Here is a 57,287-nt window from a genome sequence, read left to right as displayed (position 1 = left end):
CGCCCCGCGGCCAGCGCGCCGCTGACGGCGAAGACTGCAACGCCGAACAGGTTGAGGAGATAGAGGAGGGTCATAAGGAATCGGGGCCGGGAGCCATCGCGGAAAAGCTGGGAATCGCGAAACGCGAATTACGAATTATGAATTACGAATTACGGGCTATTACGGGCTGCGAATTACGAATTATGGCTACGGCCCGCGTTATCCACGCTTAATAGGTCCGCAAGTGGCGGAGCGAAATGCATCCTGTTCGAATCGGGGCACGACATTCGCTCCCACCTCTGGCATGCGCAGGATGGTAGGAGCGACGAGGCGCGAGGAGGTCGAAGCTGCGGCCTGGAGGAGCAGGGGGCGCCCGCTCGCCTGAAACTGCGAGCGTCGGCAGTCCGCCGCGAGGGCCGCCCAGAAACGCTAACTTGGGGGATCGAAACGCCATGAGTAAGGGCAACAGGGAAGGCGCTGCACCACGGGAAGCGCCGAGCGTCACACCGACCGAGCCCGCGGGCCGGAGAACCGAGCAGGCCGGCTCCGTCGCCCGCGAACAGCGCTGGGACCCGCAACAGCCGCGCGACTACCCGGACCCCATCGACGACGCCCTGGACGACACCTTCCCCGCCAGCGATCCACCCGCCTGGATGGGGCGCTGAAGAATATTATTAATTTTGAATCTTGGATTTTGAACTACGAATTACGAATTACGGGTGTCACACGATAGCGGCTCTGCCGTTCCGCCGTTCTCGTCTCGTAATCGCCTCGCCGGCGCCAAATTCAAAATTCAGAATTCGTAATTCGTAATTTGTAATTCGTAATTCCCCCTCGGGCCCTCGCACCAACGCTCCCGCTATGAAGGGTTTGCTCTTCATCCCGGATATCAGCGGCTACACCAGCTTCATCAACCAGACCGAGGTCGATCACAGCCAGCGGATCATCCAGGAGCTGCTGGAGACGATCATTGGCGCCAACGGCATCGGGCTGGAGATCTCGGAGATCGAGGGCGACGCGATTCTCTTCTATCGCTACGGCGAGATGCCGACGCTGGAAGAGCTCTATGCACAGGTGGAGCGAATGTTCTGCGAATTCCACAGGAACCTGACCGCCTACGCCACACGACGATACTGCCAGTGCGCCGCCTGCGTCGCGGCCGCCGACCTGACGCTGAAGGTGATCACCCACTACGGCGAATTCACCGGCTATAGCGTTCGCAGCTTCAACCAGCTCATCGGGCGAGACGTAATCCTTGCGCACGAGCTACTCAAGAACGACATCGGCGACCACGAGTACTGGCTGGTGACGCAGAACCTCCTGCGCGAGACGCCTCCATCGGGACTGGCCCCCTGGATGGAGTGGCTATCCGGCGAGCAGGAGACACGCCTCGGCAAGGTGCCGTTCGCCTACGCCCAACTCGCGCGCTTGAAGGAGGCGGTGAGTCTCGAGCCGCTGCCGCAGGTGGAGCTAGCGGGCAAGGTTCGCGTGGCCTCACTGACGCGCGAGTACGAGTCGGACATCATCACCCTCTTCCACGCGACCGGCGACTTCAACTACCGCGCACGGTGGCTGGACGGGGTGCGTCGGGTCGAGGAAGTCGATCACCTCCTTCCGCGGGTGGGCATGCGGTGTCGCTGTCTGCTGGACAACGGGCAGATCGTCACCTACTCCAACAGTTACGACTTCAACGACGAGCGGATCAGCTTCACGGAAACGGACGGCTCAGGGAAACGGGTCACCCGATACGTCCTGGAGGAACTGGACGCGCGACGCACGCGCCTCACCATCGAGTACTTCGTCGGAGGGAATCGGGCGGCCACGGAGGCGTTCAGGTGGCTGAAAGGACGACAGATCGAGCGCAGCCTGCAACGCTCGATGGACAACCTGGTGGGGCTGGTGGAAGAGCTGAACGTCGCCCGCGCCCAAATGAACTGAGAGGGCGAGGTGGAGCCTCGCCCTCTCGAGATCGACGGTGGTTCCCAGCTGGCAAATCCAGCCCACGACTGCCGAGGACATGGATCGATTTCCCCTCGGCTATCGGTTCAACGCGTGCATGCTTGCTTCCGGGTAGCGCAACCCGGCAGTGATCCCCTTTGGCGCGACCGCATCGAGCCGGTCCAGGTCCTCCCGCGTCAGGTCGATCTCGACTGCCGCGACGTTCTCCGCGAGGCGCTCGAGGCTGCGCGTGCCGGGGATTGGAACGATGTGCCGCCCCCGGGCGAGCACCCAGGCCAGTGCGAGCTGGGCCGGCGTGCACCCCTTCTCCTGCGCCATCTCACGAACCGCATCGACCAGCTCGAGGTTCTTTTTGAAGTTCTCGCCCTGGAAGCGCGGGAAGCGGCGCCGCGCGTCGTCCGGGGCCAGGTCGTCGATGCTGCGGATCGCGCCGGTCAGGAAACCGCGCCCCAGCGGGCTGTAGGCGACGAAGGCAATTCCCAACTGCTCGCACAACTCCAGGAGCTCGTCTTCGGGATCCCGCGTCCACAGCGAGTACTCGGTCTGGAGCGCGGTGATAGGGTGTACTGCGTGGGCACGGCGGATCGTCTCCGGAGCAGCCTCGGATAGACCCAGCCACCGGACCTTGCCTTCGCGCACGAGCTCGGCCATGGCGCCGACCGTCTCCTCGATCGGGGTTTCGGGGTCGACCCGGTGCTGGTAATAGAGGTCGATCGTCTCCACCCCGAGTCGGCGGAGGCTCGCCTCGCAAGCCTGCTTCACGTACTCCGGCCGTCCGTCGATCACGGTCCGTCCATCCGGCGTGCGCACGTTGCCGAACTTGGTCGCGATCACGGCCCCGTCCCACTTCCCCTTCAGCGCGCGGCCCACCAGCTCCTCGTTCGCGCCCCAGCCGTACATGTCGGCTGTATCGAAGAAGTCGATGCCCAGCTCCAGCGCGCGATGAATCACGGCGATGGAGCGCGCGTCCTCGGCCGGCCCGTAGAAGGTGCTCATCCCCATGCACCCGAGTCCGATCGTCGATACCTCGGGACCCAACGCTCCCAGCTTCCGTCTTTCCATGTGTCACCCATCCAGTTCAGGTTTCCGACGTCCGTTGCAACACTGCTCCGCACACCCTAACCTGAACAGAAGCCTGGGATAAGGAATCCCGTATCCTGGTATCAACGCTACCCCTCTTGGCGAGGATGGTGACCATGCAAGAGCTAAGCGAAGATCGGCGGAGGGAGATCGCGAGCTTCCTGCGCAGTCGCCGCGCCCGGCTTCAGCCCGAACAGGTTGGGCTGCCTCGCGGCTCGCGTAGGCGGACGCCCGGTCTACGTCGGGAGGAGGTGGCGGCGCTCGCCGGCGTCAGCACGGAGTGGTACACGTGGCTGGAGCAGGCGCGTGACGTCAGGCCGTCCGAGACCGTGTTGGAGCGGATCGCCGCCGCGCTGCGCCTCGAGCCTGGGGAGATCCACCACCTGCTCACGCTCGCCGGTTACAAGCGGAACGACGTGCGCAGCGGCGGATCCCCTCCCGCGACCATCAGTCCGCCGCTTCAGCGCCTGCTCGATGAGTTGGAATCGTGTCCGGCCTGGGTGCTCGGCGAGCGCTGGGACCTCCTGAGCTGGAACCGCTGTGCCACGATCATCTGGGGTGACCTGGAGCCGCTGCAGGGGATCGAGCGGAACGCGTTGTACCAGAGCTTCATAAATCCACGGTGGCGCCGGATGCTGGTGGACTGGGAGGCACACGCGCGGAGCATGGTCGCCAAGCTGCGCCTCACCCATGCGCGCAACGTGGATGACCCCTGGTTCAATGAGCTGATCCGCGTGCTGCGGGAGCGTAGCGCCGAGTTCGCCGCCTTCTGGGGCGCCCACGACGTGGAGCTTCCCCGGGACGGCGTAAAGGTCTACGAGCACCCCGAAGCCGGCAGATTGACGTTCGACTACACCCAGCTCGACATCGCCGACGAGCGGCTCGCGGCGCTGCGTCTCATCGTGTACGTGCCGGCGCCGGGGACCGGAACGCGCGAGAGGCTGGAGCGCTTTCTCCAGCAGGAGCCGGAGATCGCGGCGGCGGCATCCTGATCAGCGGCCGCTTGCTCCATCCCCACGGGTGACAAGGGGACAAGGGGACAAGGAGACAAGGTGACAAGGTGACAAGGTGATGGGGGGGCGCGGCTACGAGGCGCAGCGAAGGCTCGCCAAGCGGCTCGGCCGCTCTGTCCGTCCCTGACACCCGATCGCATAGGCAGCCCTTTTTCGTCTCTCCTTGTCTCCTCGTCCCCTTGTCCCCTTGTCTTCTCCCAGTAGCCCCAATCCCAGTATAACCATTCCCTTATCCCCCGAGCGCAGCCCGATTATCGTCCTCGGGTGCGTGTTTCCAGTTGGATTTCTACGACCCTCCGGATCTCGTGGGTGTGGCGGCGCAGGCCCGCGCGCACGAGCTCTTCGGAGAGTACCTATCGGCATGAGGAGAGACCCGTGAATGACTCCATTGTCATCCAAGACCTCGTCACGCGCATGCTGTTCGCCGTCGACGCCCTGGATTGGGCCGGAGCGCGTGCGACCTTCGCGGACGAGTTGCACGTCGACTACACGTCGCTCTTCGGCGGCAGCCCCGAGCGCCTCCGCGCGGACGAGCTGATTGCGCGCTGGCAGGGACTGCTGCCCGGCTTCGCTGCGACGCAGCACCTGACGGGTCCGATCGTCGTGACCTCCAGCGGCCCGGGCGAGGCGGTCGCCGAGACGCAGGTGCGCGGCTATCACTATGTGGACGGTGACCCCGGCGGCACGTGGATAGCCGCGGGCCGTTACACGATCCCGGTGCGGAGGTACGGCGAGGGTTGGCGGATCACGGGTATACGCCTCGACCAGATTCGCCAGGAGGGTAACCTGCACCTTCCCACCATCGCCGCCGAGGCGGTGCAAGCCGGTCACGCTGCTCGGGGACAAGCCATAGGCAGCGAAACAGCTCGGTAATGCGCACTTGCGGCGCCCCATAGACAACGGGGCATCCCGGCCCGAAAATGCTCAAGCGAACTCAAGCGCTGAGCGGTTGGGACGTGGCGCGAAGGCCGGACAGACGCCGACCCCTCAACTTGCTCCGCGGGTCGTGATCACGTCTCGCATTCCGCCGCCGGCAGGCAACACAAATCAAGAAATCCTTGTTGCCTTCCGGCGGCGCATTAACTTGCGCTGTGCGGCAATCCACCCCTCGCCTGATCGCCCGTTCGGGCGGCGAGTCGCTCTCCCCTTCCGCCTCCACTTCCTATGTTCCCCATCCCGCGTTCGCTGAAGCGTGCGGCGGTCCGTGCGGTGTGGGTCTCAGTGGGTCTCCTCGCCCTGTCTCGGGAAGCCACCGCCCAGACCATGCGGGAGGTGCTCGACGGGCTCTTCATCTTCTCGGAGGGGTCCAGCCCCCTGTTCCTCTCCGGATCGGCGGGCGTACCGGCGACGGAGGTGCACGGAAACCATTTCATCCCCGCCGAATCGGAGGCGAACGGCTCGCTGCTGGGCTTCTTCCAGAACGCGATCGCCTCGAACATCGCCGCCTTCCCCCTGAGCTCGACCGTCGCCAGCCAGACCTTCGTCTTCATCGGCGGGGTGCCCAGCCCGACTTCCACCAGCTTCGGTCCGATCTTCGGCGAACGCGCGCAGACGGTGGGTCGCGGCCGCTTCAACGTGGGGATGAACTACACCCGTGTGGATTTCCGGCAGATCCGTGGCACCAACCTCAGCGACGTGGAGCTGACCTTCGTCCACGAGAATTCCAACTTCCCCAACTGCGACGTGATCTTCTCGGGAGACTGCTCGCAATACGGGACACCGCAGTTCGAGCACGATCTGATCGAGCTCGGGTTGGATCTCGACATCACGGCCGAAATCTACGCCTTCTACGCCTCTCTCGGTATCGCGAACCGCGTGGACCTGAGCTTCGCCATCCCCGTCGTGCACCTGGGGATCGATGGTCGCTCCGAGGCGCGCATCATCCCCACCACGGGCGAGGAGCTGCTCCACCTCTTCGCCGGCACACCGGAGGACCCCGTGCTCGAGGCCAGCTCCCGCTCGAGCGGCGAGGCCACCGGATTGGGCGACCTCGCCGTGCGCCTCAAGGCCCACTTCCTGAGCAGCGACGTGCTCGACATGGCGGTCCTGGGCGAGGTCCGCGCGCCGACCGGGAGGACTGACGATTTCCTGGGTACGGGAGAGACCAACCTGCGAGGGCTACTGATCGCCTCCGGGGGGTTCGGAGACTTCTCGCCGCACCTGAACTTCGGGTATCAGCTGCGGCAGGGTGACCTCAGTCAGGACGCGTTCGAGACTGTGGTTGGCTTTGACCACCGGCTGGCGTCCTGGGCGACCCTCGCGGTGGACGTGCTGGCGATGATGAAGGTGGGTGATGATCCGGTGACCTTCCCCGAGCCGGTGGAGATCGACGGCGCGTACACGGCCCGGGTCGAGCCGACCAACATCCGCGACATGCCCGACCACATCGTCGACGGTTCCTTCGGCTTCAAGTTCCGCACGCAGGGCGGCCTGGTGATCGTCACCAACGTGCTCGTGCCCCTGAACCAGGGAGGATTGAGGCCGCAGCTGGTGCCGACGTTTGGCCTCGAATACTCGCGGTGAGGCTGGCAGCGCAAAAAATTAAGAATTACGAATTACCCGGCCTCAATTCTGAGCTTTTGAATTTTCAATTTTGAATTGACTCTTCAACCTGAGCGGAGCGAAGATCCCACGGTTGTGATCCTTTGCTTCGCTCAGGACGGCCCGGGTACTGTGGACGACAGACGGGCCAGGATCGTGCGGCGCCGCAGCGTTCGTGATTGTGATTCGTAATTCGTAATTCTCCCCTATTCGTGGCTCGCCGTGATGACCCAGTCGTTGCCTTGCTTGCGGAGCGTCAGCGTCTGGGAGCTGGAATGGGAGGCGTGGCGGCTCGTTCCGGTGTTCTCGTAGGCGTAGGTCCACTGGACGCGCACGGTGAGCTGCTGGGGGGAGTCGAGGAGGGCCTCCTGCAAGACGTAGTCGGCACGAAGCTCCGCGGCCTGGTCGAACAGCCGTTGCCAGTTGCGGGCTCCTTCGGCGGACAGACCGGGCCAGATCCGGCGCAGCGATGCGACGTCCTCTCCTTCGATCGCCCGCTTGACCGCGCTCAGCGTCCGTTCAGCGATCGCCTCGGGCGGGGGAGAGACCTCGGCCTCGGTGCGAGGGGTCACGGAGGGCGGTGGATCGGCGGCGGCGCTCTCGGCGACGGTTCGGGTAGGTTCGGGCACCGGCCGCGCCCTCCGGTACGCCTCTTCCGCACGGGCCAGGCTCTCGATGACGTCCGGCCACTGCTCCGCTCGCTCGGCCTGCAGAGCGCGCTCCTCCCAGCGCCGGCCCACCGCCACCTCCGGCGACCCCTCGAAGGCCGCTCGCTTCTCGCGCTCGACAGCGGCCCGCGCCGCCGCGATGCGACCCGCCCAGTCGACCTGACTTCGATCCGGCGCCCTCGTTGTCTGAGTCTGCGTCGCCGGGGTGGGCCTGGAGGGAGCCGCGGAAGCCGCGGCCTCGGAGCGTTCCTCTCGCTCGGGTTCTTCGGTCGCCCGGGAACGCGAGAGCGCGTACGCCCAGTCGAAGCCGGTCAGCAGAGGGCTGCCCGGGTCGGCCCGTCGGAACTCGGCCAGTGTGGCGTTCGCCGCCGCCGTGTCGCCCCGGGTGACCGCGTCGTCGATGAGGTGTAGGTAGGCCGGACCGAAGCCCGGATCGAGGCGGATGGCCTCACGGAAGGCGCGGCGGAAGCGACGCTCGCCCTCCGGCGAGGAACGGTCGAGGTGGTAGTCGGCGTCACCGAGGAGGAACCACCCCTCCACGTCGTCAGGGTACCTCCGGGTAAAGGCCTCCAGCGTCGCCAGGGCGCTCCGGGAGGAGCGGCTCAGTTCGGCATACGCGAGGATCAGGAGAGAGTCGCGCTCACTGAGTCCCCCGATCGACTCCTCGGCCCGCTCCCCCCACTCGTTCGCGCGAGGAAGGTGCGGAACCCTGCTCCACGCCTCCGTCATCGACAAGCGGTAGAGTGCGAGGGCGAAGCGCGGATCCGCTTCGACTGCGCGACGGAATTCCAGCTCGGCCTCGTGCCAGCGCGAACGCCGGAAGTACTGCTCCCCTGCTAGATATGCCTGCAGCGCCTCCGGAGAGGAGGTGGACAGCTCACCCAGGCGTCGAGATGGTGAAACGGCGCCACCCGGCGCGAAGCCAAGCGCCAGGATGCGGCGGCTGAGGTAGTCGACCAGGTTCGGCAGGCTGTCCACGGGACCACCGACCTCGGCCTGGCCGAGCTGGGTTCCATCGGCTGTCTCGTAGACGCTGGCGCTGATGCGCACCTGCCCGTCAGCGGCCTGCACGGCTCCCGTCACTACGAAGCTCGCTTCCGCGCGCCTCCCTAGCTCCAATCGCGACGCGAGTCCGGGAGCGAGCGCCGCATCGTCCCACCGACTGACGACCACGCGAGGGTCGATTACCCGCAGCCCTCCGGCCCCGTCCATGGTCATCGACAGGAGGTCGACCATCCCTTCCGACCACAGCTCCTGCTCGTCCCCCTCGACTTCGAAGGGCAGGACGGCAAGGCCAGGACCGGGAGCCGCGTACGCTTGCCGCGGCGCCAGCAGCCCGGGCGGGCGCTTCGTCGCCAGCACGTAGAACCACCCGGCTATCACCAGCAGGGAGAAGGCGAACACCCCGCCCATGATGGCACGCGGCCAGGTCAGCTCGGGGAACCGCCGCTGTGCCAGGTCAATGCCCACCTCGTGCAGTCCGAGCTGCCACGGGCGCTCCTGAGAGCGAACCGTCTTTTCCCAGGGTGGGCGCGACTGCACCCAACTGGTGGCCGCGATCACCACCAGCCCGACGGCGAGCAGGAACATGGCAGCGGGGAGGGTCCAGGCCGGAAGGCCGAGCGATTCCCGAATCCGTCCTCCGACCACCAGAACGACGAAGGCCAGCGCCCCGTACACGGCAACGCTCGCCAGCAGCGCGCGAATCCGCCTTCCCAGCGGTGGTTCCGGCAGCGCCGCCGCTGCCGCTGGCATGGTCGCGGTTCCCACCTGCCGTCGAGCCTCGAAGACCCAGACGTCGGTGGAGATACCGGGCAGGTGACGTTGGCCTACCGGGGAGAAGTGGAATTCCGTCCGCGGCTTGAGGTGGCGCCACACATCCTGGCTCACCACCACCTGGCCCGGTTGCGCGACCTGCTCCGTCAGTCGCGAAGCAGTGTTGACGCCGTCTCCGAACAGGTCCCCGGTCGGGGTCGTGTTCACATCTCCCACGTGCACGCCGATTCGCAGGCTGCTGGGAATGCCCAACTCCTGCGAAGCCGCGGCGAACTGCTCCTGCAGATCCAGCGCGGCGCGGACAGCCACCTCGGTGCTCTCGAAATCCGCGAGCACCGCATCGCCAATGAAATGAACCAGGCGACCGCCGTGGCCGGTGATCGTCTGCCGGGAGACCTGCTGGAACAGATCGACCACCGCGAGCGCTGATTCCTCGTCTCGCGAGGAAAGGCTGGTATACCCCACGATGTCAGCGAACCAGACTGCCGCCAGCCGCCGCTTGGACGGGGTCATAGCTACTCCTGGGGGGCCCAACACTGCGCGGGCGACCGTTTCTCGGCCGTTTGCAATAAGAAGGTTTCTCCTCCCGGGGGCAATGGGTATCGAATACGGAAATTCCTGCGAACGTTGACTTTACGACACTCTGAGCGGCCCTGGCTGACCGGATGATTGGGCCGGCAAGCGTCACGGATGCCGAACCCATCCTCTATATCCGGCACGCCGAGCTCAATGAGCGTGCGGTCCGGGGACGAAAGTCCGAGAAAACGCTGCCCTCAATCGTTTTACGAGCGCGCGTCGCAGTCGACCCGGCACACGACGTGCGCGGACCGTTCGCGTTCGGTCCGCCGGAAGCTGTAACTTTAGCAGGAGGTATGAACGTGAATCGCAACCGACGCCTGATCGCCGGGGCTGCGGCCCTCTTCCTCCTGGCCGGTTGTCAACCGGCTACCCAGAACGGCGGGACCGGTGAGCCCTCCGGAATGCCCGGAGATACGACCACTACGGACACTTCCACGATGGACACGGTAGGGCTTGCTCCGCAGGTGGACGGGGAGGGGAGCGCCGCTCACGCCACGGTCGCGCAGCTCGAGCCGGTGAGCTAGTCTTCGCGTCGCGTACGTACGCCCGCCGGCCTGCAGAGGCAGGTCGGCGGGCTGCCTATCGACCATGCTGGGCTCGTATCTCCCACCCGAGCGGCACCTCTCTCCTTGACGGATCATCCGGATCGACGCACAGATCTATCTATCGTCACGTGATCGCCCTCGCCGGCGCTCTGCCGGCAACCATCCGCTGCGCGGCGCACACCGATACATCCCCGTTCTGCCACAGGAAACCTCGATGAAGTCACTCGCGACGGTCGCCGCATTGCTGTTCGTGGCATCCGCGATCCCCGTCGGCGCACAGGATCCTGGCGGGTGCTGGCTGGGTCAGGACGGTGATGGTGTGGCGCTCCTCGAGCTCGGGCGCACGGCGGGAGGGTGGGGTGGCAGCGTGCATGTGCTGTCCGCGAGGGTCGTGTCCCAACCGCTGGATTCCGCCCGGGTGGAAGGGACTTCTGTGCGTGTACGCGGGCCGTGGGGAGAGGAGCAACAACCGGCCGAGTTGTCAGCGACTCTGAGCGGGGACTCGCTGACCGGTACTCTACGAATCGGCACGGATGAGCGAGCGGTTGCCCTGAGCCGGGTCGACGCAGCGCAGCAGGCGCCTGCGCGTGAGCTGGTCGGGTACTGGAGTGGAGGGCTGGAGCAGAACGGGGCGGTGGTGCTGCGTCTGGGTCTCGAGATTGGCGAGGCGCCGTGCGGGCAGGTGATCGCCACCCTGGATAGCCCGGACCAGGGTGTGGCGGACCTCCCGATCGCAGGGATGCGGCTGACGGGCGACTCGCTGCGCTTCGGGGTTCCCTCAGTGCGAGGATCCTTCGCCGGTGAGGTGGATGCTCAGCGAACCCACATCCAGGGACGGTGGTCGCAGAGCGGGGCCTCCCTCTCGATGTCCCTAGCCCGCGGCGACAGCGCGCTTGCGTGGCGTCGACCGCAGCACCCGACCCCTCCGTTTCCGTACACGTCCACCGAGGTCACCTACCGGAACCCGGACGACGGAACGACCCTCGCCGGCACCCTGACCCTGCCGCCGGGGGAGGGGCCGTTTCCCGCCGTCATTCTCCTCACCGGGTCCGGCGCCCAGGATCGCGACGAGACGCTGATGGGGCACAAGCCGTTTCTCGTCATCGCCGACTACCTGACCCGACGAGGAATCGCGGTGCTGCGCGTGGACGACCGGGGGGTTGGCGGCTCTTCGGGCAACGTGATGTCTGCCACGATCGACGACAACGTGGGCGACGCGGCGGCGGGAATCGAGTACCTGCGCGCGCACCCGCGGATCGATGCGGACCGGGTGGGAGTCGTCGGGCATTCCGAGGGAGGGTGGGTCGCTCCAGTGCTGGCCAACCGCTCGGATGCCCTCTCCTTCGTGGTGATGCTGGCCGGCCCCGCGGTGCCGCCGTACGATCTGCTTCTCGCTCAGTCCCGGCTGATGCTGGAGGTATCGGGCGACACCCTCGTGGAAGAGCAGGTGTCGCTGACGCGCCGTATGCTCGACATCCTGCGCTCGGAACCCGATAGTGCTCGTGCCGTTGCGCAGATGCGCGCTGCGTTCAACGAGTGGCTCGCCGCCCTTCCTCCGGGAGCGACGGAGCTGCGTGCCAGATCGGAGTCTCCTCAGGGGCGCGCGCAGCTCGAGCAGTCTCTAGTCGTTCAGACCACACCGTGGTTCCGCGGCCTGCTGGCGTTCGACCCGCGTCCTTCGCTCGAGGCACTGGACGTCCCGGTGCTCGCGCTGTACGGGGAGCTGGACCGGCAGGTGCCCCCATCCCAGAGCGTCCCGGTTCTTGAGGAGATCTGGGCGGACCACCCGGACGCCACGGTGCGGGTGATGCCCGGCTTGAACCATCTCTTCCAGCCCGCGCGGACCGGCCTGGTAGTGGAGTATTCGCAGATCGAGGAGACCTTTTCCCCGGCGGCGCTCGAGGTGATCGGGGACTGGATCGAAGAGAGGTTCGGTCGGTAGGTGTAGAGGGTGTGGGGTGATGCCCCGCGGCGAGGCCGCAGGGCACCCGGGACCCGTCAAGCGGCTGCGGCGGCCGGCTGATAGGATCCCACCGGCGGCCGGAACGAGATGGCCAGCCGGTTCCAGCCGTTGATCGCTACCACCGCCATGGTCAGGTCGACGAGCTCCTTCTCCGAGAAGTGCTGCCGTACCTCCTCGTAGAGCTCGTCCGGGACTCCGTTTTCCGAGATCAGGGTGAGGGCTTCCGTCCAGGCCAGGGCAGCTCGCTCTCGCGGAGTGAAGAACGGTGTCTCGCGCCAGGCTGACACGGTGTACAGCCGCTGCTCGCTTTCCCCGAGCGCACGGGCGTCCTTGGAATGCATATCGAGGCAGTACGCGCATCCGTTGATCTGCGATGCGCGATATTTGACCAGGTGAAGTAGCTCATGCTCGAGCCCGCTCTCATGAACGTACCGCTCGAGGCCGAACATTGCCTGCAGCGCTCCAGGTGCGATTTCCCGATACGAGATCCTCTGCTCCATTTCGTTCCTCGTTCCTCCCGGTTGGGTCAAAGGTTCACCTCACCGCTTCCCCCGGCGTCTCCGGAGTTGCGGAACGAATCGCCGACATACCTTTGACGGGATTGCCCCCGCTGCCGTGACACTCACGGAAACGAGTACGTCGTGCCTGCCCACGCCGCGAATGGAGCTGGGAACAGGCGCCGGGTCCGTCCAGTCACCCTCCGAACGCGAGCAACACCGCCGGCACGATCCATGTTACCGTCACGATTACGCATTCTGTTCCCGATACTGCTGGCCGCGTCCTGCACGATGCAAGGTCCCACCTCCTCCGACCAACGGATTCGCGTGATTCTCGACACCGACGCGAACAACGAGGTCGACGATCAACACGCCATTGCCTACCTGCTCTTCAACGGCGATGTCTTCGACGTGGAGGGGATCACGGTCAACCGTACACGTGCCGGCGGCGGGGTCGAGCAGCACGTCGCCGAAGCGGAGCGGGTGGTTCGTCTGGCCGGGCTGGAAGGAAGGATCCCGGTACTGCCCGGCGCCGACGGGTCGTTCGAAGAGATAGCCCCTCACCTCGACGAGAACGACTTCGACGGCGATGCGGCGGTGAACTTCATCATCGAGCAGGCTCATGCCGAAGACGAGCGACCCCTGGTCCTCCTCCCGATCGGCAAGCTCACCAACATTGCGCTCGCTCTCGCGAAAGACCCTTCTATCGCTTCGAAAGTTCGTATCGTCTGGCTGGGCTCCAACTACCCGGATCCGGGTGAGTACAACCTCGAGAACGACCCGGCAGCCGTGAACTTCGTCCTGGATACGACTGCCGAGCTCGAGCTTGCGGTGGTGCGCTACGGCTACCCTTCGGGAACCGACGCCGTGCGGGCGACTCTGGAGGAGATCCGTGCCCGCATGCCCGGCAAAGGTCCCCGTGTCTCCCCACCGGTGACAGGCCGAAACGGCGGTCAGTTCAGCACCTTCGGAGATTACTCGGTCGATCTATTCGAGCACATCGAGCTGAACGGCGACCCTCCTTCGCGCGCTCTCTACGACCTGGCCGCGGTGGCCATCGTGAAGGACTCCTCCTGGGCCCAGGCGAGGCGGGTTCACGCCCCGCGCCTGCAGGTGGACGGATGGGCGGAGCGGCCGGGGAACCAGCACACCATCGTGGTCCGGGAGAATTTCGATCGGGAGTCGATCCTGGAGGACTTCTACCGAACGATGGAGCAGCCGGTGTTGGCTCGGTGAGGGGGAGCACGGGGTCAGGCCACAAACCGGATTACGCCGATGCATTCTCCGCGGGCAGCACGACACCCCGGCATTCGCCAAGGCCGATCCTGACCCACCCGTCCCGTTCGCAGTACCCGCGCAGGATCACCTCGTCCCCGTCTTCCAGGAAGGTCCGTTCCTCGCCGGAGGGCAGCCGGATCGGCCGCGTGCCCCCGCGCGTCAGCTCCAGCAGGCATCCGCCGGACTCCTCCTCGGGTCCGGAAATCGTGCCGCTCGCGATCAGGTCGCCCGTGCGCAGGTTGCAGCCATTGCTGGTGTGGTGGGCGAGCATCTGCCCGAATGTCCAGTACAGGTCACGGGTACGACCCACGGCAAGGCGCACCGGCGGCATCGCCATCTCCCGCATTCTCTTCGAGCTCAGCCACGCCTCCACCGTCACGTCGATGCCGCCGCGCGCCCGATCCGCTGCATCGTCCAAGTAGCCGAGCAGCGGGGAATCGTCGGGGCCGTGAGGAGTCAGAGGCGTACGGAAAGGCTCCAGTGCCTCCATGGTCACAACCCAGGGCGAGAGGGTGGTGGCAAAGCTCTTTCCCAGGAAGGGTCCCAGCGGCTGGTATTCCCAGGCCTGGATGTCCCGCGCCGACCAGTCGTTCACGAGGCAGATCCCGAACAGGTGTCGCTCGGCCTCGGCCAGCGGGACGGACCGGCCGAGATCGTTTTCCGTTCCCACCAGCGCGCCCACCTCGCCCTCGTAATCGAGACGCCTCGTCGGCCTGACAGTGGGCGGGCCGTCGCCGGCCGGAGCGCACTGTCCGCGCGGCCGGATTACCGGATGGCCGCTCGGCACCAGAGAGGAGGCTCTCCCGTGGTACCCGATCGGCAGCCATCGATAGTTGGGGAGGAGGGGATGATCGGGGCGAAGGATCCGCCCGACACGGGTCGCATGATGGATGGAGGCGTAGAAGTCGGTGTAGTCGCCTACCACGGCGGGCAGGAGAAGCTCTGCCTCCGCCTGAGGGGTGAGCAGGTCCCGGGTGGCCGCCTCGAAGTGTGACGCGCGCGGACCAGTGCGCAGGATCGCGCTGAGCTGCGCCCGCAGCGTCGAGGCGGGCGCGGCCCCGAGCGCCATCAGTGCGTTCAGTGACGGGGCGGCACAGGCCTCTGCGGCGACTCTCCCGTCACCCTCCAGAAGCCCCGCCGCCGCACAGCCCGCCACGTCGAGGATCATCTCGCCGATCGCCACCCCGACACGTGGCGCTTCGCTTGCCCCCCGCCGCCGATAGACGCCGAACGGCAGGTTCTGGATGGGAAAATCGGAATCGGTCGCGCCCGCGCCGGGTACCCACGAACGTAGATCGGGATCGTGCGTGTCGTTCATGGCGCCGCCTCCCGTTCGCTGCGTGAGCTTGCGCCCAGGGTCAGGGGGGCGAGCTCGTCCAGCGGCTCCCGGAAGGAGCACGAACCGAACGACACGAGCGATCGCTCCCGTACCCGGCGTACCTCGTCCAGCGTGAGGCGTTGCTCCCGCCAGGCGGCCGCTTCCTCACCGAGGTGGAAGGAGGCGATGTTGCTCTCCCGCAGCGCCTCCAGGACCAGGTTGTCTGGAGCGCCTCGGAGGATGAGCGCCGCAGCGAAGAGGAGGTCGAGGTAGCCGTACATGGTGGCCCTGGCGCTATCCGCCTCGTAGGTGAGCGGATACCGACCGGTTATCGGGTGGTGGAGTCCCGCGGTGGCCTTGAAGGGGAGATCCGCCTCGGCGCAACCCCGCAGGAAGCGCAGCAGTGCCTCCGGACGCGGGAACAGCTCTGGCCTCACTCCCCCGGTGCGCACCTTGGCGCACCCGCCGGCATCGCGGATAAGTCGGAGAAGACCACTCGCAATCAGCTCGCCCGGTTCGACCGGAACGTTGACGCCCGTCTCCCGGCGTTCGGGCCCGGCTGCTTTCCCTGGCTCTCCGCCCAGGGGAAGCTCCACGTAGATCTCGATGCGAGAGGGCAGCCCCGAAGCCACGGTTTCGAGTGCGCGGCGGATCTGCTCCTCGCCCCATCCTTTCAGCTCGAGCGAATCCACGGCAATGGCGCGGTGAGCCGCCTCCGGTCCCGCGTTGAACACCCGCACCCGTTCCAGGTCGCCCTCCAGGTCATTTTCCAGCAGGGCGCTGACGCGCCAGCCCGTAAACGTGCCTTCAGGATCCAGTCCGGCGATTGCTGTGGCCAGCTCGTGGAGCCGCACGGCGGGCGCAACGAAGCGACCCAGTGCCCACGCATCCACCCCGCTTCGGTAGGCAGCGTAGTTCTGCACCGCCGACCACATGGTCAGCGCTGCGGGCGGGAAGAGCCCGGCGTAATCGACGATGCCGCTGAGCAACACCCTCGCTGCCCGCGGTGGAGGGGGGCTTCGGCGGCCGTGCCCGTCAACCATCACCGGTTCGGGCGGCGAGGGACTCGAAAAAGTCCAGGGATTCCGGGTTGGCGAGGACATCGCGGTTGGCCACCGGCCGCTCATGGATTGCCTCGCGCACGGCGACCTCGCTGAGCTTTCCGCTGATCGTGCGGGGGAGGTCGGCCACCTCGAGGATCCGCTGCGGCACGTGGTGGGGACTCACTTTCTCCCGGATCTCACGCCGAATCCGGTCTTCGAGAGCCCGGTCGAGCGAGGCGCCGGGACGAAGACGGACGAAGAGGAGCACGCGAGTGTCCCCGGGCTCAGCACCGTCGACCTCCTGTCCCACTGCCAGGCACTCGAGCACCTCGGGTATGCGCTCGACCTGCCGGTAGATCTCCGCCGTGCCGATCCGCACGCCCCCCGGATTGAGGGTTGCGTCGCTGCGGCCGTAGATCACCCATCCGCCGTGTTCGGTCTCACAGGCCCAGTCTCCATGCCGCCACACCCCGGGGTAATGGTCAAAGTACGCGCGGCGGTACCTGGCCCCATCCGGGTCATTCCAGAACCCGATCGGCATGCTGGGGAACGGCCGGGTACAGACGAGCTCCCCCGGCGTGTTCACCAGCCGCCGCCCTTCGGGCGACCACACCTCGACCGACATCCCCAACCCGGCTCCCTGGATCTCGCCCCGCCGCACCGGGCGGGTCGGTACCCCCAGCACGAAGCAGGAGACGATGTCGGTCCCCCCGCTGATGCTGGCGAGGTGCACGTCGGCCTTGATCGATCGGTAGACGTAATCGAAGCTGCGGCCGGCGAGCGGGCTGCCAGTGGAGAGGATGGTCCGCAGGGCATCGAGGGAGTGCGTGCGGCCGGGATCCAGACCTTCCTTTTCGATCCGGGACAGGTAGGCTGCGCTCGTGCCGAAGACTGTCACGCGCTCGGCCTCGGCCATATCCCAGAGGATCTCCGGGCGGACGGGCCGAGAGCTGGAGCCGCGTCGCACTCCGGGCGCCAGCGCGGCGCCATCGTACAGGACCAGGGTAGCGCCGACCGCGAGTGCGGAGACGAGCCAGTTCCACATCATCCACCCGCAGGTGGTGAAGTAGAAGATCCGGTCGCCCGCGTGGAGGTCGGTGTGCAGCACCAGCTCCTTGAGGTGCTGCAGGAGGGTCCCGCCGGCACCGTGAATGATCCCCTTCGGCAGCCCCGTGGTTCCGGAGGAGTAGAGGATCGCGAGCGGGTGGTCAAACGGGAGTCGCTCGAAGCGTAGCTCCGCGCCCGGTTCGGAGCACAGCTCGTCCCAGCCCATCCCACCTGGCAGGCCGTCGGCGACCGTGCGGTCCCCCTCCTGACCGACCAGGACGGTATGCTCGATCGACGGGATGCGCCCCACGATCGTGCGCAGTCGCGAGCGGCAGTCGTTCCATCGGCCGAGGTAGCGGTAGCCCGTGCAGGCGAGCAGGACGCGCGGCTCGATCTGCCCGAAGCGGTCCACGACGGCGTCAACGCCAAAATCCGGTGAGGCGCTCGACCACACCGCGCCGACAGACGCCGTCGCCAGCATGCCGACGACCACCTCCGTCCGGTTGGGAAGGTACGCAGTCACCCTGTCGCCCCCCTCCACGCCAAGCGCGCGTAATCCCGCGGCGCAGCGGGCTACCGCTCGGCGCAGCTCATCGAAGGTCAGGGTGGCGCAGCGGCCTGTTTCGTCCCAGCTCACCAGCGCTGGCTGGTCGCCCCTCCCGCGCAGCAGGTTCTCGGCATAGTTGAGCCGGGTGCCGATGAACCAGCGCGGCCCCAGCTCAGGGTCTGGAGGAGCCATCCGGTCCAGTCCGAGGAAGGATCCGGGGTTGGTCGGATCGGGCGCTCCCTCCCCTACGATTCCGCAGTACTGCCATACCGCGGCCCAGAAGCGGCCGGGATCCCGCAGCGACCAGGCATGCAGAGCAGGGTAGTCGAGATAGTCACCGGACAAGCGGGTGGCGGGCGCTCCGAAAGCTTCTGCCACCCGAGCGAACTCGAGCAGGCGCACCCCCGCGCGGCGGGAGGCATCCGCCGCCCAGAGCACCTGCCCATCTACGGCCTCGACCGTCGCGCTCACGGGTGCGTTCCGGTACGAGCAGGCGGTGTCCGCATGCGCGCCAGCACCTCTTGAGCCCGGCCTGCCGCTTCCACCAGCCGATCTTCGGAAGTGGTCAGCGACACACGGAAGTAGCCGGCGCAGGAGTCGCCCAATCCGGATCCGGGGATGATCAGCACACCCGCCTTCTCCATCAACCGCTCTGCGAAAGCGATATCCGGCACGCCGTCGGGGAGGCGAATCCAGAGATAGATCGTTGCCCGGGGCGTCTCCAGCTCGAAGCCTGCGGCGCGCCACGCCGCGACCGCGGCATCTCGCCGCCGCCGGAAGCGCTCGACGTTCTGCGGCACGAACTCCTCCCAGCTCTCGAGCGCGGTCGCGCCGGCGGCCTGCACAGGCATGAAGTGCCCCATGTCGAAGAAGGTCTTGAGGTGGGAGAGCACCTCCGCACGCTCGGGGCGAGCCACCGCCCAGCCGAGACGCCAGCCGGTCATGTTGTACGTCTTGGATAGGGAGTGGAACTCGATCGCTGTCTCCCGCGCCCCGTCGATCTCCAGGATGCTAGGTGGCCGATACCCGTCGTACGCCAGCTCGCTGTAGGCGTTGTCGTAGAGGAGGAGGAGGTCGTGCTCGGTGCAGAAGCGGACGACGCTCTGGAGGTATTCGCGGGTTGCAATCGCGGTGGTGGGGTTGTTGGGATAGTTGAGGTAGAGGACGCGCGCGCGGACCAGCATGTCAGCGGGGACCTCCGAGAGATCGAGCAGGAAATCGTTGCGCGCGCGCAGCGGAACAAGGCACGGCGTCGCTTCGCTGATCAGCGTGCCGCCGAGGTAGGAGACGAACCCCGGATCGGGTACGATCGCCACGTCGCTCGGGGAGAGATAGCCGAGCGCGATGTGGCTGAGTCCCTCCTTGCTGCCGAGCAGGGGAACGACCTCGCGATAGGGATCCACCTCGAGGCCGAAGCGCTGGCGCATGAAGCGGGCGATCGCCTCCCGGAACGGCGGGTAGCCGAGGTCGAACCCGTAGCGGCTGAGCGAGGGATCTTCCGCGGCCGCCGCAAGCGCCTCTACCACCCCCGCCGGCGGCGGCAGATCGGCGTCCCCCGCCCCCAGGTCGATCAGATCCAACCCCGCCGCCCGCACCGCCGCTCTCCGCTCCGGCATGCGGTCGATCCAACTGTGCGGCAAGCGACGATAGCGCGGCGCGAGCGGAGGCATCTGACTTGATAATTTTGAATTTTGAATTTTGGATTTTGAATTAGGAATTACGAATTACGAATTACGGCCTTTCGTTTAAATGAAACCGGAGGTCATCCTGAGCGACAGCGAAAGATCGCGGGCCGGCACCATGCGATCCTTCGCTCCGCCCCTGCGGGGCGCCGCTCAGGGGACAGGTTCATAATTCGCAATTCGTAATTCGTAATTCGTAATTCGTAATTCGTAATTCGCGGCGGCCGGCGCGGAAATCGGACCTCACGTCTGCGCCGGCGCCGCCGCCGCGTGCTGCGCCTCCACCCACGACCTGTGATAGCTCGGGTCCTCGATCGCGAGCGCTTCCCGCGTCACCCGCAGTGGGCGGAAGGAGTCCATCATCACCGCCAGCTCGTCGGTGCGCTTCTGACCGAGCGCGGCCTCGGCGCGGCCGGGATGAGGGCCATGCGGGATCCCGTCCGGGTGGTGGGTGATGGAACCGAACTCGATCCCCTTCCGGCTCATGAACTCGTCGGAGGCGTAGTAGATCACCTCGTCGGAATCCACGTTGCTGTGGTTGTAGGGGATGGGGATCGCCTCCGGGTCGAAGTCGTACGGTCGGGGGCAGAAGGAGCAGATGACGAAGCCGTCGCCCTGGAAGGTCTGGTGCACCGGAGGCGGCTGGTGTACCCGCCCGACGATCGGCTCGAAGTCGTGGATGTTGAAGGCCCATGGGTAGAAGTACCCGTCCCACCCGACCACATCCAGGGGGTGGTGATCGAGGATCAACTCCGTGAGCCCATCGTACTGCTTGATCAGGATGGGGAAGGCTCCTCGCTCGTCGTATGTCCGTAGCTGCGTGGGCCGCCGGATGTCGCGCTCGGAGTACGGGGCGCCCTCGACGAGCTGACCGAACTCGTTGCGATACCGTTTCGGCCACCGCACGTGCCCCCGGCTTTCGAACACGAGCAGCTTGGGTGGGTCACCCTGAGCGTCGAACCGGTACCGGTGCAGGATGCCCCGGTGAATCACCAGGTAGTCCCCCTCGCGGAAGGGCAGGTCGCCGTACTGCGTCTCCAGCACCCCGCCCCCCTTGGCCACGTACACGACCTCGTCCGCCTGCGCGTTCCGGTAGAAGTGAGCGTCCTCTTCGTCCGGTTCCGCGTATAGCATGGCGATGTCGCCGTTGAACAGCAGCGGGATGCGGTCCAGCGTCGGGCTGCCGCCCCGGTCGACCCGGCGAGTCTGGAAATGCCGGTGACGGAGGGTGCCGTCGTCCTCGGCTTCGTAACGGATCTCTTTCAGCCGACGGGCCGATTCCACGGTGGTCGGCGGATGGATGTGGTAGAGCAGGGCAGAGGTTCCGGTGAATCCTTCATGCCCCACCAGTTGCTCGGAGTAGAGCCCTCCGTCGGGTCGCCGGAAGGCGATGTGCCGTTTGCGCGGAATCTGGCCGAGCGTGTGGTAGATCGGCATCGCGACCTCCGGGTCAGGGTTCGGGGACCGGTGAGGGCGATGCGCTATCCACCACGGGTCCCCCGGCTTCCAGGAAGCTCTCCAGGTCCAGCGCGCTGACCGCCGGTTCGCCCGGCGCCACGTTGTCGAGACGTCCCTTCATCATCCACTTCTCCAGTTCGCCCACCAGCTCGAAGAGGTGGTCGAAACCCTCCACGACGAAAAGCAGCGGCTGGTAGTGATCGATCTCGAAGGACTGGTTGATGACCCACTCGAGCTGGAAGGGGAATCGCTGGACCTCCGGAGATTCCACGCTGTGCTCGATCTCTCCGTAGGAGCTGAGCAGGCCGCTGCCGTATACCTTCAGCCGCCCGTTTTCGCGCATCAGCCCGAACTCCACGCTGAACCAGAAGAAGCGGGCCAGGGCTTTGATGATGCTGGTGACGCGGCGGAGGCGCTCGTCGTGGTCGGTCATTGCGGCGACGCGCCCCGCGGCGTTCCGGGCGAACTCGCCAAAGCGGACCAGCGCCTCGGCGAAGGCCGGATCCGTGTGCATCGGCACGTGGCCGGCGATGTCGTGAAAGATGTCCGGCTCGGGGAGGTAGTCGAGCGTGCGCCCGTCGCGTACGGTGATGGTGGTGGGGAATTCGCGCCTTCGCAGGCAGTCGAAGAAGAGGTACGCGGGCACGTAGCCGCTGACCGCCCTGGCTTTGAATCCGGTCCGCGGTTGCAGGAATCGGTTCACCTCTTCGAGCCGCGGCACGCGCTGCGGATCGAGCTCGAGCAGCGCCAGCCCCTCGAGATACCGGCGATTTCCGTAGCGCTCCCAGCGGTCGTGCATCCGGGCGTAGAGGCGGCTCCAGGCCTCGTGATTCGCCTCGGAATACAGCTCGTACGGCTGGTGGATGTAGAGCGTCCCGCTGGCCTGCGCGGCTTCGATGAAAGGAGCGCGTGTAGTGGTCAGTCCGGGAGGGACCTGCGTGGCGGTTCCTTCGTCCATCGTGCGGCTCCTGCGTAGGGGTATGCCTGTCCCCCGGGACCGCCCATTTCCGCGGCCGGCCGGGGTGGCCGGCGCGGCTTACGGGTCGTCAGAGGTTGCCTCGGCGAGCCTGTTCTCGTTCGATTGCCTCGAAGAGCGCCTTGAAGTTGCCCTTCCCGAAGCTGCGTGCTCCCTTGCGCTGGATGATCTCGTAGAAGACGGTGGGGCGGTCCTGCACCGGCTTGGTGAAGATCTGCAGCAGGTAGCCGTCCGGATCCCGATCGACCAGGACGCCCAACTCCGCGAGTGCCTCGACCGGCTCGTCGATCGTGCGGACGCGTGCCTGCAGCTCGTCGTAATAGGTGGTGGGCACGCTCAGGAACTCGACGCCACGGTCACGCAGCGAGGTGACTGTACCGAGGATGTCATCCGTCGCGACCGCGATGTGCTGCACCCCGGGCCCTCCGTAAAACTCCAGGTACTCGTCGATCTGGGACTTCTTCTTTCCGCGGGCGGGCTCGTTGATGGGGAACTTGATGCGCTCGTTGCCGTTGGCCATCACCTTCGACATCAGCGCCGAGTACTCCGTGCTGATGTCCTTGTCGTCGAAGGTGAGCAGGTTGCGGAAGCCCATCACCTGACTGTAGTACGCCACCCACCGATTCATCTGCCCGAGCTCGACGTTGCCCACGCAGTGGTCGACGTAGCGCAGCCCGACTTCTGGCGGTTGATAGTGCGGTGTGACCGCCTCGAAGCCGGGGAGGAAGAGTCCGTCGTAGTGGCGCCGTTCCACCAGCGAATGGATGGTGTCTCCGTACGTCTCGATCGCGGCGATCACCACCTCCCCGTGCGCGTCGCGAAGCACCTCCGGGGGCCGGGCCGAGCGCGCGCCGCGCTCGACCGCGACCTCGTAGGCCGCGCGAGCATCGTCCACCCAGAGCGCGAGGTCGCGAACCCCGTCTCCGTGCCGTCGGACGTGATCGGCGATCGGTGAGTCGGGGCGCAGCGCCGTGGTCAGAACGAAACGGATCTCCCCCTGTTGCAGCAGGTAGCTGGCCCTCTCCCGCACCCCGGTCTCGGGGCCGCGGTAGCCAACCAGCTGGAAGCCGAAGGCGGAGCGGTAGAAGTGGCTGGCCTGCCGGGCGTTACCTACGTAGAACTCGATGTGGTCGGTGCCGTTGATGGGGAAGGTGTCGGTCACGGCTTCCGACTGGGGGGCGGTCGCGGCCATCAGTCGCATCCGGGTTGGAGGATCCGATGCCGGCTCTGGTAGAGCCGATTGCTTCAGTATGTGTGCCAGCGGACTTGGACCGAGCCGGCTGTCGGATTATCATGCGAGAGGCTGATCCTGGCGCCGATTCCGTCCGCTGCCCCGGGTTCCTCTTATGGACGCAGCGAGGTGGAGGCAGACACGCTCCCTGTTCGACGAACTGGTACTGCTCGCTCCTGAGGAGCGAGCCGAGCGCCTTGCCGTCCTGGCGCACAGGGACCCGGACCTGCACGACGCGGTCGCGTCTCTGCTGGCTGCCGACGAGCGCAGTAGCGCGGGATTGGCCCCTCCGCTGGCGCCCCTTCCGGGGCAGGATCCCTTCGGTCTCGCGGGACAGACCGTCGCGCATTTCCGCGTCCTGGAGCCGCTCGGTGCAGGTGGGATGGGTGTGCTCTACCGGGCGGTGGATACGCGCCTGGGCCGCACGGTGGCGCTGAAGTTCCTTCTCCCGCACCTCACGCTGGATTCTTCCTCCAAGGAGCGCTTCCTCCGCGAGGCGCACCTCGCCGCCGCGCTCGACCACCCGAATCTCTGCACGATTCACGAGGCTTCAGAGAGCGAAGACGGCAGGCTCTTCCTCGCCATGCCCCTCTATCCTGGCGAGACGCTCCGCGCGCGTCTGTCGCGTGAGGGGAGCCTTTCGATCGATGAGACACTGAAGATTGCGCGGCAGGTCGCCGAGGGGCTCGCCTGTGCGCACGGCGCGGGGATCGTCCACCGTGACCTGAAGCCGGGCAACCTGATGCTGCTGCCGGACGGGACGGTAAAGATCCTCGATTTCGGGCTCGCCAGATCGGTAGATCAGCATCTGACCGGATCGGGAGTCCTGCTGGGAACCGCAGCCTACATGGCACCCGAGCAGATCGAGGGCCGCCAGTCGGATGGGCGGAGTGATCTGTGGGCGCTGGGTGTGGTGACCTACGAGATGTTGACCGGGCGCCGGCCGTTCGACGGCTCCAGTGAAACCGCCGTAGCACGGGCGATCCTGCACGACGAACCGACCACCCCGTCATCGTTGCGCAGCGGTATCCCGGCCGCGCTCGAAGAGCTGGTGCTGCTGCTCCTGTGCAAGGACCCCGAGCTGCGCGCCGGGAGCGCGGCGGAGCTGGCGGAGATGCTGGCTGGCATCGCTGCTGGCAGTGCCCGAGCGATCTCGCGTCCGCTCCGCCAGGCGAGGCCTCGTACCCGATGGACCGCCGTCCACCGCCGCGCTGCGGCCGGGGCCGGGGTGGTCACGCTGGGAGCGCTCCTCTGGATCGTTGGCACGGCGCGGGAAAGCGGCCGGGAGACGCTGAATCCGCGTCTTGTAGTGGTCTCGCCGTTTCTGAACCTGACCGGCGATCCGTCCCTGGATATCCGCGGTCAGATGGCGGCCCATTGGATCACGCTGGGGCTCACCGAACACTCCATCGCCGAGGTTGCGGACTATTCTCTTGGCGAGCCGCCGGTCCGGAACGCCGCCATGCTGGAGGCGCTAGCCCGGGAGACTGGTGCGGGACTCGTGGTCACTGGAAGCTATCACCGGCAGGGCGACGACCTCCTGATGATCGCGAGGATCACGGACGCCGAGGAGGGAACGGTGCTTCGGGAGCTGGGGCCATTTCGCGGCACGGTCAACGGCCCACTCGAGGAGGTGGAACACCTCCGGAACGAGGTACTCGGAGCGCTCGCGATGCACCTGGACCCAGCCAACCCTCTGGAGCAGGTCGCCGGCCAGTCGCCGCCATCGTACGACGCCTACCGGGCGTACCTCGAGGCCTTCGCGGAACTCCAGCGCTCCGATTTCGGAGCCTGGATGGAGGGGACGCGTCGGGCGCTCGCTCTCGATTCCACCTTCCTTCAGATCCTGGACGAGCTGACCTGGAGCTACATCGGCCTTGGTGACTGTGCCCCTATCGACTCGATCTGGCGTGAGCTGCAGCTCCGACGCGATCGGGTACCCGAGACGATCCGACTGGAAGTCGCTCAGACGCAGGCGCTGTGTCACCGCAGTTACGAAGCTGCCTGGGATATCGGTCGACGCGTGCTCGCCCTCAAACCGGCATCCGCCCAAGCCCAACTCCGCCTGGCCTTTGCCGGCGTCTGGTCGGGGCGGCTGCGGGAGTCGGCGGAGCTCTTCCGCAACATGGATCTCACCCGGGGGCTGCACGTCAACAACCCTTTCACCGACGAAGTCCACATCGAAGTGCTTCACCTCCTCGGGGATAACGAGGGGGCAATCCGGGTCGCCGAGCAGGCCCGCCAGCGACATCCTGAGTTCGTGCGCAACTTCTACTTCGGACTGGCCTCCCTGGCCGCTCTCGGCCGGGTGGAGGAGATCGAGCTGCGGATGGCGGAGGCGCGGCGCACCACCCTCCCGGGGGGTGGCGCCGACACCTATCGCGACATGGCCGACGAGCTTGCGTGGCACGGCCACGAGGCTGCCGCGCGCCGATTCGCTGCACTCGCGCTTCAGGGCTTTCAGCAGCTTCCGGATTCTGTGCAGCGGACACCGTTCTACCGCGTGGCTCGCGCCGGGGCGCTGCTGCATCTGCAGCGCTGGCGGGAGATGAGAGCTGCCGTGGACAGCATCTTCCTCCCTCCCGATCGATGGCTCGTCGGCAGCCCCCAAACCGCCAATCAAGGTCTGGTGCTGGCGCTGCGGGGTATCGCCGCCGCGAAGATGCGCGACGATGCGGGGGTCCGCGCGGCCCTCGAGGGGATCGCGCGCCTGCCGGGTGATCAGGGGCCGCACTACTACATGGCACACGAAATCTGGGAGGCTCAAATCCTCGCAGCTTCGGGCGACAAGGAGGCGGCGCTACGTAAGCTACGGGAGGGAAGGGATCGCGGCGGGCTGCCTCGTTCCGACCCGCGGATCACGCACGACGAGCCCGGATTTCGGGATCTGTGGCACGATCCTGCCTTCGAGGCGCTCTTCGCGATGCGCTAGCGTCGCGGTGAAAGGCACGATACCCGATTCGCTCGATCTATTTGGCCATGTCGGGTGGGTTACCGCGACGGCCCCGTCAGCCCCGCTCCGTCCAGATCCTCCGCCGGAGTGCCACCAGGCGCGGGTGATTCCCGAGATCGTCGAACCAGGGCTCGGAGAGCGTGTTCGGCAGGAAGGGGTCGCGCAGGCGCGCAGCCTTCTCCAGCTCGGTCAGAGCTTCCTCGTCGGCTCCGAGGGCATGCAGGATCCCTGCACGCATGCCCGGGCACCTCACCGAATCCGGCCCCCCGCACGCCGCTTGAACCCTCCAGAGAGCTTCCTCGCGTCGACCTCGAAGCGCGAAGTCCCATCCTTCCAGGATGGCCAGATGCGGAGCGCCTTCCGCCGTCAGCGGCCTGACCCGTTCAATCGTCTGTCGCAAGCGCAGCGTATCTCGGAGGATCGCGTACACGAGTCCCTGCCCGTAGATTGGGAGCCAGAGAGTGGGGTCGCGCCGCATCACTTCCCCGTATTGCGCCAGCGCCTCGCTGTACCGCTGCTGGTCGAACAGCGCCCAGCCGATCTGGGTTCGCGCGTAAAGGTTGTCGGGACTCTCTTCCGCCACCTGCAGGAACTGCTGCATCGCCTCCTGCGGACGCCTCAGCACGCGCAGCAGTATGCCATAGTTCTGCTTCGCCGGGTTCGAACGCGGGTCCAGCGAGAGCGCGCGGATGAATTCCGCCTCGGAGCGCTCCCATTCCCAACGAAGCATCGCCACCATGGCGATCGCTGCGTGGGCCTCGGCAAGATCCTCATCCAGCGCCAGCGCGGTCTCCCCAGCCACGGCGCAGGGCTCCAGGCTCTCCACCATCAGCGCTACGAATGCTGAAACACACGCTTCGGATTTGGCGGCCCACGCCAGCGCGAAGTCCGGGTCCAGCGCGATTGCCCGATCGAAGGCATCGAGGGCGATCTCCAGGTCTGCAGGGGTGAGCTGGCGGGCGTGGAACAGTCCCTCCCAGTAGGCCTCGAGAGCACCCGGATCGTCGGTGGCGGCCTGCGCGAGATTCCGTTGCTCCTCGGTAGAGAGCGTGATACCCAGCTCCGCGGCAACCGCGGTCGCAATTGCGCGATGCAGGGTCAACAGCCCGGCTGCGTCCGAATCGTACACCTCGGCCCACAGCAGGCCGCCGTCGACGGGATCGATCAACCGTACATTGACGCGCACGCCGGAGCTCGTCTGCTGGACCGTCCCCTCCAGCAGCCTCGCGACACCGAGTGAGTCCGCAATTGCCCTGGGCGGTTCGGCGCGCTCGGCATACTGAGCCACCGCCCCCTGGCTCGCTACGCGCAGGCGCCTGAACTTGGTGAGCTGGGTCACCACGTCTCCGTGCAGGCCGGCGATGACCGCGTCGGACTTCGCGTCCGGAGAGAGGTTGGTGAAGGGGAGCACGGCGATCGACACCGGATCGCCAGCGCTCCGGGCGCGATACGCGTCGACCCCGAGGGTGACTACAAGAGCTGCCGCCAGGAGGGCAACGCCTCCGATCAGCGCGGCTGTCCAGCGACGCTGGGGACGGGTGCCACGCCAACCGCCATGCCCTCCCGCGCCGGCTGGAACCCCTCCCAGCAGGCTCGTCGCGCCGTGCCGAACTTCAGACAGCGCCTCCGCGAGCGCCTGGGCCGACGGATACCGCCGATCGGGGTCCTTCTCCAGGAGTCGCAGGACGCAGGTATCCAGGGAGGCAGGAAGATCGGGTCGCAGGTTCGATGGCGGAATGGGAGCGGTGGTGAGCACGCCGTGGTAGATGGCGGCCTCCGACGCCCCGCCGAACGGACGACGCCCCGTCAACATCTGGTAGAGGATGGCCCCGACCGCCCAGAGATCCGCTCGTTCATCGACCCTCTCTCCCCTGAGTTGCTCGGGAGCCATGTACGCGAGCGTTCCCATGGCGACTCCGGGCCCGGTCAGGCTGAGCTCATCTGAACGAGCGAGTCCGAAATCAAGCAGCTTGGGCGGACCGTCACGGGGCAGCATGATGTTCGCTGGCTTGAGGTCCCGGTGTACCACTCCCGCGGCGTGGGCCCGCGCCAGACCCGCAGTCACCTGCTCCGCAATCGCTACCGCTTCGTCAATCTCGAACGCCCCGTCGCGCTCCATCCGAGCAGCCAGCGTCTCGCCCTCGTAGAGCGCCATTGCGATGAACAGCTGCCCTTCCGGAGTCTCCCCGATCTCGTAGATCGTGCACAGGTTGGGATGGTCCACTGCCGCGAGCGCGCGCGCTTCACGAAGAAAGCGCTCGCGGGAACGAGGATCGAGGCGGGTGTGGGGAAGAGGAAACTTGAGGGCGACAGGCCGACCCAGCCGGCTGTCGTCGGCGCGGTAGACCGCTCCCATTCCGCCCGAGCCGAGCGGTTCGAGGATGCGGAAATGGGACAGATGGCGACCGGTCAGGCCCAGCCAGTCCGCGCCTTCGTTGAGGTTCGGGCGAACCGCCTCTCCAGGCACGGCAGGCCGGATGGGCCCGCTGCTGCGCTTATCCCCGGAGAGCAAGCTAGCGAGGAGATCGCGCAGCACGGGTTCTTCGACGGCAATCAGGGCCAGGCGTCTCTCTCGTGCCTGGGGCTCGAGCTCGACCAGCTCGTCGAAGAGCGTCCGGACCCTTTGCCACTGCTCCGGTTCCATGGCCCGCAAGGGGTGCGGGGAGGGTGGGCGCGAACAGCGCGGAGGGCGCACTCGGAAGGAAGCGTCGCAGCTTGTCACGATAGATGCGCCATCCGCGGGGTTCAAGTACTTTGTGCCCCCTGCTACGCCGCGATCACCTTGTCACCTCGTCACCCCGTCACTCCTTCTCCCCTTGTCTCCTTCTCTCCTGGTCTCCTCGCGAACTCCGCCCCGAAGATGCCCATGTCCAACCCCCTCGCTGAGCTGCCGACTCCCAGCCTGGTGCTGGACGAAGCGCGCATGCTCCGCAACATTCAGCGGCTGCGTCGGCGCCTGGACGACCTGGGGGTTCCCCTGCGACCTCACCTCAAGACGGCGAAGTCGGTGGAGGTCGCCCGTCGTGTGCTCAAGAACGAAGACGGACCGGCCACGGTATCTACGCTCAAGGAAGCCGAGGTCTTCGCGCAGGCGGGTGTGCGCGACATCCTCTATGCGGTGGGCATCGCGCCGCAGAAGTTGCCGCGCGTCCTCGCGATTCGGGCCTCGGGCTGCGACCTCGCGGTCATTGCGGATTCGCCTGAGCAGGCCGCCGAGGTCGCGCGTGCCGCGCGGGAAGCGAACGACCCGATCCCCACGCTGATCGAGATCGACTCGGACGGTGTGCGTGCCGGTGTGAACCCTACCGATCCGGTGCTGATCGAGATCGGCCGCCTCCTGACGGAAGGCGGGGCCGACCTGCGTGGGGTGCTTACACACGCCGGGGGGAGCTACCGGGCGTCCACCCCGGAGGCGCTGACCGCCTTCGCCGAGCGCGAAAGGCACGCGGCGGTCACCGCCGCCGAGGCGCTGCGAGCCGCGGGGCTCCCCGCGCCGGTGGTGAGCGTGGGCTCGACGCCGACCGCCCACTTCGCGCGTGATCTCAGCGGTGTCACCGAGGTGCGCGCGGGCGTTTTCGTTTTCATGGATCTGATGATGGCGGGCATCGGCGTCTGCAGCCTCGACGACATCGCCATCTCCGTGCTGGCCACGGTGATCGGCCATCAGCGCGGGCGCGGCCAGATCATCGTGGACGCGGGGTGGATGGGTCTGTCGCGGGACCGCGGCACGGCCAGCCATGCGGTCGACCAGGGATACGGGCTGGTGTGCGACGTGGACGGGCGCGTGATGGATGACCTGATCGTGGCGAATGCTACCCAGGAGCACGGCATCGTCAGCGTGCGGCCGGGTCAAAAAGGAGCACCTCCGGAGCTGCCCGTGGGCAGCCGCCTGCGCATCCTTCCCAACCACGCCTGCGCCACGGCCGCGCAGTTCGACGGCTACGAGGTAATTCCCGCCGACGGCTCGAGCGAGCTGCAACACTGGCCGAGCTTCCGCGGCTGGTGATCGCAGGTGCCAACGACAGCGGACGCGATCGCTCCGGACGGACCCCGACCATCGACTCGCTACTCCTGAACCCGCTTCAGACTCCGTACTTCCGAACCCGACGACCGAATTGTAGATGTCTGCCGAACCCGTTCTCGAGCTCGACCGTGCCACGCTGATCAAGGGTGGGCGTGCCGTGCTCGACGAGGTCACCCTCACTGTCTTCTCGGGCGAGCACCTGGCCATCGTCGGCCCCAACGGGTCGGGCAAATCCTCGCTCATCCAGCTCCTCACGCGAGAGTGCTATCCGGTGTTCCGGCGCGATGGGATTTCGCCGGTGCGGCTCTTCGGCCGTGATCGCTGGGACGTCACCGAGCTGCGCACCCGCCTGGGGATCGTTTCCCCCGACCTCCACCAGCGCTTCGTGAACGGATCCGCCATCGGGCACCTGCGGGCGCTGGAAGCGGTGGTCTCGGGCTTCTTCGCCAGCGAGATGCTCTTTCTGCACCACCGCGTCACGGAGTCGATGCGGGAGCGGGCCCGACGGGCCCTGGAGCGAATCGCCGCCGCACACCTCGCGGACCGGCCGGTGAACGAGATGTCGACCGGTGAGGCGCGTCGGGTGTTGATCGCCCGCGCGTTGGTGAACGAGCCTCGGGTCCTGGTGCTGGATGAGCCGACGACGGGCCTCGACCTGGTGGCGCGCAGCGAGTTTCTCTCCGATCTGCGCCGCATTGCCGCAGACGGCACGACGCTCTTGCTCATCACCCACCACGTGGAGGAGATCTTACCGGAGATCGAGCGGGTGTTGCTGCTGCGAGAGGGAAGGGTAGTGGCCGACGGGAGGAAGGAAGAGGTGCTCACCTCGGAGCGTCTCAGCGGTGCGTTCGGACATCCGTTGGAGGTGCACCGCGAGGGAGAAGAGTACCGGCTGGGGATTGCGCGAAAGGGTTAGGAACGGGATAGCTCGTCAGCCCGTGGCAAAACATAGAAAACGCGAAAGATCGTCTTGGGGCACCGACGGCAACCCCGCGACGATCTTTTGCGTTTTCCGGCTAGTACGGACCGATCGAGACCGGCTTACTGGTTTGGCGCCCTTGGCACCAAACCCACGACCTCAATGCCGGCTGCCCGCGCAGCGTCAACCGCGAACACCACCTGGCCGTAGGCGATTTCCTCCGCACCCTTCACGAAAATCACCTTCCGCGTCCGCGGGGCGAAGATCTCGTTCAACCGCCCCTGGAGGTTGGCGGCCGAGACCGGCTGCTGGTTGATCGCGAACTGATTCCCAGGCAGTGCCTCGAGCACGATCTGGTCGACGTTCTGCGCGGTGGGCGTCTCCTCAATCGGCGGCACCTGTACGCTGAGACCCTTCTGCAGACCCTGCTGGACCACCATGAAGATGATCAGCAGCACCAACAGAATGTCGATCATCGGCGTCATGTTGATGTCCGACGTGGGGCCTCCCTTGGAACCACCAACTGCCATTGCCATCGGTTACCTCCTTGGTTCCGCAGCTTCGGAAGCCGCCGTCTCGGTAATGGCGCCGATGCGCCGAACCCCGGCCGCACGCGCTGCATCGATGGCGGTCAGTACAACGCTGTACTCCACGCCGACGTCGGCCTTGAGGTACAGCACGTGGTCGCCTGGCCGGGTCGCATAAGCGGCTCGCAGCGCGTCCGCGAGTTGCTCTGGCGGAACGACCCCGGCCGACTCCTCGACGTGATAGCGCCCCTGCGCGTCGATTCCGAGTGTGACCCGGTCGTCCTTCTCCGGGCCCGCCGTGTACGCCTTGGGCAGGGTCAGGGCGTACCCCGCCAGGGCTGGCGTGATGACCATGAAGATGATCAGCAGCACCAGCATGACGTCGATCATGGGGGTGACGTTGATCTCCGCGTTCACGTCAGCCCCTTCGACTCCCGCAATCTTGGGGAGAGGAGAGCCGCCAAAGGCGGCAGCGCTATCCAACTTCGCAGCCACGGCTCAGTCCCCAGCGAACGCCGCGCGCCGACCGCCCCGGGCCTCCCGCTGCGCCTCGCGCGTCATCATCCAGTCGATCATCTCACGACCAGCATACGCCAGCTCGGAGAAGAGCGTCTCCAGCCGGGAGCTGAAGTAGTTGTACAGCCACACCGCCGGAATCGCCACGAGCAGACCGACCGCGGTGGTGATCAGCGCCTCGGCGATACCGGCCGAAATCGCCTCGAGGCCCGCGCCCGAAGTGGCCATTCCTTGGAAGGCGTTCACGATACCCATGGTGGTACCGAGCAGGCCCACGAACGGTGCCGTAGCGCCGACCGTCGCGAGCACGCCCAGGCCCGACTTGAGCTCGTTCGCGAGCAGGATCTGCTCGCGCTCGATCGAGCGTTCGGCGGAGGTGATCGCCGCGCCGGCGACCTCCGGGTTGTCCAGCAGGGGCGCTACCTCGCGCAGCGACTCACCCAGAACCCGCGCGACATGGGACTTGCCGTACTGCTCGGTGAGCTCGAGGGCCGTTCCCACATCTTCGGCCTCCAATGCCGCGGAGAACTGAGGGGCGAACTGGGCGGTCGCACGTGCCATCCGCCGGAAGCGGATCAGTTTCGCCACGGCAACGGAAAGCGAGATGATGCTCATCAGGATCAGGACGAACGCGATGCCCCTGGCGAACCAGCCCATGTGCGCCCAGAGCTCCGTCAACGACATCTGCATGGTAGTTCTCCGTCGGTGTGTGAGTGTTCAGCTCTCGTCGAGCCGTACGGCTCAACTCTGAGCCGTGCTACTGGGATCGTCAGCGCTGCGGTTGCCAGGTAATCGGCATCCGCACCAGTACCCGGACCTCTTGGTCCCGGTAGATGCCCGGCCGGAACCGGAAGCGCTCCACGACTTGGCGCGAAACGCTCTCGAACTGCGGGTGGGTGGCGTTGAGAACCTCGACCGTCTGGGGGTTCACAGTGCCATCCGCCTCCACCACGAACTGCAGGGTGACCGTGCCGCCGATCCCCGCGTCCTGTAGATTCCGCGGGTAGTTGCGCTCCATGTAGCTGGCCACCTGATTCTTATTGCGGAGCTCTGGCGGACGCTGCAGGACGCCCACTTCGAACGCGTGGGTTGCGAGGCTGTCGGCCAACGACAGGTCCTGCGGGGTGCCGCCTTCGACACCGTCCGCGGTACCACCAGCTTCACCGATGCCGCTGAAGTCCTCGGGATTGACCGGTGGCAGAGTAGGGTCGACCTCCGGGATCACCGCCGGCGGCTCGATCGGCGGGACGAGCTCCTGGAATCCCTGCGGCGGCGGCGGAACGGTTGTCTCCTGTACCGGCGGAGGCGGCTCCGGCGTCGTTGGCTCGGGCGCGGGTGGCTCCTCCGGAATCTCGAAGAACGTAATCTCCTCCTCCTCCACCGCTGCCTCAGCCGGTGCGGTGACCGAGGCATAGACGGCACCGGCCAGCAGGAGCGCGTGCACCACGACAGAGACACCGATGGTCGTGGGCGACCATTGGCGACGTCCTCGAGGCTGCGATGCTACGAGCTTGTTAAACATTCGAACCTCCGGTCCGCGCCGCCGGGGCGCGGGGGTGGGGAAAGGAACCAACCGCCGGAGCGGCTGGGGCGATCACTTGCTGCCGATGAACCTCGCGGGCAACGCCACTCTGAAAAGAATGGACGAGCGAGAGTCCCGCTCCGGCCCGAAACTCCTGGCCTGGCGGGCAAGCCACCCGCTCTGACTAACGTTGCACAGGAGGAGACTACGCGCGATACGGCGGAGGATTCGCCTGTAACGGGAGATAGATCCCGAACGGAGAGTCTGTGCGCCGAAGCGTAGCCTCACCCCCGATTGCAACGCGTTGCGCTCGATCCAGCGCCGCCTGGAAGTCTTTCCAGTTGGCCTGTCGCACCTTCTGAGGCCCGAAGTACTGCTCGAGGGCACTCAGTGGGCGCGTGCGCGTGCTCATCTTCAGTTCGAGCAGCCGCTCCAGCCCACCAACGCCGATTACCAAACCCACCGACTCGGCGTTGGGGTCCTCTTCCGCGGAAATATAAGCATCAATCTGCTCGCCCTCACGTGCTACGACGCTCGCCTCGGCCGACACGGCCGGGGCAGCGATCAGTAGAAACAGTGCGACAAGCAGTTGCTTCAAATCTGAGAGTCCTGCGTTGAAGGGTTCATAAACTGTGCCGAATTCCCTCGGCGATGTCAAGTGGGGGGCGTAGGCGTATACTCATAGAGCACTGCGCCGTACGCGCTTTCCACCTACCATCTCCAACCCGTTACCGGGAGAACAGTTCCATGCTCATCGTCCACGTACACGTCCGGGTGAAACCGGAATCGGTAGAGGACTTTCGACGAGCCACCCTGGAGAACGCTCGCCAGAGCGTCCGCGAACCCGGTGTCGTCCGATTCGACGTCGTCCAGCAGGAGGACGACCCCACGCGCTTCGTACTGCAGGAAATCTACCGCACCCCCGAGGATCCCGCACGCCACAAGGCGACGGCACACTATGCTACCTGGCGGGACACGGTGGAGCAGATGATGGCGGAGCCGAGGCGCAGCGTCAAGTTCACGGCGCTATTTCCTGATCCCGAGGGCTGGGAGTTGCCGCGATGAGATTCGAGTTCGCCACGGCCGGGCGGATCCTGTTCGGCGAGGGGCGAGCGCGTGAACTGCCCGAAATCACGCGGAGTCTGGGGCGCCGCCCCCTGGTCGTGCGGGGCAGCGGCGACCGCTTCCGCGCTCTCCTCGCGGAGCTCGAATCATCCTCTCTCCGACTGTCCGAGCTGCCCATCAGGGGCGAACCCGAGGTGCAGACGGTGGAGGACGGCGTCGAGCTGGCGCGCCGGGACGGGTGCGACCTGGTGTTGGCGATCGGCGGCGGCAGCGTAATCGACGCCGGCAAGGCGATCGCCGCACTCCTTACCAATCCCGGCAATCCCCGGCAATACCTGGAGGTCGTGGGCCAGGGGAAGCCTCTCACGGACGACCCGCTGCCCGTTGTGGCGGTCCCCACCACCGCCGGTACGGGGGCGGAGGTGACCCGCAACGCCGTCTTGGGCGTGCCGGAGCAACGGGTGAAGGTGAGCCTGCGAAGTCCGCGCATGCTCCCCGTCGTTGCCCTGGTCGACCCGGAGCTGACCTACTCGCTGCCTCCGGACATCACTGCCAGTACCGGGCTCGACGCCCTCACACAGTGCATCGAGCCGTTCGTCACCCCCCAGGCCAACCCGCTGACCGACGCGATCACACGTGAGGGAATGCGCCGGGCGGCCAGGTCGCTCCAGCGCGCCTTCGAGGACGGAGGCGATCGGGAGGCGCGGCGGGACATGTCGATCGCCAGTCTCTGCGGCGGGCTTGCCCTGGCCAACGCGAAGCTGGGGGCCGTTCACGGCATTGCAGGTCCGCTCGGAGGGATGACATCGGTGCCGCACGGCGTCGCCTGTGCCCGACTCCTCCCACCGGTGATAGAGACGAATCTGCGCGCCCTGCGTGCACATGCACCGGGGTCGCCCGCACTGGCGCGGTACGAGGAGGTGGCCCGCATCCTCACGGGGCGCGAGAGCGCCCGGGCGGAGGAGGCTGCGGAGTGGGTCGCAGCGTTGGTGGAGGCGCTGGGTGTGCCCCGCCTGGGCACCTACGGCGTCGACGAGGAGATCTCGCGAGCAGTGATCCCCAGGGCGTTGCGCGCGAGCAGCATGAAGGGGAACCCGGTCGAACTGACCGAGGAGGAGATCGCCGGAATCCTGGCCATCGCGCGCTGAGGGCCACGCCGCTGCGGCTGGCCGCGGGTCGATCCCCTCGTCGCCGCCCGTTCGCCCCTGGCCTGCCCGCGGCGCTCGTGCATCGAACAACTCCGGACCGTTGCCGGGTGGCTACGGCCTCACCCCGTCGCTGCCGCTCGTTTCCATCGCTTGCCCGGACCATCCGCGCCCGCATCGAACAGATCCCAACCAGAGCCTGGTCTGCACGCGGTTCGGGTGCGTGCGGACTAGGTCGTGCGTTCACAAACGCTTACAACAACAGCGCGGAGGGCGGCTGGGGGAGTCGCCCCCCGGTGCATGGCGCCCATTGCGGCGCCGGCAGTAACGAATGAGCGGGAGGAGGTTTCGATGAAGGTGGGCACCAGCACCCTGGGTCGGGCCGTCGCCGTGGCTTGTCTCGCCGCTGCGGCTGCCTGCGGGCCGAGGCTTTCCGATCACGATGCTCGGCTTCTGCCCGATCAGGAGGAGGAGGAGCAGGTCGTGAACTACGGGTACGGCGTGCAGAGCGCCGCTGACGTGACGGGCTCGACCGCCACGGTGCGGACGGAGGACATCGAGAACCTGCGGGCCTCCCGCGTGGAGGAGCTGCTGGAGAACCGTATCCCGGGGCTGGAGGTGATCCGGACCGGCCAAGGGTATTCCATGCGTATCCGCGGGATCAGCTCGATTCTCAGCAGCAACGAGCCGCTGGTGATCGTGGATGGGATGCCAGTGCACCTCTTCGGGGCGGGAAGCGGTCTCGGCTGGTTGAACCCGTACGACATCGAGCGAATCGACGTGCTGAAGGACGCCAGCAGCACCGCGATCTACGGGAGTCGCGGCGCCAACGGGGTGATCATCATTACCACGAAGCGGCCGCGCTAACCGGTTGGGCGCTCGTCGCACAGGGTTGCGACAACGATAGGAGCCGGCGAGTGTCAGGCTCGGCTCCAGGTCGCCCGCCTTGTTCTACGCGTTTACTCGGTCTCGTTGGCCTCGGCCAGATCCGGGTACTCGCGCGCCAGGCAGTCAGGGCAGACGGCGTGGGAGAGGGTGGTCCAGCTGGCGAAGAATTCGAGCGCTTCGGGTGAGATCACCCGCCACTCGTTGGGGAAGCGTGCGCGGGAGCAGAAGGAGCAGATGGTCACGTTGGTGCCCTGCATGAGCTGGCGGATCTGCGTATCGCTGGCGTCCGCACCAAGCGCCCATAGGGCTCGCAAGTCGGGGAAGTTGCTGCGGATGAGTCCGGAAGAGGTCTGGCGCTGCAGCTCGGTCGCCTCGCGGATGCGATCGGCGCGAGCGGCCTTCAGCAGGCCGTCCACCACGCGCAGCAGGTCGCGCGGAGAAACGGGCTTGTGAAGCACGGCGTCACAGCCGGCGTCCATGGCGCGCTCGGTTTCCGAATCCCGGGAGGCGCCGGAGACCGCCACGATCTTGATCGCACGGGTGAGCGGGTGCGCCTTCAGCTCACGTGCCGCGCTGTAGCCGTCCCGCACCGGCATATTGAGGTCGAGGATCACCAGGTGCGGTCGTGAGCGCCGCGCGATCCGGATGCACTCGTCCCCCGTGCTCGCCTCCTCGACGGCAAACCGGCGGAACTCCATGATCTCGCGATAGAGCTTCCGCGTTGCGGCGTCGTCGTCCGTAACGAGTATCTTCGTACCCACAGCTTCGAACCTCGACGTTCGACGACGGCTGCGTGCCTGCCCGCGTTCCGCCGTACCCCGTCCGAAGGAATGGCCGGTGTTCTCCTGCATTAGTTTCGGCTGGCCGCCCGCCCCGCACAATGTCCGGGCGGCTCAAGGCTGTCTCCCGTAGGCACAGACTCCTGTCGGGAAGATCTCTTCCAGCCTCGCCATCTGGCCCTCCGACGGCTGCCAGGGGGCGTACATGCCCCGCTCCACCGCCTCCTTCACCTCGATGAGCGGGCACTTGAAGACATCCCCGCGTAGCGGCCCACCAGCGCGGATGCGCGAGGTGGAATGCAACGGAAAGGCCCGCGTGCACGGTCCGGGTGGTGCGTCGTGGAGGATCCCCGCCCAGACGTCGTCACCTTCCGCGATCAGCGACCCGTCGGAATTCCAGCACCGGTCAACGGCCCGCGCCGGGCGATTCCCTGCAACACCTCCGCCAGGGTTCGCGCGAATGTTCATGATCCATTCGTGCAGAACGTCCAGCGCCTCCATGGTATGGTCGACTCGCGGCTCCCCGGGCCGAGCGTCGGTGAACCAGATCAGCTGGTTATGGTGGTGCCCCATCGCCTCGATGATGCGCTGCCGCGACACGAACGACTGCACGGCATTGTGCATGTCCAGCTGGTGCTCGAGATAGTGACGCCAGTCGATCAGCGGGATGTTCACCCGACCGAGGAACACGTGACCGCGCTCGAAGGCGTTCCGGATCGCGATCGTGTCACCGCGGGTGCGCGGCGCGGGCCTCTCGCGGTCGGGGCTCAGGTTCATCTGCCGTGCACTCCAGGGGTCGAACTCCGCCGGATCGTCGCAGTGGGAGAGGTCGTGGGGGCATCCCTCCGGGACCATCTCGGAAGCGTGCTTCCAGCCTCCGACCAGCGCGTTCAGGCGCAGGAACTCGTCCGGGGTGATGCTGCCTTCCTTGAGCGCCTCCAGCCCGTATTGAACGCCTTCGTTGTCCCACGTCTGGCGCGCCCAGCCCTGTGCGTCGACGCCATACACCTCCCGCGCGTCGTCCCAGTGTGTCCAGTGCACCGAGTCGGCCCCTTCCGCCAGCTTATCGATGTCCTCCACGTTGGTCGCGCGGGCGTTCATCGCCAGAGGCGTGAGGCCGAACCATCCCGGTCGGCACTCGGTGAGCGGAAGCGCTTCGGCGCCATCCCAGCCGTTCGGGGTCGGTACGCCGACACGGGCGTACATCCGGTAGAGGCCATCGAACTGCTCGCGCTCACCACTATCCAGAACCGGATCTCTCTCCGCGTTCAGGCCGATGACCTTCTCGCGCTCCTCCACGTCACGCCAGCGCGGATTCGCCGCATCGGTGCGCTCGAAGAAGTGCTCCAGCAGCTCGCAATCCCCGATGTGGATCGTCTGCGTGATCATGTCGGGATACGAGTACTGAGGCACACCTCCGTCGAAGAGTCCGGGGTGATTCTGCTGGTAGATGTACTGCTGGATGGCCCCTCCCGACCCCCCTAGCGCCACCGTGTAGAGCGGCTCCCCGTATTTTCGGATGAAATGCCGCTTGAGCAGGACGGCGGTGTGTCCACCCCGGATCAGATTGTAGTGTGTGTTGGTGCGCAGTCCCGTCGAGCTGACCACCGCGTAACCGACGCGCAGCGCGGGTTCGTAGAGTGCCGCGTTCTGCGACCAGACCCCCTGGCTGTGTCCGATCCCCACGCCCCCCTGCAGGCTGAAGAGCAGGCGCTTGTTCCAGAGGGACAGGTCGGGCGCGGAGGACGCATGCTCGGAGCGGGGCGCGAGCATGGCGACCGAGTGCATGAAGCGATCGATCGTTCCACGCTCCAGGCGCACGATGAGCGGAACTGTGTCTCCCTCCGTGGTGACAGTGGTCACCACCCCTTCGGAGGGAACGGCCTCCGGCGATTCCACCCACTCCCACCCGTCGCGGGTCCGGTAGAGGTAGTCGACTCGGGTTTTGGCCTCGCAGTCGCGGCTCCATCCGACGATGTCCGCCTCGTCGGTCGGATATCCGCGGTCGTCCATCGGGTATCGTCCGGCGGAGTCTTCGCGCGCCACCGGGATGCCGTGGCCACTCTGGTTGTCCACGATCGGTTGCCCGAGGCCGTTCCGGGCAGTGGTGCAGACGAAGGGGTACCGGATCTCGGGTTCCGGAAGGCGCGGCGGGCTCTGAGCGCTTGCCGGTGTGATGAGCGCCGCGGCGGCAAGTAGCGCCGTGGGGATCGCGCGGAAGATCACCTGAACCGTGAGAAGGGTTGCTGGCGGCACGATCGTCCTGGCTGAGGGTGGTGCGCGCCAACCGGCGGGAGGCGGAAGATCGCCGCACCGTCGGGCGCGGACAGCTCCATCGTACCTCGTGTCCCCGAAGCCGCGCAAACGTTTCTCGGACCGGCGCCGCACCGCCGCTACGGATTCGTGTGCACGAGAGCGGCGGTACCGCGAGTGCAGGCCGCGAAGGGGCGCGGCGGGTTCTACCTGATCGCCGGCTGACAGCGCATGCGCGAGCGTACGCTATCCTCCGCCATTGACACGAAACGCACCCGCACCTCACCCTGAGCACACACCTCCCACCGCAGCCGAAATGAGTCGACCACGCCAGGTCCCGTACGTTCGCAACCGGCTCTTCCGAGGAATTCCACGCGATCTGCTAGACATCGAGCGCCTGGTGCGGAAGCGCCGCTCCTATCAGACCGGCGACATCATCTTCGACGAGGGCGACGATCCGGACTATTGCTATCTCGTCGCCAGCGGCTCGGTCCGGATCACCAAGGCGCTCCCCGACGGACACGAGGAGCTGCTGGCGGTCATCCAGCCGGGGGACTTCTTCGGAGAGCTGGCGCTCTACGACGCCAATCGGCGCTCGGCGCGGGCAACGGCCTCCGAACCCACCCGGCTCGGGCTCCTGGACCAGGATTCGTTCGACTATCTGCGTCGCATCGCCCCGCTGGAGATGGCTTCGACCATTGCGGAAGCGGGGATCGAGCGAATGCGGCAGACGAACGTGTTGCTGGTATCGGAGGTGGGGCTGGCCGGCCGACTGAGCCAGATGGGGCACGAGCTGGGGACACTCTCGCACAACCTGCGCAGCCCGCTGGCGACCATCCGCAACGCCGCCCAGCTCCTGCGCACCTGGATGACCACCGAAGGCAGGGATCCACAGCGCACCCTGCGCTTCATCGACATCATCCACGACACCGCGGAGAACGGCCTCGCGCAAATCGAGCAGCTGATGGCGAGGCTGCGCGGTGAGGCGCTCGAGGCAAGGGAACTGGTCGGGGTCGATCGGCTGCTGGATGAGCTGCGCGAGCTGACCGCAGGCCACTTTCGCGAGGAGTCGGTGCGCTACCGGGACCACCGTGGGGGATACCAGGGGATGGTGCACGTCGACCGCCGCGAGTTCCTCTCCGTGCTGTCCAATCTGGTGAAGAACGCCGTCGAGGCGCTGCCGGAACAGGGAGGGGAAGTCGCTGTGGCGGCCGCGGAGGACAGCGCACAGGTGGTGTTCAGTGTCAGCGACACGGGCAGCGGAATTCCGCCGGAGCACCTGGGGAAGCTCTTCGAGCGCGGATTCACCGCCGGAAAGCGGGGCGGCACGGGGCTCGGCCTGGCACACGCCCGGGAGGTCGTGCAGCAACTGGGTGGGAGGATCGACGTGGACAGCGCCCCCGGAAAGGGGACGACGTTCTATGTGCGGATTCCGAAGCCAGGTGCAAGCTGAGTGGTTATCCGTTGTACGTTATCCGTTATCCGTTGAGTGCCAGGACTTCGTCGACACTCCGTCCGTCTGTTTTCGTTCCGAGAGCACAACAAGCGCGGGAAGCACTACGGTCAAGATGTCCTGGCATTCAAGCCCTATCGTTTTATCCGCTCGCAACGGACAACGGACAACGGACAACGGACAACGGACAACGGACAACGGACAACGGATAACGGATAACGGATAACGGATAACCTCCCTCCCTCACCGCACCACGACATTGTTGTTCTGTAACTCCCACTCCACCGTCATCGTCCCCGATTGCGGTAGCGGGATCGGCTCGGAGACGAGGGCGCCTCCCGGGCCGGGCCGGTCAGCGACGAGGCGGAAGGTACCGGTGGTCACTGTGGGTCTATAGGTGAAGGTCTGTTCGGCTCCGGATACCAGGGTGCCGAGCCGCACCGGCGTGGTTCCCTCGGTCGCGGCCAGGATGGAGACGGTCAGCGCTGGCACCATGTTGTTACTGACCCGGACTTCGACGGAGGGCTCTCCGCCCTCGCCGCGCCGCGCCGAGGCGCACGCCGCGGTGAGCACGACGACGACTACGATAGCCGCGACACGAAGTCCGCGGCCCCAGGAGCGAGTTGCGGTGCACATGGCGGTCTCCTTTCCGGAGGGGCGAATCGCGCCATAAGCTCCTGGCCCGGCGCGACTTCGAGGGGGGTGGAGCGTGCACCAAGCGTGCCGTGGGACGCGTGAGAAGCGAGGCAGGGGAAGCGCCCGCATCAAAAGATCCCCGGGGCGCCGGATTGCGCCCCGGGGATTCGACTTCGCGCGCCAGAGCGGTCTGGCAGATCAGGTCGATTCGGCGCCGACGGGCTGCCCAGCCTCCGGCAGCACGTCGTTCACCGGACCTTCGATCACGAAGACCACGCGGCGGTTGAGTTCGGCGCCCGGGGTCGAGGCGGCAGCGCCCGGCACCACCGGCCGCGACTCACCGTAGCCCACGGTGCGCAGACGATCCTCCGGCAGCCCCTGCTGTACGAGATACTCCTGGACCGCCTCGGCGCGGCGCTCGGAGAGCCGCTTGTTGTACTCCTCCGGGCCGGCGGGGTCGGCGAAGCCTTCGATGGTGAGGTACGAGGCCCCGTAGTGCTCGCGCACGACGCTCGCGAAGCGGTTGAGCATCTCCTGGTCTTCCGCCGCGACCTCCGCCTCATCGAAGCCGAAGTGGATCGGCATTGCGAACCGGAGCTTCCCCTCGAGCGCGGTGATCTGGGCACCGAACTCAGTGCGAAGCTGCTCGATGTCTGCTCGTAGCGCCTCGACATCGCTGTCGAGGGCATTGAGCGTCGCCCGCAACTCCTCTTCAGCGGCGAGCCGCTCTTCCCGCTCCTGCTGAAGCGCCGCCTGCTGCTCCGCCTGGAGGCGGCGTAGCTGCCCCTTGGTAGCGCACGCGCTGGTGAGCCCAGCGGTCAGCAGTATGGCAGCTCCGACCGAGACGAGACGTTGCATCTTCCACACTCCTCGTACTGGTGGAAAAAAAGGCCGCCAGCACGGATGGCATCCGTTGCTGGCGGCCCGGCGAGCGTGACGGCTGATGCCGCGGTAGCCCCGTAGCTCTGCGTCCCCGCCTTTCGACGGGTTTGCTCTGAGCAGCATTGATTCCGCGCCTCCGCGATTGCGGCGGCTATGTACGCCGAAAGATCAAGGGCAATCGACCATCTCGCAAGTCTGTCGATGCCCACGGGGGTCTCCGTCTCCGGCGGAGATGCCCATCCTCACCAACCTCCACCCCCACCTCCGCCGGAGACGGAGACCCCCGTCCCCCCTCCGCCCGTCGACCCGGGCGCCGAGACGCCCGCCGCCATTCCGGCGGCCGCCACACCCCACCCACCGCCGGCCCCACCCCCGGCAAAGCTACCGCCCCCGAACTGTGGCCCTCCGCCGGTCCATCCGGAGCTCGAGCTAGCCGGGCGACCCCCGGAAGCCGCGCCCGCCGCCCCTGCGAGGGCAGCCGTCGTCCCCTTTCCACCCTCTTTCCCGAAGGCGCGGACCCACCGGTCCACCTGCTCACCCAACCCGAAGGCCAGCAGGTACGGGAACCACGCGTCGCGCAGACGCGGCTCCGGTCGCTCGAGCTCCGCCAGAAAGAACCTGCGGGCCGAGACGAGCCGCCGGCGAAATCCGAGCCGCTCGACCGTTTCGGTCGGCTGCGCGAAGGCACTCGCGAGCATTCCCACCCCCGCAAGTACGACGAGGAGAGCAAGCAGGAGTCCGGCCCCCGGACGGTAGAACGCGGCTACCTCCTCCCGCGCCAGCGGTCCGTTCGCGAGCAGGACCAGCAGGGCGGCCGGCGCCCCGAGCGCCAGAACCGTCCCCACCATTACCCCTCCCCGGTGTGTGACCCGGCGGGCGAGCTGGCCGGCCAGCAGAGTGGCCAATGCGGCGGAGAGCACCGCCGCGGCGAGGCACACAACCACCACTGGCCAACGACCGGGCCGATCGGGCACCACCAGGGTCAGGGCAATCCCCGCCAGGAACAAACCAGCACCGCCTAGCACCCGTCTGGGAACTCTGCCGGGTCCCGGGAGCCCCTCCAGGCGCTCTTCCAGCGCTTTCCTGATCTTTGCCGCCGGGTCGAACCCCTTGTCCTGGTAATGCTCGCGGACGGCGGTGGTGCTCGTCTCCTCGCTATCATCGACGAACAGAGCCTCCAGCAGGTCACGTTCGTGCGGCGCGAAGGCGTCGAGGGGTGCAATTCGGCGGAGGTGCAGCACCGGTTCTCCCTTCTCGTCCGGCTCCACCCGGCTCGAAAGCTTCCCCTCTTCCACCAGCCGGGCGAGCAGGGCGGCCACCTCCGCTTCGCTCACCGCCCGGTCCCAGGCGGTGCCCACGATCTCAGGGGGATGGACGAAGATGTGCCGCTCCAGCCACTCCGCGTCGATCTCCTCGGGAGGGGTCAGCGGTGCGGCTCGCGCGAGATCGCGGCCTCGGCGAAGCAGCGCCAACAGCACCAGAAGGGGTATGAGCAAGGCGCCGGCGATGACCGCGGTTCGCGTCCATGCCGGCGCCGGTGGTGGCGCCGCCAGCGGTGCGTCCGCTGCCGTGTTCCGGAGCGGCACCACCAGGCTGTAGCCGCGGTCCGGAGGAAGGTCCGACGCGGTCTCCCGGATGTGCGATCCGAACGGACTCTCCCACGCCGGATCCAGGGTGAGGTCGACCTGGAATCGCTCGATCACGCCATTGCGGTCAGGAAACGCGAAGTCGTGGGCCAGGCGGTAGCCACCGTCCTCGGCCCGCATCAACACCGGCCAGAGGACGTAGCGGAGCTCGTAGACGAGTTCCTGGTTGTCGAAAGGCGGATCGGTCTCCAGCCGACTCCGCCACCGCACGATTTCTTTGTCGCTCCATTCGAACTGGTCGATCTCCGCCGGCTCATCATCCACTTCCACCAGCTCGAACCGCTCTCCGCTCGCCCGGTCCACACGGGTGATGCCGTCGAGAACGAGCTTCTGCCCACGGCGGATGTCGAAGCGACGCTGCCCCCCGTTCCACGCGCCGTCGAATTCGATTGCCTGGACTTCGCGCAGGTGGAGCCGGCCTTCAGCGTCCAGGTGCGCCTGCACCGACAGCTCGTTCCAGTGCAGGTTCGCCTCCTCCTGCTGGGCGGACGCCGGAACGCTGAGGGTGAGCCACAGGAGAAGCAGGGTCGCGACGCGCATCGGGGCTCCGGGCTGAAGGCGGAAGAAGTGGATTCGATCGGACGTCTGCGCCGACCGGGCAGGCCTGGGCGAGCAAAGAGCGGGCATGCTTGAATTGCGTCCGGGTCTGCCGTGACTACGGGCGCCGTGCGGCACGGGTTCCGCAACGACCCTGGGGACCAAGATGAGATGCACTCGCTCGGCGGTGCTCAGCCGCGCCCGCGACGGCCGACGAGCAGGATCAGAGTGCTCCCGTCTTCGTTCCCGGTTTGTATCCTCGTTCAGTGTTGCCGCTTCGGAGGTGTTGATGCTCTTCGCGTCCGCCTGGGATCACGCCAACCGTCCGTCCCGTCGGGGAGACGACTCTCCCACGGTTCTGCTGGTCGGGGAGGCACACTGCCGGGCCATCTTCCGATCGATCCTGAGCGGGCGTGGGTATGAGATCTTCGACGCGTCAGGCCCCCGCGAGGCCCTGCCGCTAGCCCGCCAGCTCGATCCCGATCTCGTGATGGTGGACATCGGCATGGCGGGAGCTTGCGGGTGGGACGCTGTGCGGAACTTCAAATCGAATGCCGACACCTACTTGATTCCGCTGCTGGCCGTGTCGCTGGCACCGCAGCCCGCCGGGACCTATCGGCGGGCGCGGAGCGCCGGGTTCGTCGACTACATCTCGCGGCCCATCGAGCGTCGCCACGTGCTGGAGGTGGTCTCCGTCTGGACGCGCCCACCGCAGCGCGCGTCCAACTGAAGCATCGGCCGAGGGCCGCCTCCTGCGAGCCGCCGCATACGCCGGTGGCCGACAATCGCACTTTGACCGCAAGCTTCGGATGGCCGTGCCCATTGCGCGGCCGGTATCTTCGGGCCCGAAGTGGTCAGCGAGCCGACGCGCATAGGAGACCGAGAATGCAGCAAGCTATTGCACAATCACCGAGCCTTCCCGACGAGGCCGTCTGCTGGCAGGCGGTGCTGGAGCGGGATCGGGCCTACGACGGGAAGTTTGTCTACGCGGTGCGGACGACGGGGATCTTCTGCCGTCCCTCGTGCCCGGCGCGGCGTCCGAAGCGCGGCAGCGTGCGCTTCTTCACGCCCGCAGACGCGATTCGTGCCGGTTTCCGGCCCTGCCGCCGCTGTCGCCCGCTTCGTCCCGAGGGAGCGCCCACCGACGAGGCAGTGCGCCGGGCGATCGAGTTCATCGAGTCGCACCTCGACGAGCATGTCACGCTGGAGCGCCTGGCCCGGGAGGTAGGCATCAGCCCCTATCACCTGCAGCGGATTTTCAAGAACCGCCTGGGTCTGACGCCGCACGCCTACCAGAAGGCCCGTCGGCTGGAGCGCTTCAAGGAGGTGGCTCGCAGCGGATACGGGGTCGGACGCGCCACCTACGAAGCCGGGTTCAACTCGAGCCGCTGCCTCTACGAGAGCGCCATCGCGGGTATGGGGATGACGCCGGGCCGCTATCGCCGCGGCGGCGTGGGGCTGGAGATCCGGTTCACCGTGATCGACTCGCCGCTCGGGCGGCTGCTCGTCGGCGCGACCGATCGAGGGGTGTGCGCGGTGTCGCTCGGCGAGGAGGATGACGCGCTCGAGCGAGCGCTGCGCGATGAGTTCCCCGGCGCCCGATTGCTACGGGACGAGGAATCGTTGCGCGCGTGGGCGGAAGCCGTCGCACGGCGCGTCGTCGGCGAGGACCCCGGGTTGGCCGTCCCCGTAGACCTGCGCGGAACGGTCTTCCAGCTCCGCGTCTGGGATGCGTTGCGCAGGATTCCCGCGGGAGAAACCCGGACCTATGCCGAGGTTGCCGAAGCCGTGGGGAGCCCGGGGGCTGCGCGCGCGGTGGGCAGCGCCTGCGCGCTGAACCCGGTGGCGCTGCTCGTCCCCTGTCACCGGGTCGTGCGGGCGGACGGTTCTCCCGGTGATTATCGCTGGGGCCGCAGTCGCAAAGAGCGCCTGCTGAGGGCGGAGTCGGAGAAGCGCGGGTCCGCCTAGCGCTGGGTGCGGCGCTCAGCGATCGCCGCGGAGCGCCTCTTCCACCCGCTCGACCATCTGGCGGCTCCCGATGTAGAGCGGGGTCCGCTGGTGCAGGGACTCCGGCTGGATGTCCAGGATGCGACGGTGCCCGTCGGAGGCCTTCCCCCCCGCCTGCTCGACGATCATGGCCATCGGATTGGCCTCGTACATCAGCCTCAGCTTCCCCTCGGGGTAAAGCTTCGTGGCCGGGTACATGTAGAGTCCGCCGGCGAGCAGGTTGCGATGAAAGTCGGCGATGAACGATCCGGTGTAGCGCGTCTTGTGGGGCTGACCCGAGTCGGGATCGGGGCTGTGCAACCAGGCTACGTGGCGCTTCAGCTCGGGGCTGAAAGACTCCGAGTTCCCCTCGTCGATAGAGTAGTACCGTCCCTCCTCGGGGATGCGCAGGTTCGGGTGGGACAGCAGAAACTCCCCCAGCGTAGGGTCGAGGGTGAAGCCGTGTACTCCGTCGCCGGTGGTGAAGACGAGCATCGTCGACGAGCCGTAGGCCACGTAGCCGGCAGCCACCTGCTCCCGCCCGGGTCGTAGCGCGTGCTGCTCTCCCGGCTCGCCCACCCCCTCGGGAAGCCGGAAGACGCTGAAGATGGTGCCGACCGAGATGTTGACGTCGATGTTGGACGAGCCATCGAGCGGGTCCAACAGCACGACGTAGGGGCTCCGGTCACCTGAGCGCTGGAGCGGGATCAGGTCGTCCGCTTCCTCCGAGACCAGGAGGGAGACCTCCCCTCCCAGCCGCAACGCCCGCTCGAACGCTTGGTGCGCGATCGCGTCGAGCTTCTGTTGTACCTCCCCCTGCACGTTGACCGTCCCGGTACTGCCGGTCACGTCCAGCAGCCCCGCACGCCGAATGTCCCGGCTCACGATCTTGGCCGCGAGGCTGATGTCCCGAATCAGCCTGGAGAACGCCCCCGTGGCCTCGGGAAAGCGGCTCTGCTGCTCCAGGATGAACTGCTCTATGGTCTGAAATCGGGCCGGGGAACTGATCTCCCGCACACTTTCTCCGTTCACGGTCATCCTGGTTAGAGATTATCGCCGCCGGGCCCGGGGTGTGTTGCCGCCGGGCTCGACTTCGCTGGCCGGTGCTCGATCTGCCCCGGGGACGAGACCGCGGGGTGATAACCGCGCGCGAACCCGCTGTCAATCGCCCTCGTCGCAAGACCGGGGATGGCACCCCTTCTGCGTTCTGGACCCCCCACATCAAATCCCCCGGAGGAACGATGCGGATTCTTGTGACCGGCGGCACGGGCGTGATCGGCAAGCCCGTCATCGACCGCCTGATCCAGCGCGGACACAGCGTCCGGCTGCTCTCGCGCAACGCCGAGCGAGACGCGGGATTGTGGCCGGAGAGGGTGGAGCCGTACTCCGGGTCAGTCTCGGATGCAGGGCTCGTGCGCGGCGCGGCGGAAGGATGCGATGCGGTGCTCCACATCGCCGGCATCGTGGCCGAGGAGCCACCGGCGGTGACCTTCCAGGAGGTCAACGTCGAAGGAACCCGGCGTCTGCTGGAGGAGGCGCAGCGCGCGGGGGCGGCGCGCTTCGTTTACGTGTCGTCGCTGGGGGCAAGCCATGGCGCCTCGGACTACCACTGCTCGAAGCGGGAGGCGGAGGAACTCGTCCGCGGCTTCCAGGGCAGCTGGCTGGTCCTGCGGCCGGGTAAGGTCTACGGTCCCGGTGACGATGTGATCTCCACCCTGCTCGCAATGGTTCGGACGCTTCCAGCCATACCGACCGTCGGTTGGGGGAAACAGCCGTTCCAGCCCATCTGGATGGACGATCTGGCGCAGTGCCTGGTTGCCGCGGCCGAGGCCGAGGAGCCAGCGGGCGTGACGCTAGAGCTCGCCGGGAGCGAGGTCACCACTACCGCCGAAGTACTGGAGATCCTGGGAGAGATTACCGGACGCTCTCCGCCGCGCCTGCCCCTGCCCGCCTCGGTGATCGGAGCGGGATCCTCTCTGGCAGAGTCGCTCGGCTTCCAGCCCGGGATCAACGATGACGTCCTCACCATGCTGGCGGAAGAGAATGTCATCGAAGGGGAGGAGAACGCCCTGGTGACGGTCTTCAACGTGTCCCCGACGCCACTCCGGGACGGCCTGCGCCGCCTGGCGGATGAGCTGCCCGAGCGACTTCCCTCCGAAGGTGTGGGTCCCCTCTACCGGCACCGCTACTGGGCCGACATCCGCGGTGGCCGGCTCGACGCGGATGCCCTCTTCACCCTTGTCTGTGATCACTTCGGTGAGCTCGCGCCGGAGCCGTTGCTGGAGGTCGACGCGGAGGGGAGGGGAGAGGTAGCGCTCCGACCGGGGGCGACGCTTACCCTGTCCGTCCCCCTGCGCGGGACCATCCAGGTGCGCGTCGAAGAGGTCCGCGACCGCGCGGCCACCTCGGTTACGCTGGCCGGGCACCCACTATCGGGGATGATCCGCTTCCTCGTCCGAGAGCTCACCGCGCACGATGGTGGACCACAGCCGCTTCGCTTCGAGGTGCGGTCCTATTTCCGGGGCTCGAACGTGGCCGACCGGGCGGTGATGGCCACCGTGGGCCGCCCGCTGCAGGAGACCACCTGGCGATCGCTGGTGGAAGCGGTCGTGCAGCGTAGCGGCGGCGAGGCGGTGGAGGGAGTCCAAACCTCCCACGGCCGTCTCTCCGAGGACGAAGCCGAGCACGTCGAGCGCTGGGTCGAAGGTCTGGTGATGAGACGCCAGAGAGAGGAGGCAGACCAGCGAGCTTGACATAGCCCCCGGGGGTATATATCCTTCAGCACAGAAATATTCCTCCCGGAAGGGGGAGGTGTTCGTCGGTGCCGGCTGAAGGTCAGCGAGAAAATCCCATGAGTACGACAAAAGCGCCCGAAGCGAAGGTCACCATTCCCGTAGAGGGGATGACGTGTGCGGCCTGCTCCGGGCGTGTTCAGCGCGCGCTGGAGACGATGGAGGGGGTCGGCAGCGCCAACGTGAACCTGATGCTGAAGAACGCTACCGTCGTCTTCGATCCGGAGCGCGTCAGCCCTGAAGCGTTGGTCGAGCGGATCCGCAGCACCGGGTATGGTGCGGAGCTGGTGCTGGAGGAGCGCAGCGCCTTCGACGAGCAGGAGGCGCAGGATCGCGTCCAGGCCGAGGAGTTCAGGACCCTGGCCCGCAAGGCGGCCTTCAGCCTGGTGGCTGCGGCTCTGGGCATGGTGCTCTCCATGCCCGTGATGGCGGCCACCGCCAGCGGCGTACACGGAGGTCACGCGGGGCTCGCCGACCCCTTCATGCGCTGGAGCATGCGGGTGATCGACCCCTGGCTGCGCGGGGTCGTGCCCTGGATCTACGCGGTGGACCACCGGGTGTGGCTGGCCGTGCTCCTCACGCTGACGGTGGCGGTGATGGGCTGGGCGGGGCGTCACTTCTATACCCGGGCGTGGGCTGCGTTCCGGCACCGCTCCGCGGACATGAACACCCTGGTGGCGGTGGGCACTGGAGCGGCGTTCGTATACTCACTGGTTGCGACCTTCGTCCCGGAGCTCTTCAGCCGCCACGGGCTGGCGCCTGACGTCTACTATGAGGCGGTGCTCTTCATCATCGCCTTGATCCTGCTGGGCAACGCTCTGGAGGCGCGGGCGAAGCGACAGACCTCCACCGCACTCCGGGCCCTCGCCGACCTGCAGCCGCCGACCGCGCGAGTCCTGCGGGATGAGCAGGAGGTCGATGTTCCGGTGGAGGAGGTGCGCGCCGGGGACGTGGTGATCGTGCGACCGGGGGAGCGCATCCCGGTGGACGGCGAGGTTCTGTCGGGCGCCAGCGCGGTGGACGAGTCGATGTTGACCGGCGAGTCGCTGCCGGTCGAGAAGGGACCCGGTGCGAAGGTGATCGGTGGAACCATCAACCGCACCGGTAGCTTCCGCTATCGAGCCACCACGCTCGGGGCCGACAGCGTGCTGGCGCGCATCGTTCGGCTGATGCGGGACGCCCAGGGGTCGCGTGCGCCGATCCAGAACCTCGCCGACCGGATCAGCGCGGTGTTCGTGCCGGTGGTGATCGCGATTGCGCTGGTCACCTTCGCCACCTGGTATCTCTTGACGCCGACTGCCCCGCTGATTCGGGCGTTCGCGGCCGCCGTCACGGTGCTCATCATCGCCTGCCCGTGCGCCATGGGCCTCGCGGTCCCGACAGCGGTCATGGTCGCGACCGGCCGCGGAGCGGGGCAGGGGATCCTGATCAAGGGTGGAGAGGCACTGCAGCGGGCCGGCGATGTGGACGTGGTCGTGCTGGACAAGACCGGAACGGTCACCGAGGGGCGGCCGACCGTGACGGAGCTGGAGGTGGTCGAGGGCGACGACGAGCTGCGCGTCCTCGGGTTGGTGGCTTCGCTCGAGCGCGGCAGCGAGCACCCGCTTGCCGACGCGATCGTCGAGCATGCACGGCGACGCGGGGTGCGCCTCGCGGAGGTCGAGGGATTCGCCTCCCAGACCGGACGGGGGGCGACCGGGGTGGTGGACGGCTCGGCGGTGGCCGTGGGCAGCGCCCGCCTCATGAAGGAGTGGGCGATTGACGTGATGCCATTGCGGGACCGCGCCGAGGCGCTCGCGGCCCTTGGCCGCACGCCGGTGTACGTGGCGGTAGATGGACGCCTGGCCGGGTTGATCGGCGTCGCGGATCCGCTTCGGGCGGGTGCCCGCGAGGCCATCGCCGGTCTGAAGCGGATGGGTCTGAGCGTGGTGCTTCTGACCGGTGACAACCGTCGCACGGCGGAAGCAATCGCGCGACAGGCTGGCATCGATCGCTTCGTCGCGGAGGTGTTGCCGGAGGGGAAGGTGGAGGAGGTGAAGCGGCTGCAGGCCGAGGGGAAGGTGGTGGCGATGGTGGGTGACGGGATCAATGACGCCCCGGCGCTGGCGCAGGCGGATCTCGGGATCGCCATCGGCACGGGCACCGACATCGCCGCGGAAGCGGGAGACGTGGTGCTCATGCGGCCGGAGCTGGACGGTGTCTCCGGTGCCATCGCCCTCTCCCGGCGGACGATGCGGACGATGAAGCAGAATCTCTTCTGGGCCTTCATCTACAACGTCATCGGGATTCCCGTCGCGGCCGGTGTGCTCTATCCCGCGTTCGGGCTGTTGCTCTCGCCGATCCTGGCGAGCGCCGCCATGGCCTTCAGCTCGGTGAGCGTGGTAACCAACAGCCTGCGTCTGCGCCGAGCCTCGCTGGCGGCGGTGTAGACGCAAGCCGGGACTTCGGAGAAGGTTCAGCGCCCTGCTCAGCCTCTCTGGCTTGAACTGAGCTCCGTCTACGGCGGCGCTACAGCTGGGCGAGCACGGACCGAGAGCCACACCACCCGGGTCTTGGCGGCGGAAGATTGATCCCCGCGGCCGGGCTGGCTCGCTGGGAGCGCGAACGACTCAGAATAGAGGTGAGATCATGGTAACCGAACGGGGAGAGGCGGCGGTGATGTCCGCGGTCTGTGGCTGCGGCGCGCACGCGGGGGAGGAAGGTGGGCGCAAGGCGGTCGGGGTCGATCCCGGTGTGAAGGAGCGCAACCTGAAGCGGCTCCGGCGCATCGAGGGGCAGGTGCGCGGGCTACAGAGGATGGTGGAAGAGGATCGCTACTGTGCCGACATCCTCACGCAGATTTCCTCAGTGCATGAGGCCCTGCGCGGCGTGGGCCGGGAGCTCATGCGCAACCACCTGAAGTACTGCGCCACCGAGGCGATCCGTAACGGAGACGAGGCAGATGCGGAAGCCATGTACGACGAGATCGTCGAGATGATGTATCGCCACGCCCGCTGACCGGTTGCGGTCGCGGGTGGGGTCAGTAGACCCCGGCTTCCCGCTGTAGCCAGCGGATATATCCCACCACCTCCTCCACCTCGTCGCGCGTGACCCCCGGCTGCGGGGGCATGTCACCGAACTGCCAGTGATGTGCGCGTACGCCGCGCTCCGCCGCCAGGACGAAAGAGATGTCGGCGTGATGGCTCGGCTCGTAGATCCGGTGGATCAGTGGCGGTCCCCGGGGCGTCCCCAGCGCGGCCTCTCCGTGGCAGCTCGAGCAGTTCGCGCGGTAGATCGCCTCCCCGCGCTGATGCTGATCCGGAACGGGAAGAAGGGCCAGACCGGTCGTGTCGATCGCGGTTTCCGCGGCGCCGGCATGGGCGGATGCCATCCCGTCAACCCCTGACCGCTCTCCCCCGGAGGAGGGCTCGCACGCGACCACCGTCAGGAGCAGGAGGAGGACGGGACGGCGCCTCATGGCGTTGCAACATCCGGGCTCCCTACCGACACGTCCGCCGCCGGCGCTCCACCCACGCTGGCGTGCGCGGCATGCTCCGCGGGCGGTGGCGTAGCCACCAGCGCGGCGGTGATCGCCAGTACCAGAGCACCGAAGGTCAGCTCGATCGCGGCAGATCGGCGCAGCGGCCGGGAATCACCACGCTGCTCCAGAACCGGCCGAGCACGCCGCCAGTTGTAGAAACCGGCGGCGAAGACGAAAGCCAGGGCGACCAGCTTGATCAGCAGCGTGCGGCCGTAGCTGCTGGCCCAGAGGGAGGACGGATCCGGCAGGTGCAGCACGGCCGCATAGACGCCGGTGAGCGCCAGCGCCGCGGCAAAGCTGAGTGCCACGGGTGAGAACGCGGCGAGCAGGCCTCCTGCCGCGGCCCGCCGTGTGGTGGCGCTCCCCAGGAGGGGGGGCAGTGCCGCCACCGTCATCACGAAGACGGTCCCCACCCATCCCCCTGCCGAGAGCACGTGCACCGTGTCGCTGACGACCGCCAGCGGCGAAGCGGCGACCGCGTGCCCCGAGAGGGCTGGGGTGACCGCCAGCGCAACGGCCGCGAGCGCGGCAATTCCCCAGCCCGAGCTGCGGCCCCGACGCGCCAGGGAGAACCCGACCAGCGCCAGCGCCACGGCGACCGCCTGCAGCCACCAGCCGCGACCCCAGGTGCTGCGACTCAGGATGCTGGCGACCACCTCTCCTCGGGACCCCCCACCCGCTCCCTCCAGCGTCGCGAGCTGGGCAAACAGCCTCAGCGGCAGGGCAATCAGCAGACAGACTGCCCCCGCGAAGCCGACCGCCGCCGCCCTCTGGCGGACTTGTGGGATCATCCCTTCGGGGGTCACCGCATCGCGCCGCTGCATCCTGCCCAGCACCACCGTTGCCAGGACAACCGCACCGATCACGATCACGATCCCCGCGAAGTTGAGCCAGCGCACCGCGACGTAGAGCGGATGGCCAGGGGTCAGTGTAAATGTTGAGCCGGCCGGCACCTCCTGCGCACCCGTGGCGGGCTCGCGCTCGGCATTGCCGCCGAGGGTGGCGTCCGGGGCAGTGGGCCGGCTGACGGCGAGGCCGGCTGCCCCTTCCCGCAGATGGAATGGAATCTCGCCGCGCACCGAATGTCCGTCATCGCCGGTCGCGAGCCACTCGATCGTATAATCGCCCGGCACCAGAGGTCCCACGATGGTCGCGGTGAGCACCGTTGCGCTGTCCGCAGGGACGGAGAGATCGCCGAGCCGGACCTCGCCCGCCGGACCGATTAGCCGCAACGCAGCGAGCGACGGCTCCACCGCCTGGCTGAAGCTCAGCCGGATCTCTTGCGGGACTGTGGAGAGCGAGTCGCCACTTGCCGGAGTGGAGCCGAGGAGCTCCTGGTGTGCCCACGCCACTTCCGGAAGCAGTGCGTGCGTCAGGACGATGGCGACCAGCAGAAGAAGGCGACGTAAGAACATGGGCTGGCGGGTGGGTTCGATCCGAGCGAGACTATCCCCCGGGTCGGTCATGAACCTCCATATGAGGGGCGTCGATGCGGTCGCTCGCAACTTACGGTTACGCGTCGGGCTGAGAAAGCGGCGCCCCCCGCTGCGTGCTCGGGGAAGCAGTGACCACAACGCCTGCCGTGTCGATCGCGCGTCTATCACACAGTGAGAGAGAGGCGCTCCAGCTGCGAGGTCGAGGAAGCGTCAGGCAGGGGGGCCATGGCAGCGTCATCGAAGAGCATGGACGAAAGACTAGAGCGAGCCGCGGCAGCGGCGATCGGAGACTGAGTTCCGCATGGACGGCTACCCTCTACCGCCGCTACCGCCAGCGTGGAGCTTCCTCGAGCCGGACACGCAAACGCCCTCCTTCGACGCTCTGCGCCGCTTCCTTTCCAAAGACGCGCAGCAGCACACGATCTACCCGCCGGCGGAGGATGTCTTCCGCGCGCTGGAGCTGACGCCGCTCCGCCGGGTGCGGGTGCTTCTCCTCGGCCAGGACCCCTACCATGGTCCGGGACAGGCGGAGGGACTCTGCTTCTCGGTCCGCAAGGGGATTCCGCTACCCGCCTCTCTACGCAACATCTTTCGCGAGCTGGAGTCGGATCTCCAGGTGCCGCCGCCGCCGCACGGCTCGCTGGTCCAGTGGGCCGAGCGAGGGGTCCTGCTCCTGAACGCCGTACTCACCGTTCGTGCCGGCCAACCGAACTCACATCGTGGTAAAGGTTGGGAGTCTTTCACCGACGCGATCATTCGACGGGTGGCGGAGAAGCGGAACCGCGTGGTATTTGCCCTCTGGGGGTCGCACGCGCAGAAGAAGATCCCGCTGGTCGATGGCGACCGCCATGCGATCGTCACCGCGGCCCATCCGTCCCCGCTGTCCGCCAGCAGGGGCTTCCTTGGCAGCCGCCCCTTTTCGCGCATTAACCAGGCACTGGTCGAGGTGGGGCAGGATCCGATCGACTGGCGCATCACCTGAGCGCCGGCGGCTATCCCTGCACCGGAATCCCCGCCTCGCTCAGCGCCTCGCCAAAGTGCTCAGCCAGTAGAGGCGGCGCGGAAACCTCCTCCTGGCCGAGTAGCTTCTGAAATTGGAGGGCATTCACCACTGCCTGCGCGTGGTAGTGGTTGTTGAAGACGACATCGACCGACTCGATGTCGGGTTCGCTGGCGATCTCCTTGGCCCTCGCCACCCAGGGGTGTAGCTCCTCGACCGAGTACAGGTAGTCGTAGCGAGCGTCGCGACCCGCGTTCTTGCGGAACCAGTCGGAGTAGTTGCGCCCGTGCACCCGGATGTATCCGACGTGGGAGGTGGCATGTGCAGACGGGCCGATCGAGCGCTTGAACCGGGGCTGATCGACGTTGACGAAGCCGACCCCGCGCTCCTGTAGCCAGCCAAACACGTCCGGCTCGTTCCAGCTGGCGTGCCGCACCTCCACGACTAGCGGAAATTCCTCGAAGGCACGTCGCACGTCATCGAGCCACTCGCGGTTCTCGTCCACGTTGCGGAATGACCAGGGGAATTGGGCTACCAGCGCGTCGAGGCGCCCCGCGCGCAGCAGCACACGCAGGCCTCGCTTGGTCTCGGCCACCTCCTCCCGCGTCCAGGGGGTTCTGCGCTGATGCGAGAAGCGCTGCCAGAGCTTCGCCGCAAACCGGAAGTCCTCTACCTCCTCGACCCGCTTCAGCCAACGACGCGCCGTCTTTGCGGTGGGAGGACCGTAGAAGGACGAGTTCACCTCGATCACGGGGACAAGCCGAGCGAGGAAGCCGAGGCGGTCAAAGCCGCGCGGCAGGGGGTTGGGATACAGTATCCCCTTCCAGTCCGCATAGTCCCAGCCCGCGACCCCCACACGAATCGGCGCGGAGGAGGCTCTCCGTTTTCCAGTTATTCCGGCTTTGCGGGCCATGTCGCCTCACCTTTCATCCTCCTGGCGTTCCGCGCGCTGAGCTCCGCCAAAGGGTCGGTGCAGAAGCCATGCTGCAGACGCCTCGGGTGGAAGCGCGGGTACTGTTTCCACCCGCGGACGATTCGCCGAGCACAGCGGGTCGGGCGCGGGACAAGGAGACAAGGGGGGGAGCGGATGGGCCGCTTGCGGCTTCGGGGATCGTCGGGTTATTGATCCACCGCGTCGGTTACACGGTCTGACCCATCGAGCGAGGGGGCGGGGCGCCCCGTTCGCCCCGACACGATCCCCCCGAACCGATCTCCGCACCGGCCCCGCCCGCCGGCGGGCGACTGGCGCCGAGACACGCACGCGCTCGGAACATGCGCCGAATCCTTCTGCCGCTCCTCCTCGGCATCGTGGCCACGGGACGCTCGCCGGCCGCCGCCCAGCAGGCGGCCCTGGACCTCCGCCCGGGCGAGCGTCTCGTCTTCATCGGCAACACCTTCGCCGAGCGGCTGCAGATCTTCCCGCATTTCGAGGCGCTGCTGACGTCGATGCGGCCCGAGCTGCGGCTGAGCTTCCGCTACCTTGCCTGGAGTGGGGACGAGGTCGGCCTCCGGCCGCGTCCGCTCAACTTCGGGGACATCCACACCCATCTGAAGAACCAGCGGGCGGATGTCATCTTCGCCGCTTTCGGGATGAACGAGTCCTATCGCGGCGAGGCGGGGTTGCCGGA

Annotated in this window: 48 protein-coding genes and 1 riboswitch (2 of these 49 only partly in view); of the genes, 22 read left to right on the top strand and 26 right to left on the bottom strand. The window is 67.1% G+C overall.

Annotation, left to right across the window (positions count from 1 at the left end):
• On the bottom strand, positions 1 to 74 hold the beginning of the coding sequence (locus VF167_14655) for a trimeric intracellular cation channel family protein (GenBank protein HEX6926660.1). Its footprint begins 553 nt before the window's first position; the window shows 74 of its 627 coding nt (coding positions 1-74); it begins with the start codon at positions 72 to 74; its stop codon lies off the left edge, out of view.
• 357 nt (positions 75 to 431) lie between these two features.
• On the opposite strand from VF167_14655, the gene VF167_14650 reads away from it, so the two are divergent.
• Together VF167_14650 and VF167_14645 are read left to right on the top strand one after the other, a co-directional pair.
• On the top strand, positions 432 to 644 hold the full coding sequence (locus VF167_14650) for a hypothetical protein (GenBank protein HEX6926659.1): 213 nt from the start codon (positions 432 to 434) through the stop codon (positions 642 to 644).
• Positions 645 to 840: 196 nt separating this feature from the next.
• On the top strand, positions 841 to 1,917 hold the full coding sequence (locus VF167_14645) for a DUF2652 domain-containing protein (protein ID HEX6926658.1): 1,077 nt from the start codon (positions 841 to 843) through the stop codon (positions 1,915 to 1,917).
• 99 nt (positions 1,918 to 2,016) lie between these two features.
• On the opposite strand, the gene VF167_14640 is transcribed toward VF167_14645, so the two are convergent.
• Positions 2,017 to 3,000, bottom strand: a complete 984-nt coding sequence (locus tag VF167_14640; GenBank protein HEX6926657.1) for an aldo/keto reductase — start codon at positions 2,998 to 3,000, stop codon at positions 2,017 to 2,019.
• A gap of 134 nt (positions 3,001 to 3,134) precedes the next feature.
• On the opposite strand from VF167_14640, the gene VF167_14635 reads away from it, so the two are divergent.
• From VF167_14635 to VF167_14625, 3 genes are all read left to right on the top strand, one after another.
• Positions 3,135 to 4,010 (top strand): helix-turn-helix transcriptional regulator, encoded by an 876-nt coding sequence (locus tag VF167_14635; protein HEX6926656.1) that lies wholly within the window; start codon positions 3,135 to 3,137, stop codon positions 4,008 to 4,010.
• A gap of 396 nt (positions 4,011 to 4,406) precedes the next feature.
• Positions 4,407 to 4,904 (top strand): nuclear transport factor 2 family protein, encoded by a 498-nt coding sequence (locus VF167_14630; protein HEX6926655.1) that lies wholly within the window; start codon positions 4,407 to 4,409, stop codon positions 4,902 to 4,904.
• A 291-nt stretch (positions 4,905 to 5,195) separates the two neighbouring features.
• The gene (locus VF167_14625) at positions 5,196 to 6,554 is read left to right on the top strand and encodes a transporter (GenBank protein ID HEX6926654.1); all 1,359 of its coding nucleotides are present in this window, start codon (positions 5,196 to 5,198) and stop codon (positions 6,552 to 6,554) included.
• Between the two features lie 224 nt (positions 6,555 to 6,778).
• Here the strand turns inward: VF167_14625 and VF167_14620 are convergent, their stop codons facing one another.
• Positions 6,779 to 9,529, bottom strand: a complete 2,751-nt coding sequence (locus VF167_14620; protein ID HEX6926653.1) for an adenylate/guanylate cyclase domain-containing protein — start codon at positions 9,527 to 9,529, stop codon at positions 6,779 to 6,781.
• A gap of 365 nt (positions 9,530 to 9,894) precedes the next feature.
• Here VF167_14620 and VF167_14615 point away from each other — a divergent pair, with 365 nt between their 5' ends.
• Both VF167_14615 and VF167_14610 read left to right on the top strand, forming a co-directional pair.
• Positions 9,895 to 10,119, top strand: coding sequence for a hypothetical protein (locus VF167_14615; protein HEX6926652.1), 225 nt, complete (start codon positions 9,895 to 9,897; stop codon positions 10,117 to 10,119).
• Positions 10,120 to 10,354: 235 nt separating this feature from the next.
• Entirely contained in the window at positions 10,355 to 12,082 is a 1,728-nt protein-coding gene (locus VF167_14610; GenBank protein ID HEX6926651.1) for an alpha/beta fold hydrolase, read from the top strand.
• Positions 12,083 to 12,138: 56 nt separating this feature from the next.
• Here the strand turns inward: VF167_14610 and VF167_14605 are convergent, their stop codons facing one another.
• Positions 12,139 to 12,603, bottom strand: coding sequence for a carboxymuconolactone decarboxylase family protein (locus tag VF167_14605; protein ID HEX6926650.1), 465 nt, complete (start codon positions 12,601 to 12,603; stop codon positions 12,139 to 12,141).
• Positions 12,604 to 12,927: 324 nt separating this feature from the next.
• Here VF167_14605 and VF167_14600 point away from each other — a divergent pair, with 324 nt between their 5' ends.
• Positions 12,928 to 13,836 (top strand): nucleoside hydrolase, encoded by a 909-nt coding sequence (locus tag VF167_14600; protein ID HEX6926649.1) that lies wholly within the window; start codon positions 12,928 to 12,930, stop codon positions 13,834 to 13,836.
• 31 nt (positions 13,837 to 13,867) lie between these two features.
• Here the strand turns inward: VF167_14600 and fahA are convergent, their stop codons facing one another.
• The 7 genes from fahA to hppD form a co-directional block, all read right to left on the bottom strand.
• Entirely contained in the window at positions 13,868 to 15,196 is a 1,329-nt protein-coding gene (gene fahA / locus VF167_14595) for a fumarylacetoacetase (protein HEX6926648.1), read from the bottom strand.
• Positions 15,193 to 16,185 carry a hypothetical protein gene (locus VF167_14590; GenBank protein ID HEX6926647.1) on the bottom strand — a complete coding sequence of 331 codons (993 nt, stop codon included), beginning with the start codon at positions 16,183 to 16,185 and terminating at the stop codon, positions 15,193 to 15,195. The genes fahA and VF167_14590 overlap by 4 nt, the downstream gene beginning before the upstream one ends.
• A gap of 46 nt (positions 16,186 to 16,231) precedes the next feature.
• Entirely contained in the window at positions 16,232 to 18,304 is a 2,073-nt protein-coding gene (locus VF167_14585; protein ID HEX6926646.1) for an acetoacetate--CoA ligase, read from the bottom strand.
• Positions 18,301 to 19,503, bottom strand: a complete 1,203-nt coding sequence (locus VF167_14580) for an aminotransferase class I/II-fold pyridoxal phosphate-dependent enzyme (GenBank protein ID HEX6926645.1) — start codon at positions 19,501 to 19,503, stop codon at positions 18,301 to 18,303. The genes VF167_14585 and VF167_14580 overlap by 4 nt, the downstream gene beginning before the upstream one ends.
• A gap of 255 nt (positions 19,504 to 19,758) precedes the next feature.
• Positions 19,759 to 20,952 carry a homogentisate 1,2-dioxygenase gene (locus tag VF167_14575; GenBank protein HEX6926644.1) on the bottom strand — a complete coding sequence of 398 codons (1,194 nt, stop codon included), beginning with the start codon at positions 20,950 to 20,952 and terminating at the stop codon, positions 19,759 to 19,761.
• Positions 20,953 to 20,965: 13 nt separating this feature from the next.
• A complete protein-coding gene (locus VF167_14570) occupies positions 20,966 to 21,931 on the bottom strand; it encodes a phenylalanine 4-monooxygenase (protein ID HEX6926643.1) in 966 nt (321 codons plus the stop codon).
• Between the two features lie 88 nt (positions 21,932 to 22,019).
• Positions 22,020 to 23,141: a 4-hydroxyphenylpyruvate dioxygenase gene (hppD, locus tag VF167_14565; GenBank protein HEX6926642.1), complete on the bottom strand. Its 1,122-nt coding sequence runs from the start codon at positions 23,139 to 23,141 to the stop codon at positions 22,020 to 22,022.
• Between the two features lie 154 nt (positions 23,142 to 23,295).
• Between hppD and VF167_14560 the strand changes: the two genes are divergently transcribed.
• Complete coding sequence (locus VF167_14560; GenBank protein ID HEX6926641.1) at positions 23,296 to 26,112, top strand: serine/threonine-protein kinase; 2,817 nt, start codon at positions 23,296 to 23,298, stop codon at positions 26,110 to 26,112.
• A 76-nt stretch (positions 26,113 to 26,188) separates the two neighbouring features.
• Here VF167_14560 and VF167_14555 read toward each other — a convergent pair whose 3' ends face one another.
• The gene (locus VF167_14555) at positions 26,189 to 28,777 is read right to left on the bottom strand and encodes a protein kinase (protein ID HEX6926640.1); all 2,589 of its coding nucleotides are present in this window, start codon (positions 28,775 to 28,777) and stop codon (positions 26,189 to 26,191) included.
• 222 nt (positions 28,778 to 28,999) lie between these two features.
• On the opposite strand from VF167_14555, the gene VF167_14550 reads away from it, so the two are divergent.
• Together VF167_14550 and VF167_14545 are read left to right on the top strand one after the other, a co-directional pair.
• Positions 29,000 to 30,139, top strand: a complete 1,140-nt coding sequence (locus VF167_14550; protein ID HEX6926639.1) for a DSD1 family PLP-dependent enzyme — start codon at positions 29,000 to 29,002, stop codon at positions 30,137 to 30,139.
• A 115-nt stretch (positions 30,140 to 30,254) separates the two neighbouring features.
• Complete coding sequence (locus VF167_14545; GenBank protein HEX6926638.1) at positions 30,255 to 31,073, top strand: ATP-binding cassette domain-containing protein; 819 nt, start codon at positions 30,255 to 30,257, stop codon at positions 31,071 to 31,073.
• Between the two features lie 125 nt (positions 31,074 to 31,198).
• Here VF167_14545 and VF167_14540 read toward each other — a convergent pair whose 3' ends face one another.
• The 5 genes from VF167_14540 to VF167_14520 all read right to left on the bottom strand — a co-directional run bounded on the left by VF167_14540 (position 31,199) and on the right by VF167_14520 (position 34,239).
• Positions 31,199 to 31,612 (bottom strand): biopolymer transporter ExbD, encoded by a 414-nt coding sequence (locus tag VF167_14540; GenBank protein ID HEX6926637.1) that lies wholly within the window; start codon positions 31,610 to 31,612, stop codon positions 31,199 to 31,201.
• Positions 31,613 to 31,615: 3 nt separating this feature from the next.
• Positions 31,616 to 32,098 carry a biopolymer transporter ExbD gene (locus tag VF167_14535; protein HEX6926636.1) on the bottom strand — a complete coding sequence of 161 codons (483 nt, stop codon included), beginning with the start codon at positions 32,096 to 32,098 and terminating at the stop codon, positions 31,616 to 31,618.
• A gap of 3 nt (positions 32,099 to 32,101) precedes the next feature.
• Positions 32,102 to 32,809, bottom strand: coding sequence for a MotA/TolQ/ExbB proton channel family protein (locus VF167_14530; GenBank protein HEX6926635.1), 708 nt, complete (start codon positions 32,807 to 32,809; stop codon positions 32,102 to 32,104).
• 79 nt (positions 32,810 to 32,888) lie between these two features.
• Positions 32,889 to 33,641, bottom strand: coding sequence for a TonB family protein (locus VF167_14525; protein HEX6926634.1), 753 nt, complete (start codon positions 33,639 to 33,641; stop codon positions 32,889 to 32,891).
• Positions 33,642 to 33,846: 205 nt separating this feature from the next.
• The gene (locus VF167_14520; protein HEX6926633.1) at positions 33,847 to 34,239 is read right to left on the bottom strand and encodes a hypothetical protein; all 393 of its coding nucleotides are present in this window, start codon (positions 34,237 to 34,239) and stop codon (positions 33,847 to 33,849) included.
• Between the two features lie 149 nt (positions 34,240 to 34,388).
• On the opposite strand from VF167_14520, the gene VF167_14515 reads away from it, so the two are divergent.
• The 3 genes from VF167_14515 to VF167_14505 all read left to right on the top strand — a co-directional run bounded on the left by VF167_14515 (position 34,389) and on the right by VF167_14505 (position 36,718).
• The gene (locus VF167_14515; GenBank protein HEX6926632.1) at positions 34,389 to 34,706 is read left to right on the top strand and encodes a putative quinol monooxygenase; all 318 of its coding nucleotides are present in this window, start codon (positions 34,389 to 34,391) and stop codon (positions 34,704 to 34,706) included.
• Positions 34,703 to 35,854, top strand: coding sequence for an iron-containing alcohol dehydrogenase (locus VF167_14510; protein HEX6926631.1), 1,152 nt, complete (start codon positions 34,703 to 34,705; stop codon positions 35,852 to 35,854). Before VF167_14515 ends, VF167_14510 begins: the two co-directional genes overlap by 4 nt.
• A 348-nt stretch (positions 35,855 to 36,202) precedes the next feature.
• The gene (locus VF167_14505) at positions 36,203 to 36,718 is read left to right on the top strand and encodes a TonB-dependent receptor plug domain-containing protein (protein HEX6926630.1); all 516 of its coding nucleotides are present in this window, start codon (positions 36,203 to 36,205) and stop codon (positions 36,716 to 36,718) included.
• Positions 36,719 to 36,810: 92 nt separating this feature from the next.
• Here VF167_14505 and VF167_14500 read toward each other — a convergent pair whose 3' ends face one another.
• Positions 36,811 to 37,500, bottom strand: coding sequence for a response regulator (locus VF167_14500; GenBank protein HEX6926629.1), 690 nt, complete (start codon positions 37,498 to 37,500; stop codon positions 36,811 to 36,813).
• Between the two features lie 132 nt (positions 37,501 to 37,632).
• Positions 37,633 to 39,774, bottom strand: coding sequence for a DUF6351 family protein (locus tag VF167_14495; protein HEX6926628.1), 2,142 nt, complete (start codon positions 39,772 to 39,774; stop codon positions 37,633 to 37,635).
• Positions 39,775 to 40,087: 313 nt separating this feature from the next.
• Here VF167_14495 and VF167_14490 point away from each other — a divergent pair, with 313 nt between their 5' ends.
• A complete protein-coding gene (locus VF167_14490) occupies positions 40,088 to 41,224 on the top strand; it encodes an ATP-binding protein (GenBank protein ID HEX6926627.1) in 1,137 nt (378 codons plus the stop codon).
• Between the two features lie 243 nt (positions 41,225 to 41,467).
• Here the strand turns inward: VF167_14490 and VF167_14485 are convergent, their stop codons facing one another.
• The 3 genes from VF167_14485 to VF167_14475 all read right to left on the bottom strand — a co-directional run bounded on the left by VF167_14485 (position 41,468) and on the right by VF167_14475 (position 44,928).
• Complete coding sequence (locus VF167_14485; GenBank protein ID HEX6926626.1) at positions 41,468 to 41,860, bottom strand: hypothetical protein; 393 nt, start codon at positions 41,858 to 41,860, stop codon at positions 41,468 to 41,470.
• A 198-nt stretch (positions 41,861 to 42,058) separates the two neighbouring features.
• On the bottom strand, positions 42,059 to 42,718 hold the full coding sequence (locus tag VF167_14480; protein HEX6926625.1) for an OmpA family protein: 660 nt from the start codon (positions 42,716 to 42,718) through the stop codon (positions 42,059 to 42,061).
• 57 nt (positions 42,719 to 42,775) lie between these two features.
• Positions 42,776 to 42,864, bottom strand: a riboswitch (cyclic di-GMP riboswitch).
• Between the two features lie 120 nt (positions 42,865 to 42,984).
• Positions 42,985 to 44,928 carry a hypothetical protein gene (locus VF167_14475; GenBank protein HEX6926624.1) on the bottom strand — a complete coding sequence of 648 codons (1,944 nt, stop codon included), beginning with the start codon at positions 44,926 to 44,928 and terminating at the stop codon, positions 42,985 to 42,987.
• A 286-nt stretch (positions 44,929 to 45,214) separates the two neighbouring features.
• Here VF167_14475 and VF167_14470 point away from each other — a divergent pair, with 286 nt between their 5' ends.
• Together VF167_14470 and ada are read left to right on the top strand one after the other, a co-directional pair.
• Positions 45,215 to 45,655 (top strand): response regulator, encoded by a 441-nt coding sequence (locus VF167_14470; protein ID HEX6926623.1) that lies wholly within the window; start codon positions 45,215 to 45,217, stop codon positions 45,653 to 45,655.
• Positions 45,656 to 45,810: 155 nt separating this feature from the next.
• Positions 45,811 to 46,893 (top strand): bifunctional DNA-binding transcriptional regulator/O6-methylguanine-DNA methyltransferase Ada, encoded by a 1,083-nt coding sequence (gene ada / locus VF167_14465; GenBank protein ID HEX6926622.1) that lies wholly within the window; start codon positions 45,811 to 45,813, stop codon positions 46,891 to 46,893.
• 15 nt (positions 46,894 to 46,908) lie between these two features.
• Here the strand turns inward: ada and fbp are convergent, their stop codons facing one another.
• Entirely contained in the window at positions 46,909 to 47,943 is a 1,035-nt protein-coding gene (gene fbp / locus VF167_14460; GenBank protein ID HEX6926621.1) for a class 1 fructose-bisphosphatase, read from the bottom strand.
• Between the two features lie 209 nt (positions 47,944 to 48,152).
• Here fbp and VF167_14455 point away from each other — a divergent pair, with 209 nt between their 5' ends.
• The 3 genes from VF167_14455 (at position 48,153) to VF167_14445 (ending at position 52,700) form a co-directional block, all read left to right on the top strand.
• Entirely contained in the window at positions 48,153 to 49,664 is a 1,512-nt protein-coding gene (locus VF167_14455) for an NAD-dependent epimerase/dehydratase family protein (protein ID HEX6926620.1), read from the top strand.
• A 98-nt stretch (positions 49,665 to 49,762) separates the two neighbouring features.
• Positions 49,763 to 52,132: a heavy metal translocating P-type ATPase gene (locus VF167_14450; protein HEX6926619.1), complete on the top strand. Its 2,370-nt coding sequence runs from the start codon at positions 49,763 to 49,765 to the stop codon at positions 52,130 to 52,132.
• 199 nt (positions 52,133 to 52,331) lie between these two features.
• Positions 52,332 to 52,700: a metal-sensitive transcriptional regulator gene (locus VF167_14445; GenBank protein ID HEX6926618.1), complete on the top strand. Its 369-nt coding sequence runs from the start codon at positions 52,332 to 52,334 to the stop codon at positions 52,698 to 52,700.
• A gap of 22 nt (positions 52,701 to 52,722) precedes the next feature.
• Here VF167_14445 and VF167_14440 read toward each other — a convergent pair whose 3' ends face one another.
• Positions 52,723 to 53,160 (bottom strand): cytochrome c, encoded by a 438-nt coding sequence (locus VF167_14440; protein ID HEX6926617.1) that lies wholly within the window; start codon positions 53,158 to 53,160, stop codon positions 52,723 to 52,725.
• Positions 53,157 to 54,638, bottom strand: a complete 1,482-nt coding sequence (locus VF167_14435) for a CopD family protein (GenBank protein HEX6926616.1) — start codon at positions 54,636 to 54,638, stop codon at positions 53,157 to 53,159. The genes VF167_14440 and VF167_14435 overlap by 4 nt, the downstream gene beginning before the upstream one ends.
• Before the next feature lie 322 nt (positions 54,639 to 54,960).
• Between VF167_14435 and ung the strand changes: the two genes are divergently transcribed.
• On the top strand, positions 54,961 to 55,641 hold the full coding sequence (ung, locus tag VF167_14430) for a uracil-DNA glycosylase (GenBank protein HEX6926615.1): 681 nt from the start codon (positions 54,961 to 54,963) through the stop codon (positions 55,639 to 55,641).
• A gap of 10 nt (positions 55,642 to 55,651) precedes the next feature.
• On the opposite strand, the gene VF167_14425 is transcribed toward ung, so the two are convergent.
• On the bottom strand, positions 55,652 to 56,572 hold the full coding sequence (locus VF167_14425) for a DUF72 domain-containing protein (GenBank protein ID HEX6926614.1): 921 nt from the start codon (positions 56,570 to 56,572) through the stop codon (positions 55,652 to 55,654).
• Between the two features lie 359 nt (positions 56,573 to 56,931).
• Here VF167_14425 and VF167_14420 point away from each other — a divergent pair, with 359 nt between their 5' ends.
• Positions 56,932 to 57,287 carry the 5' portion of an SGNH/GDSL hydrolase family protein gene (locus tag VF167_14420; protein ID HEX6926613.1) on the top strand. Its footprint extends 586 nt past the window's final position, so the window shows 356 of its 942 coding nt (coding positions 1-356); it begins with the start codon at positions 56,932 to 56,934; the stop codon falls past the right edge of the window.

Source organism: Longimicrobiaceae bacterium, assembly GCA_036375715.1.
In the GTDB taxonomy this organism is placed as follows: Bacteria; Gemmatimonadota; Gemmatimonadetes; order Longimicrobiales; family Longimicrobiaceae; genus DASVBS01.
The sequence above is the reverse complement of the archived record's forward strand: the minus strand, read 5'-3'. Positions and strand labels throughout refer to the sequence as shown.

What these genes read in the sequence shown, in the direction of transcription:
- VF167_14480 (HEX6926625.1), bottom strand. Translation starts at nt 42,718, where the DNA reads ATGCAACGTCTCGTCTCGGTCGGAGCTGCCATACTGCTGACCGCTGGG.
- VF167_14575 (HEX6926644.1), bottom strand. Translation starts at nt 20,952, where the DNA reads ATGCCGATCTACCACACGCTCGGCCAGATTCCGCGCAAACGGCACATC.
- VF167_14635 (HEX6926656.1), top strand. Translation starts at nt 3,135, where the DNA reads ATGCAAGAGCTAAGCGAAGATCGGCGGAGGGAGATCGCGAGCTTCCTG.
- VF167_14605 (HEX6926650.1), bottom strand. Translation starts at nt 12,603, where the DNA reads ATGGAGCAGAGGATCTCGTATCGGGAAATCGCACCTGGAGCGCTGCAG.
- VF167_14450 (HEX6926619.1), top strand. Translation starts at nt 49,763, where the DNA reads ATGAGTACGACAAAAGCGCCCGAAGCGAAGGTCACCATTCCCGTAGAG.
- VF167_14610 (HEX6926651.1), top strand. Translation starts at nt 10,355, where the DNA reads ATGAAGTCACTCGCGACGGTCGCCGCATTGCTGTTCGTGGCATCCGCG.
- VF167_14475 (HEX6926624.1), bottom strand. Translation starts at nt 44,928, where the DNA reads ATGCGCGTCGCGACCCTGCTTCTCCTGTGGCTCACCCTCAGCGTTCCG.
- VF167_14555 (HEX6926640.1), bottom strand. Translation starts at nt 28,777, where the DNA reads ATGGAACCGGAGCAGTGGCAAAGGGTCCGGACGCTCTTCGACGAGCTG.
- VF167_14505 (HEX6926630.1), top strand. Translation starts at nt 36,203, where the DNA reads ATGAAGGTGGGCACCAGCACCCTGGGTCGGGCCGTCGCCGTGGCTTGT.
- hppD (HEX6926642.1), bottom strand. Translation starts at nt 23,141, where the DNA reads ATGGCCGCGACCGCCCCCCAGTCGGAAGCCGTGACCGACACCTTCCCC.
- VF167_14540 (HEX6926637.1), bottom strand. Translation starts at nt 31,612, where the DNA reads ATGGCAATGGCAGTTGGTGGTTCCAAGGGAGGCCCCACGTCGGACATC.
- ada (HEX6926622.1), top strand. Translation starts at nt 45,811, where the DNA reads ATGCAGCAAGCTATTGCACAATCACCGAGCCTTCCCGACGAGGCCGTC.
- VF167_14580 (HEX6926645.1), bottom strand. Translation starts at nt 19,503, where the DNA reads ATGCCTCCGCTCGCGCCGCGCTATCGTCGCTTGCCGCACAGTTGGATC.
- VF167_14470 (HEX6926623.1), top strand. Translation starts at nt 45,215, where the DNA reads ATGCTCTTCGCGTCCGCCTGGGATCACGCCAACCGTCCGTCCCGTCGG.
- VF167_14620 (HEX6926653.1), bottom strand. Translation starts at nt 9,529, where the DNA reads ATGACCCCGTCCAAGCGGCGGCTGGCGGCAGTCTGGTTCGCTGACATC.
- VF167_14650 (HEX6926659.1), top strand. Translation starts at nt 432, where the DNA reads ATGAGTAAGGGCAACAGGGAAGGCGCTGCACCACGGGAAGCGCCGAGC.
- VF167_14640 (HEX6926657.1), bottom strand. Translation starts at nt 3,000, where the DNA reads ATGGAAAGACGGAAGCTGGGAGCGTTGGGTCCCGAGGTATCGACGATC.
- VF167_14645 (HEX6926658.1), top strand. Translation starts at nt 841, where the DNA reads ATGAAGGGTTTGCTCTTCATCCCGGATATCAGCGGCTACACCAGCTTC.
- VF167_14445 (HEX6926618.1), top strand. Translation starts at nt 52,332, where the DNA reads ATGGTAACCGAACGGGGAGAGGCGGCGGTGATGTCCGCGGTCTGTGGC.
- VF167_14515 (HEX6926632.1), top strand. Translation starts at nt 34,389, where the DNA reads ATGCTCATCGTCCACGTACACGTCCGGGTGAAACCGGAATCGGTAGAG.
- VF167_14525 (HEX6926634.1), bottom strand. Translation starts at nt 33,641, where the DNA reads ATGTTTAACAAGCTCGTAGCATCGCAGCCTCGAGGACGTCGCCAATGG.
- VF167_14490 (HEX6926627.1), top strand. Translation starts at nt 40,088, where the DNA reads ATGAGTCGACCACGCCAGGTCCCGTACGTTCGCAACCGGCTCTTCCGA.
- VF167_14435 (HEX6926616.1), bottom strand. Translation starts at nt 54,638, where the DNA reads ATGTTCTTACGTCGCCTTCTTCTGCTGGTCGCCATCGTCCTGACGCAC.
- VF167_14560 (HEX6926641.1), top strand. Translation starts at nt 23,296, where the DNA reads ATGGACGCAGCGAGGTGGAGGCAGACACGCTCCCTGTTCGACGAACTG.
- VF167_14455 (HEX6926620.1), top strand. Translation starts at nt 48,153, where the DNA reads ATGCGGATTCTTGTGACCGGCGGCACGGGCGTGATCGGCAAGCCCGTC.
- VF167_14545 (HEX6926638.1), top strand. Translation starts at nt 30,255, where the DNA reads ATGTCTGCCGAACCCGTTCTCGAGCTCGACCGTGCCACGCTGATCAAG.
- VF167_14570 (HEX6926643.1), bottom strand. Translation starts at nt 21,931, where the DNA reads ATGGACGAAGGAACCGCCACGCAGGTCCCTCCCGGACTGACCACTACA.
- VF167_14530 (HEX6926635.1), bottom strand. Translation starts at nt 32,809, where the DNA reads ATGCAGATGTCGTTGACGGAGCTCTGGGCGCACATGGGCTGGTTCGCC.
- fahA (HEX6926648.1), bottom strand. Translation starts at nt 15,196, where the DNA reads ATGAACGACACGCACGATCCCGATCTACGTTCGTGGGTACCCGGCGCG.
- VF167_14625 (HEX6926654.1), top strand. Translation starts at nt 5,196, where the DNA reads ATGTTCCCCATCCCGCGTTCGCTGAAGCGTGCGGCGGTCCGTGCGGTG.
- VF167_14550 (HEX6926639.1), top strand. Translation starts at nt 29,000, where the DNA reads ATGTCCAACCCCCTCGCTGAGCTGCCGACTCCCAGCCTGGTGCTGGAC.
- VF167_14425 (HEX6926614.1), bottom strand. Translation starts at nt 56,572, where the DNA reads ATGGCCCGCAAAGCCGGAATAACTGGAAAACGGAGAGCCTCCTCCGCG.
- VF167_14485 (HEX6926626.1), bottom strand. Translation starts at nt 41,860, where the DNA reads ATGTGCACCGCAACTCGCTCCTGGGGCCGCGGACTTCGTGTCGCGGCT.
- VF167_14440 (HEX6926617.1), bottom strand. Translation starts at nt 53,160, where the DNA reads ATGAGGCGCCGTCCCGTCCTCCTCCTGCTCCTGACGGTGGTCGCGTGC.
- ung (HEX6926615.1), top strand. Translation starts at nt 54,961, where the DNA reads ATGGACGGCTACCCTCTACCGCCGCTACCGCCAGCGTGGAGCTTCCTC.
- VF167_14510 (HEX6926631.1), top strand. Translation starts at nt 34,703, where the DNA reads ATGAGATTCGAGTTCGCCACGGCCGGGCGGATCCTGTTCGGCGAGGGG.